This is a genomic window from Snodgrassella sp. B3882, from assembly GCF_026535915.1.
In the GTDB taxonomy this organism is placed as follows: domain Bacteria; phylum Pseudomonadota; class Gammaproteobacteria; order Burkholderiales; family Neisseriaceae; genus Snodgrassella.
This window is the reverse complement of the sequence record NZ_JAFNPF010000001.1, coordinates 1,177,669-1,235,339: the sequence shown is the minus strand read 5'-3', so window position 1 is coordinate 1,235,339 and position 57,671 is coordinate 1,177,669. Positions and strand designations below refer to the sequence as shown.

Below are 57,671 nucleotides of genomic sequence, written 5' to 3'. Positions count from 1 at the left end.
ATAATCAAATCTGATCAGAACAATATCAGGTGCACTACCTAGCTAAATTGTTAGCAGTTTGTTTTACTCTGAATGTAAGAATGGCGAGTATGCTGGAAAATAAATGTTTAAGCGGGATAGATAGTCAATCCAAGACGACTGTAAATCAGTCTACTTATCTATCACCAAATAAAAGAGCTGTGTCGGTCGCCCCAATGTTAGACTGGACTGACAAGCATTACCGTTATATGGCCAGGTTGATTACGCGACATGCCTGGTTATATACAGAAATGATTAATGCTAATGCGATTGTGCATGGCGACAGAAAACGCTTACTGCAGTTTCTCCCTCAAGAGCAGCCGTTGGCTTTGCAGTTAGGTGGCAGTGAACCGACACTGTTGGCTCAAGCTGCCAAAATTGGAGCAAATTATGGTTACAATGAAATTAATTTAAACTGTGGCTGCCCTAGCCCACGTGTACAGCAAGGGGCTTTTGGTGCGTGTTTGATGCGCGAGGTAGCGCTGGTAGCACAATGTTTAAATGCGATGCAAGAAGTGGTGGATATTCCAGTTACCATTAAACACCGTATTGGTCTGGACAAGGAAACCGATTATCAGCCATTGGCAGATTTCGTTGGTTACTTGCGCGAACACACTGCCTGCCGAATTTTTATTGTCCATGCACGTAACGCCTGGCTCGAGGGTTTATCTCCCAAAGACAATCGTGAGGTTCCCCCGCTGCGTTATGATTATGTTTATCGTTTAAAAAAGGAATTTCCAGATCTGGAAATTATTTTGAACGGTGGAGTCACCACCAATGAAGAGATTGCAAATCATCTTAACTATGTGGATGGAGTGATGGTAGGACGAGAAGCGTATCATCATCCGATGTTAATGCAGCAATGGGATGCATTATTTTACGGAGATGATCATCCGTTTGCTGATTATGATGATATCGTGGCTAATCTTGTGGAATATGCTCGAATGCAGTTGCAGCTGGATGAGACCTCTTTGCAGCACATGGCGCGCCATTATCTTGGTTTAATGCATGGTATGGCGGGTGCACGCCAATGGCGGCGCATGCTTTCTGATGCCAGTTTGTTAAAACAAAATGATGCTGCTCTGATTCAAGAAGCTTGGCAAGCTGTCAAAAGGCAGGTTACCTGCTGCTCAAGCACAATTTAAGCTACAATAAAGAAATTTTAATCTGGACGTTATTTTATGCAGCAATATTTAGATTTAATGCAACATGTTCTTAAGCATGGGGTGGATAAGAGTGATCGGACAGGTACGGGGACGCGCTCGATATTCGGATATCAGATGCGTTTTGATTTGGCCAAGGGCTTTCCAGTTTTAACTACAAAGAAATTACATTTGCGCTCTATTATTTATGAATTGTTGTGGTTTCTACGTGGCGATACCAATATTCAATATTTGCATGAGCATAATGTATCGATCTGGGATGAGTGGGCCGATGCGAATGGTGATTTAGGACCAGTCTATGGCTATCAATGGCGTAGCTGGCCGGCTGTAGATGGTCGTCATATTGATCAAATTAGCCAGTTACTCACTCAGATTAAAAATAATCCAGATAGCCGGCGTTTGATTGTTTCGGCTTGGAATCCAGCATTGGTGGATGAAATGGCACTTCCACCCTGTCACGCTTTATTTCAGTTTTATGTGTTTAATGGTAAGTTGTCCTGTCAATTGTATCAACGCAGTGCCGATATATTTTTAGGCGTGCCTTTCAATATCGCCAGTTATGCTTTATTGACAATGATGATTGCTCAGGTGTGCAATTTGCAATTGGGTGAATTTATTCACACGTTTGGCGATGCGCATTTATATAGCAATCATTTTGAGCAAGCTAAACTGCAATTAACGCGTACACCAAAAAAATTGCCCATCATGAACATTAACCCCGCAGTAACGGATCTTTTTGCATTTAAGTTTGAGGACTTTGAACTGGTGGGCTATGAACCTGATGCACATATCAAAGCACCGGTGGCCGTATAACTATGTCTAAGAAAATTACGTTAGTGGCCGCATTGGCAGACAATAACTGTATTGGCAAAGCCAATTCTATTCCCTGGTATGTTCCGGAAGATTTCGCGTTCTTTAAAAATTACACAATGGGTAAGCCGGTGGTAATGGGACGCAAAACATGGGATTCCTTACCTAGAAAACCACTACCTGGTAGACCTAATTATGTTGTGAGTCGTCAAGCTGATCTGGTATTGGATGGTGCTAAGTGCGTTAATAGTGTTGAAACGGCAATCCAACAGCTTGCTGATAGTGACGAGATTATTATTATGGGTGGAGCACAAATTTATCTTCAGGCCCTGCCCTTGGCAACTGATCTACGCTTAACTCGGATTCATATAACCGTTGATGGGGATGCTTTTTTTCCAAATATTCCGGCTGATCAATGGCAACTGGTGGATCGATCGCATCATGTTAGCAGTAATGATGCGACTCAATATGAGTTTGAACACTTTACCCGTATTTAATTGTCGCTGAATTGGTTAATGTAATATTTTATTAGCTGATTTAAACTACCCATAAAACTTAATCTGTAACGCTTTATAATATATGTAGTAGTATGATGCTAAAGCTTTGGTGAATATGGTGTTGAAACATCATGCCAATTTTAGTTTTATAAATAAAATTATGTAGATGCAGTTTGGTCTGAATAGGTTTTGACAGTTATACCTCAATCAGTCACAATAATTTGACACATCTTTATCTTAAATAAACAAATCAAAGGAATTTAAATATGAGTACGGTTACATTGAAAGGTAACACAGTTGAAGTAAAAGGTCAGTTTCCTCAAGCTGGCAGTACAGCACCTGATTTCACGCTGGTGAATGCTGAATTAAAAAATATTTCTTTAGCTGATTTTGCTGGTAAATGCAAAATTCTGAACATATTTCCAAGTGTTGATACTGGCATATGTGCAACTTCAGTACGCCGGTTTAATGCTGAGGCATCGAATTTACAAGATACTGTGGTGTTGTGTATTTCTGCGGATCTACCCTTTGCACAAGCTCGTTTTTGCGGCGCAGAAGGTCTGAAAAATGTTCATACTCTATCTACATTTCGTAATCCGGAATTTAAGGATGATTATGGAGTGAATATTGCTTCCGGTCCGCTGGCAGGATTATGTGCCCGTGCGGTGGTGGTTTTAAATGAAAATAATCAGGTTTTACATAGTCAACTGGTGGCGGAAATCTCTTCCGAGCCAGATTATAACTTAGCATTGGCTGTTGTAAAATAATTCAAATCCTCATAGATGAAACCTGAATGGTAAGAAAAAGCTTACTTATTCAGGTTTTTTTTGAACTGTATAGATATACGATTAAACTAGTCGTAGTACGATTTTAAATCTTTTGCTACCCGAATTTTAACTATCAGTATGCAGAAGATCACTTATGCAATCTTTATATTTTTTCAAATAGATAGTTATAAATGGTTATCTTGCGGGCTGGTATTGTCTTTAATTAGTTAGGCGATTATTTATCACCCTATTCATTGTATAAATAAGCAAATTTCTTGAATTTAAATCTAATTTAATTAATTACCTTATGTTTTTTAATTTGACTTTTACTGTAATTTTTAACAAAACACCTTACCATCTCAAATAGAGGCTTTACATAAGGGCTGAACTTTACATAAGGGCTGTATTAGTCTCTCTTACTGTAACTATTTAATTCGATACTCTTAATGGAGCTGAAACTTTTATGTTCAAAAAGCCTGCCCCATATAGATTGACTAGAATAGACAATTTTTTTAAAAGATAAAATTATAACTTTACAATTTATAATAACATATGTTACTATAATTAATGTTATTAAAAATTTGTGAATATGTTTAGAAGGAGTAGTACTTATGGGATGGTTTTTAAACTGCATAACTTACGATTTCTTTAATTTTCGAGATCGAGCTAGCCGAGCAGAATATTGGTGGTTTACTGTGTGGTCTTTTTTGACTGCTTGCGCTTTAGGTATTGTTTCGATAATGTTAGATTTCAAAATCTCCGATGGGATGTTAACAGTTATAGGTGCTATTTGGGCAATACCTGAGTTAGCAGTTACTGTGCGTCGTTTACATGATTCAAGTAAATCTGGTTGGTGGGTTTTGTTATTATTCATTCCACCTTTAGGCATTATGATCTTTATATTTATGTTGCTTGATTCTACACCTGCAACCAATAAATACGGCCCCAACCCTAAAGGTGATTGGTGACTTGAGTTTTTTTGTTGCCATGGAAATTTTTCAATGCTCTAATTAATTAATCTTATTTTGGGTTTGACATTTTAATTTGTTTCAATTGAAAAATTGTATAAAGCTAGATTGATATTTATGTAGTCTTTTTATGCTTGATAACGTATAAGTTAAAGACAACAAGTATGGATTTAATTATGGAATTAACCCCATCTTTTTTTGATGGGGTTTATTTTTATTATTTAATGATTGTCACCATGCAAAAGTTATGCATGGAAATTTTAAGGCATTATTGAATTTTAGGTTTATCAATTATATCCGGAAAACGCCGTATTCATATATCTTTGCTTAAGTTGATAACTTAAGCTATGAAGCTCTTTACCATTTAAACACGCACTAGCTTAGCAATTTCAATTGAGATCATCTGTCTCTTTAATGAAAATAAAAGCCAATATTGAGATCAGTGAAGATGGTATAAGACTCTACCCTACTTTTAATATTATTGGTCCTGAATAAGTATTTGATTAATTTATTGATACTCACTCTCTATCTTGTAGATGATTATTAAATTTTGGTTGATATGAATTCAACTTAGTTATTTGATCGACTTTTTTGGTAATGAGCTTTTAGGTTTGCCAATTGCTTAATTGCACCAAAATGTAAAGTGAACGTATTAGACAATATAGGATAATCTTGAGAATATGACTATAGACTAATGTATGAAAATAAGGACTATTTGTATTAATATTAATAAGGCTGAATCCAGTATTTGGATTCAGCCTTTTTCTGCAATTGGTTTATAGCTGATTACGCAGTTTTCTTACCAGTTGCAGAAGCAATAGCCAGATTTTCATTGCGATTTAGGGCAACACTGGTTACGCCAGTTGGGAATACCAGATCAGAAAGGTGACGAATTTCGCCAGCGCTGATGGTGGCTACGTCCAGTTCTAATGCAGCTGGGATGTTTTTAGGTAATGCGTTTACTTCTACGCTAGTAGCCAACAAGGATACACGACCACTTTGCAATTTTTCAGCTGGAGAAATAGCGGCATTTACCAAGTGTAAAGGTACACGAATATTAACTGGTTTTTTAGCATCTACTGCTTGAAAGTCAATATGTTGAACTTGTTGTTTAAATGGGTGCATTTGGAAATCGCGAATGATAACTTTGTGCGCTTTACCATTTACAGTCAATTTAATGATGGCAGTATGGAATGATTCTTTTTCCAATGCATACCATAATGTACGATGATCAACTGTAATGGCAACTGGTTCAGTACCTTCACCATATAATACGGCAGGAACTTTACCTTCGCGACGCAGGCGGCGGCTCGCACCAGTGCCCTGTGCTTCACGGATTTCTGCTTTAATTTCGTATGACATATACTACTCCAAGGTTAATAATGCCGTCATCGGCCGCGACCAGCTTAAGACGACTTGGTTGTTACGGGAGGAATAACGCTCCCGGTATGGCCACATCCTCATTAAAGAGGTATGACACGGATTCTTCGTTACTAATTCTGCGCACAGTTTCAGCTAAAAGTCCGGAAATACTGACTTGACGGATGCGATCACAGTTTCGTGCTTCTTCTGATAGGGGTATGGTATCGGTAACGACAATTTGATCAATATCGGAAGACGCAATACGTTCGATGGCTGCACCAGAGAAAACTGGATGGGTGGCATAAGCCAATACGCGTTCAGCGCCACGCTCTTTCAGGGCAGAAGCTGCTTTACATAAGGTATTGGCAGTATCGATCATGTCATCAATAATCAGACAAGTTCTATTTTGAATTTCACCAATAATGTTCATTACTTCTGCTACATTGGCTTTCGGACGACGTTTGTCGATAATAGCCAGATCGGTACCCAATGTTTTGGCTACTGCACGGGCACGTACTACACCGCCAATGTCTGGACTGACTACGGTAAGGTTGTCAATACGCTGTTTTTCAATATCGTTAACCAGAATCGGGGTTGCATATATATTATCTACTGGAATATCGAAGAAACCTTGTATCTGGTCGGCATGCAGGTCTACGGTCAGTACACGATCAATACCTGCTGAATAAAGCATGTTGGCTACCAGTTTGGCAGAAATTGGTACACGCACTGAACGCGGACGACGGTCCTGCCGAGCATAGCCAAAATATGGAATGGCAGCGGTGATACGACCTGCTGAAGCTCGTTTAAGTGCATCAGCCATGGTCAGAATTTCCATTAGGTTATCGTTTGTTGGTGAACAAGTCGGTTGCACGATGAATACATCACGACCACGGACATTTTCCAGCAACTCAATTGCAATTTCACCATCGGAAAATTTGCCAACTGAGGCACGTCCCAGAGAGATATCCAAATGTCTGGCGACATTATCAGCTAATGCCGGATTGGCATTTCCAGTAAACACCATCAAACTATCGTATGCTGCCATTTCTTCTGTACCTGAATTTTGTTTAGATTTGGTGTAATTTGCGTGAGGTAGATTTAACATTTATCAAACGCTTTATGTTAGTCATGCAAGATGCTGCATAGAGCAGCAAATCTGGCATTATTACCACAATTACCGATTCGAAAAATCAGGGTTGCTAGTGCAATCCTGCCCGATTGTGTCAGCTTATGCCTTAGCGGTAATAGCAAACGTTTAGACCTACCTTTTAGCGCGATTACTATTCATTTGCAATAACCGGTTTGATACGGTTTAGGAAGGAGTATTAACTGCTGACAGTATTCCTAAACTGATTAAACCATTTAAGTAATGAAGTAAACGCCATCATTACTGTACGCGTTAGCCTAAGCAGGATAGTTTAAGATATAGGCTAACACTTTATCTTAAATATCCATTTGATTTCGCTTGCTGTTGAGATCAAGCCAATTTCAAACGGATTATATCACTTCTAATGCTAAATACTAAACATCAGAATTTAGACCAACTTGTTCTATCTTAACATTAAATAAGCGTGTAAGAATACTTACACGCTTATTTCACTGTGGCTGGGGAGGTAGGATTCGAACCTACGCATACCGGAATCAGAATCCGGGGTCTTAACCACTTGACGACTCCCCAATAGGATTATTCAAGTGTGGCTGGGGAGGTAGGATTCGAACCTACGCATACTGGGATCAAAACCCAGTGTCTTAACCACTTGACGACTCCCCAATGTTAAACATGAGCAGTTGGCTGGGGAGGTAGGATTCGAACCTACGCATACTGGGATCAAAACCCAGTGTCTTAACCACTTGACGACTCCCCAACTACACAGATCAATCATAAAATGGATGCTTCGCTAAGGAAGCAACACAATATGCCTGATGTGCGCTAGAAACTTGGTTGTATACAGCTTGCGCTGCATTTTCACTATCAAAAGTCAGAAATACGCATGAACCAGAACCACTCATCATCGGCTTGCCAAATTCAGCCAGTGTGTCCAAAGCATTTTTGACTTCAGGATATTGAGCAACGACAACACTTTGCATATCATTACGCCAGTACTGCCTCGCTTGAAAGTCTGGCATTATCCGTGGCGTTGAATTCCGTGTCAAGTCTTTATGTGCAAATATTTTCGCTGTACTGATATGCACTGGCGGTTTGATTATTACATACCATTGTTTTGGAATTTGAAATTCAGATAATTTTTCTCCGATACCCTGCACAAAAGCTGTTTGCCCAAATATAAAAAATGGAACATCTGCCCCTAATTGCAAACCTATTTCGCATAAATCGGATCGTGTCAGGTTTAGCTGCCATAATCGATTCAGTGCCATCAGCATCAGGGCGGCATCCGAGCTTCCACCGCCCAATCCTGCTCCAACAGGAATATTTTTCTGCAGCCATATTTCTACACCTAGATTACGGCCAACATACTGGCACAATATTTCAGCTGCCCGAACGGTTAGATCCTGTTCAGGCGGCACATCGCTCATCGGTGTATGCAGAAGTATTTGCCCGTGATCATTTTTTTTCAGCCATAGTTGGTCATACAGACTGATCATGGTGAAAATGCTTTGCAACAGATGATAACCATCTGCACGTTGGCCTATGATACGTAAATCAAGGTTAAGTTTGGCTGGCGCAAGAAAGCTTTGAGCATCAGCAGGAGGATGTGGCCAAGCCGGCGCAGTAGAGTGAATGACTTGCACAATTAGCTCTGTTTCTGACGTAGTTCACACTGGGGGGTATTTTCAGCCGTTGGAGAAAACTGGTCGAACACGAGTTTAATTTCAAACCGTTGATTATTAAGTTTAACGATTCGGGGATAATGGTTCTCTTTCAGTAAGTCGCGGTGTATTATCCATCCAGATTGTTGCAAACTTCCATCTGGTAGTATTTTATGGGGTTGATTTGTGATCCAGTATCCTTGCACCCATTGATTAAGGTGATCAAATGGTAAGGCAAATCCCAACAAATTTTGACTCAATTCTTCAACACTTGCGGCTGTGGTAATTTGTCCATGGTTGTCTTCGGCGATCACTCCGTATTGATCTCGACATAGAACGCCAACGCTGTTACCCAATGGGGTGTTCACTTCAATGGTTTGCACTTGACTTAGACTTTGCCAGTTAAAGTTGGCATAAGATCCCTTCCCTTCATCGACCACAGCTAAGCGACCACTACTGTCGAATGCTTGGGTTTCGGTTGGCGTACCTGCTCTCCAATCAGCTTCAGTTGCTCTTTTCACTGCAGTGAGATGATTACACCCAGTCATAATTAATGTTGTCAGTCCTATAAGACCAATTTTTTGGCACCATTGCTGCATGTGTTTTCCATGTTGAATTAATTTAGCGGGCTTATTTTAAATAAGGTTTTACTCTTATTTTAATCAGTTGTTGGAATTTTGCCTGTTGGCTTAATTTAAAATAACAAATTTTGACAGGAATGCTGGGTCTTTTATGAATACTTTATCCTATTGGTTATAGTTAAAAGTACTCTCTAAAATAGATTCCTGCCAATGTTTGAATTGTTTAAATTATGGCATGACAAATTCGTATTATGCCTTTATTTAACAAGGTCTTGCGGATTAACCCCAAATTTTTTCAATGTTTGCTCTAGGGTTTGTTTATCGTGCTCTTGGTCTTTGAGCCCTTCTGCCCAGATTTGTCGCGCTTCATCGCGTCGATCTTGCTGCCATAATACCTCCCCTAAATGAGCAGCTGCTGTACTATGACGTGATTCATTAAAAGCCGAACGTAAAAAGGTTATAGCTTTAATCGGATTGCCATTTAAATAATATGCCCAACCCAAGCTATCTTTAATTTCTATGCTTCGGCTATCCAGCTCATAAGCATGTTGTAATATGCTTAATGCTTCCGCCCAATGTTTTTTTGGCATGCTTAACAAGGTATAACCCAGGTCATTCCATCCAAAAGCATCATCTGGTCTAAGTTGAATATAGGTTCGATAATCTGGTATTGCTTTTTTATATTGATTCAGTTTGCCTGAATACGCTGTAGCACGCTGAAAGATAATAAGAGCAACTATACTATCATCTTCTCCATCTTTTTTTGCTTGAGCCAGCATATCATTTAGTTGTTGAATATATGCCTGAGCAGGCATGGTATTTTTATAGATTTCTGCACTCAGTGCGGTAAAATCATATTTATTAAATAAAATTAATGATTCAGATTTGTCGCTTACTTGGCGGAACCACTTTTCTGCAGCTGAATAATCACCCTTTTCCAAAGACACGAGGCTCATCACATATGCTTTATCTGTTTGAAATTTTTCAAGATGCACTTTGTCTAGCCATTCCAAAGACTCTGCAGTATCGCCACGTTTAACAAACCATAATCCTGCTAATAAGGCAGCGGTTTCTTTTTCCAGTTCTGAACCCGTCTGCATTAATTGATTAAGATCTCGAATAAATGTATCTTTGGCTACATCATTGGTATAGTCGTTAAAAATTTTATACAGCAATTTCTGATTATCAGATTGATTATCAGTGTCTTGTTGTTGGCTAATAGATAAGCTCTTTGGGTTAATTTTGTGCTGATGCAAGATTTGCATCAGTACGTACTGATCACTGTTTTTGTTACTTAACCCTGATGCCCATGTTTGACGAGCCAACTCTTTTTGACCTAATTGCCAATAAACTTCTCCCAGATGAGCAGCCACTTCACTTTCTGGCTGATGCTCGAATGCAAATTCTAAGAGCGGCAACGCTTTTTTGCTTTCTCCGTTAAGGTGATACGCCCAACCTAAGCTGTCATTCACCGCCGGCGATTCGTCGTCCATTGCATAAGCTTTTTCAAGTAGCTCTTGTGCTTCTTGCCAATGATTTTTGGGTAAACTTAATAAGGTATAACCTAGCGCATTGTATCCTTCAATTAGATCAGGTCGCAAAGCCCTGTAACGACGCAAATCCTGCACGGCTTTTTCAGGTTTATGCAGTTTATCTGCATACAGCAATCCACGTAGATACAATAAAGGTGGCAAGTTGATTTCACGTAATTTAGGACTGGATTGTTCCGCTATATTGATCTCTTTGGTCAATTGGATTTCATATTGTTTTGGAGTCAAAGATGAGCTGTTGATATAGGTTTTTAATCTAACCAAATCGCTGGTATCATAAAAAGTAGGCTCACCTGAGATTGTGGCAGCCAGATCAAGCCATTTTCTTGCTTGCGCCCAATTTTTAGCTTCACTTTCAATGGATGCTAAGAGTATAGCCTTATCAAATTTATAATAGCTATCTGTCACTTGAGTTAACCAGGTGCGTGAAGCAGCATAATTATGCTCATCAAAATATCGCATTGCCACCAGCATGGCAGCTTTACTGCGTTGATTCTCATTGCCCAGTTCTACTGCTTTGGTAGCATATCCAATGATGGTATCAGAGGGTTCTTGCTGACTGATAGCTAGATACATGGCCTGTATATAAAGATCGGCGCTTTTGCTTTTAGCCAGTAAGGGTTGCAGGGTAAGATAAGCTTCTTGAAGATTCTGATTTTTAATTTGTATTTCGATATAAAGACTTTGCCATCTTGAAGGCAAGTTATTTATTCCCACTTGTTGATAAAATTCATTTAGATATTGTGGCTGTTTGATATTGATGAGATTTAAGGTTAGCTGGGTGGGGGGTAAAATATCGTTGTCCAGCTCAGATAATCGCTTTAATGCATTGATTGTTTGTGCTTTATGATTGCCGGTCACTCCATATATGGCATCGACAATCATGGCTTCTGCCAGCTCTGGATGCTTGCTAGCCGTTTTATGGATGTGCTTATTGAGTTGATCTGAAGCATATAGATTTTTTAAACGATATTGAGCAAGCAGCAAAAATAGACGCTTTAATTGATATTCGTTTGCTGAAGATAAAACACTATCGGTATATTTGATCAATTGCGGTTCATCATTTTTAGCCAGAGCCAATTCCCATAATAGTCGCTGTTTTGTTTGACTATCCTTTGGATCTATTTTTTGCAAAATTTGTGCTATTTCCTCAGCAGCGGCAATATTATTATCAGCCAGAGCGATTTCCATTGAACGCTGAGCCAGATTCGGGTCCTGAGTTCGGTTCAGAATTTTCAAATCTGTGGCTAAAGCTACCTCACTTTTACCCTGAATATTGATTAGTTCACTTGCCAATAAGGTGAATATATCGTTGGTTCGCTGCGCCAGTGATAAGTTGCGCTGGAGAGATGCTTGATCTTTGCTTGAACTATTCTCTTTAACCAGCTTTATCTTTGATTGAATTGGAGCTATGGTTTTTTTGACTTCTGCTTGGTTATCTGCATAAGCAGTACCGGCTACTAATAAGCTCAAAACAAGCGGGGTAAGGCGATGAATCCACTGAGGCATGAAACTTCTCCAGATTACTATTTAGTTGTGTATATCACTATTGTATGAACAAGCATTCGGTTATTTTCAGCTGTTAATCAATAATGACTTTAAGGATTTTGGGGTATTTTAAAGTATCTTTTCATTCTTGATAATCGTTTATTTAAGTATGATTAAGAATGTGATTAAGTAAATATGAAATAATTATAAATGCATTGATGCCTAAAATGCTAAAAAGGTGTTGAAATATTGTTTTTTCTAGGCAAAGAAATTGGGCTAGCATGCCCTTTTAATTTGCTAAAACTAAGTGTTGGCTGGGTAGAAAAAAGATAAATAAAACCAATATGCTGATAAGATTAATGCGCAAAGGACAAATGGAAAATGCTGAAATTTTCTTAAAAACAACGGAAACTTATCAATATAATTTAAAAAATCTTGTTTGCTAACAATGACCATTTTGCAGAATCAGATGATGATTGTTTTAGCTGTTTTTGTCAAATTAGGGACTATTTCCCCGATATCACCTTTCTAAGCAAAAGGGGACAAAGAAAAGGTTTACCCATCGAGCATGGCGTGAGATATGGGCGGTGGTTTAGGCGCTTATCAATTACCCCTTGGCAAACATGCTGACCGGAAAGATCTGGTGCTTATTTTTGATGATAAAGATGAAAATATTGTTTCTTCTGAAAACGGGAAGATTTTTATAAGACCTGATTGCGCACATCTAGAATATAACAAGTGTTATAAAGTTATACGGTGGTTATTTTTAGAAAATATTAATATGTTGATAATAATCATTGTAGTGTAGCGGCCATCAAATAAATTTTTTTGGTTTGCAGATTTTGCTTATCTAAATTTCGACTTAAACCGACCATTTATTCTAAATCTCTACAAGGTGGATCAACCTTTTCAAGATGGATGGTAGAGTTAAACCCACCACTATGCATTATTTTGATAGATTACCAAGCTACTATTGTCCACAAGCCCCAAGTGTGGACCCAAAATAGTTCTTTAAGGATGATTATGGTGTTTGGTCACCACAGATATATGCAGTTGCATTGCTTTCGGCTATATCAGCGCTGTCGGCTGCAGTACCCTAATCTTTATGGTTAAAGCACTTGATGCAAGTATAGTCACTCTAAAAAACCGAATTAATTTAGCTTAATAAGGTTTGGATTTCGGTGTGCAGATGTTTTGGTTTTCACGGATTAAGTTTGCCTTATTTGCTAGTCAATCTCTTTTCTTAATAAATCATTTTTACTGACTTTAAGCGCAACCGTGCAGCTTAGTTTTATCGAGACCCTGAGCAATAACAAAGTGATATTATTTGTTGATGTTGTATAATTCATGTTTTATCTGATATTGCTTACTGAGTTAGCATGCCTGAATTACCAGAAGTTGAAACCACTCGACGAGGAATCGAACCTTTTATTGTTAATCAACAAATTTGTCATGTTGAAGTACGTCAACCTAAACTACGTTGGCCGGTCAGGGCAGATTTAGCTGAGATACTTGAAGGAGAAGTGATTAGATCAGTACACCGTCGAGCCAAATATTTGTTAATAGATATGTCAGCTGGAACGTTGATTATGCATTTGGGTATGTCTGGTAGCGTACGGGTATTTACCCAATCGTGTATTCCTCAAGTGCAAAAACACGATCATTTGGATATTGAGTTTACTAATGGTTCCATTTTACGTTTTCACGATCCGCGCCGTTTTGGCGCGGTGCTGTGGTTTGTTGGCGCGATTGAACAGCATCCGCTATTGTCTAAGCTTGGTCCTGAACCGCTAAGTGATGAGTTTAATGGTTCTTATTTGCAAAATACGCTTCATTCTCAGAAAAGAGCAATTAAGTTGGCCATCATGGATAATAAAACTGTAGTTGGGGTGGGAAATATCTATGCCAATGAAGCGCTATTTCGCAGCGGTATACTTCCTCATACTTCTGCAATGGATTTGAATGAGACTCAATATTTTGAGTTAACCATAAGGATTAAGGAAGTTTTACAGCAAGCTATTGCTGCCGGAGGCAGTACTTTACGGGATTTTGTCAATAGTGATGGTAAAAGTGGTTATTTTCAGCTTCAGCATGATGTGTACGGTCGCGCCAATGAGCCATGTCGTCATTGTGGTCAGTTGATTGAAAAAATAATACTGGGTCAACGCAGTAGTTTTTATTGTCCAATATGTCAAAAATAAATTATGAAATCTAATCAATATTCTTCTTTTGTTACTCGCTGTTGGCGACTCATTAATTTAATCTGCTGGTTAGTACATACTTTATGGCGGGTTAGATGGTTTAAAAACAAGCCACTTACACAACGTAATCAAGAATTGAGCGCTATTTCTGATGGTTTTCTTCGAGTACTAAATGTTCAAGTTAAGTTGAATAATGCTTTACCAGTTAATGCTTCAATGCCTTGGCTAACGGTAGCCAACCACGTTTCGATCATTGATATGTTTGTGATGATGAAATATATACCTGGTGGTTTTATTGCGACTAAAAACATCAGAAAATGGCCAGTTTTAGGTAATTTGATTGCCAATGTAGGTACGGTTTTTATCAACCGAAATTCTCGGCAGGATGTTGCTCCGGTCAGTCAAGCTATTGAAAAAGCACTGCGACAACATAAGAATGTTTTATTTTTCCCTGAGGCATATACGTCATCAGGTATGGATGTTCTACCTTTCAAAGCTGCTTTATTCCAAGCTGCCATTGATGCTCATGTGCCGGTAGAATGTGTTGTACTGCGTTATTATGACGCTCATAAACGAACCGATAAGGTGAGTTTTAGTGGTGAAATTAGTCTGTTGAAGAGCATTTGGCAGATTATTTCTATCCCGCAAATTGTGGTTGAGGTTGATTTTTCGCCTTTATTAAATAGTGAAAAAACTTTGCAATTCGACCGTTACCAATTGAAAGATAAGGCAGAAGAATTTATTCGTGCCAAAGTATTGTCTGACAGCCCATTGAGGGATCAGATACAGCAATCGATGAATCAATAGTGTTGGAATAAAGCTAAGGCGCCAGCCTTTGTTTGATCCATTGGTTATTTTGTAAGGTATATTGAATACGATCATGTAAGCGGCTTGGCCGTCCTTGCCAAAATTCAAAACGATCAGGAGTGAGTAAATAGCCTCCCCAGTGCGGTGGACGTGGTACATTAAGCAAATATTTCGCCGCAAATTTGGTTGCGCGCTTCATCAATTCAGCTTTACTTGGAATGACTTCGCTTTGCTGACTAGCCCAAGCCCCTATCCTGCTAGTATATGGACGTGAACGAAAATATTCATCCGAATCTGTGCTGTTTAATTGTTCAATTTTGCCTTCAATTCTCACTTGTCTTTCCAGTTCTGGCCAGAAAAAGGTTAAGGCACCAAATGGATGATAAGCCAATGAACGCCCTTTTCGACTGTGATAATTGCTAAAAAAGACTAATCCTTCGGCTGTGATTTCTTTTAATAAGACAATGCGAGAATTGGGTCGATTATCCTCGCCAATGGTGGCCAGATTCATTGCAGTCGGTTCATTAACTTTGGCATGTATGGCTGCAGACATCCACTGTTGAAATTGTTCTAACGGATTCTTGCTGCAATCTTCTTCATTCAGGGACTGATTAGTGTAGTCTTGACGAATATGGCGTAAATCCATTTTATTCATAGTGCATTCTAAAAAAATTGATTAATGTAAAGACAGTATCTTATATTGCCTGTGATTTTGCCGGTGTTATCGCCGTATAAATAGGCATTAAATCTGCGGATTGATCAGATGAGTATTTTCTGGTCTTGATTTGACTATCGTACCTGCTGACACAGTTTATCGCAAATACTTCTCTGAACGAAGGCTATAAATCTCATCTAGTTCAATTATCAGCCAACGGCATTCCATTATAAAAATGTCTAGCTTTAAAGTTGAGCAGCTATAAAAAATTCACTGGTTTTTCTGAGATTGTTAATTTAAATTTTCTGAAAGTCCACACCGAAAAATGATCGAATTGTAGGAAAGCCATGTTGTGGTAGACCATCCCCAACGCATAACCGTGTAAAATTGCATAATTTACACAACAGCTGAGCTTTGTCTAAATTGGCAAACTGGCACAAGTTAAATCGTTAAGGCAATGGCTGCAAAGTTTGGCCAAATTTAAATTTGTAGAATCCTTTGAATACTTTTTGGTAAAGAGTTAGGCATTTGGACTACAAGGCTTGAAAAACTGTCGAGGCAGGTCAATGTAGTACTGGTATGACGATATCGCATATTGAAGCCGAAATAGCTTTGCTGGATAATAGGGATTTACATCCTGTTGATCAAAGCAGTATTGTCCAGCTCGGACCCGATGTGCATAAACAGGCTGCAGCAGGAACAAACAGTTTAAGTATAGCAAAGTAACTTAAGTTTATGAATTGGCATTAATTTTGTCATATCCCCTATTAGTGGAGATCGTGGCAGTTGGGCGATAAACACCGATAGCGTATTATGGCTACAGATCAATTTCATATAGTTGTGAAACACCTATTGGCGTTGATTTGACCTGAATTAGCCCTAAACTGCCTACTATTTTTGTAGGCTTAGATCACCAATGTGTATCGAGACAGACATCTTAAATCTGAACTGACGGTTACGATCAATCAAATAGATGATTTCGACGACTTAAAATCGCAGTTCAGTATTTGGTCAGTAAGCCCAAACGTGACCACTACCATAAATTTTAAAATTAATGACTTTAGTAAATTATGATGAAACCTTCTTTAATCGATAAGTTAATCCATCTGACGCAACGTCAGGAAGAAGTCACTGCATTACTGGCTTCGCCAGATGTGACCAATAATATTGATGAATATCGCCGCCTGACACGAGAACATGCTGAGCTGACGCCGGTAGTAGATACCTATGCCAGATATGTACAAGCTGAAACAGATTTGGCTGCAGCAGAAGAAATGCTCAATGATCCAGAATTAAAAGATTATGCTAACGAAGAAATCACTGCTGCCCGTAATCTAATTCAACAACTTGATGAAGATTTACAAAAACTACTGCTTCCTAAAGATGAAGATGATGATAAAAATATTTTTATCGAAGTACGCGCAGGCACAGGCGGAGATGAAGCTGCTTTATTTGCCGGTGATCTGTTACGGATGTATACGCGTTTTGCTGAACGGATGGGTTGGCAGGTTGAAATCGTATCCGCTAGTGAAAGTGATTTGGGTGGGTATAAGGAGGTAATTGCCCGCATTGCTGGCTTGGGGGCGTATAGTCAGCTTAAATTCGAATCTGGTGGTCATCGGGTACAACGGGTACCGACTACTGAAAGTCAAGGAAGGATTCACACCTCTGCCTGCACTGTCGCAATTATGCCTGAAGCAGATGAAATTGCTGAAGTTCAATTGAATCCCAATGATCTACGTATCGATACTTTCCGCGCTTCTGGTGCAGGTGGACAGCATATTAATAAAACCGATTCAGCTGTACGAATCACCCACATCCCAACTGGTATGGTCGTGGAATGCCAGGATGGTCGATCGCAACATGCCAATAAAGCTCAGGCTATGCGGGTATTGGCGGCAAGATTGTATGAACAGCAAAAACATGCTGCTCATGCTAAAGAGGCGGCAGAACGCAAAAGCTTGATCGGCAGCGGAGACCGAAGTGAACGTATTCGCACTTACAACTATCCACAAGGTCGGGTCACTGATCATCGTATCAATCTAACGCTACATAAACTTGATTTTATTATGGATGGCGATCTAGGTGAATTAACTCAAGCCTTAATTGCAGAACATCAGGCACAACAATTGGCAGAACTAAGCAACAGTCATTAATGACTAACCAGACAAACCGGTCGGAAATGATCCGACCAGTTTGTCTATTCAAGTTGTTAATTTCGATTAGAATCCTGGTATATATCCATGCAGCATGGAACCATAGAACAAAAACCAGATAGCGGCAATCGCCAGAACGATACCAGCAGCATTATATCCATTGATTTTTTCTTTAAATAATACACTGCCAACAATGGTTGCCAGAGTAATAACGCCTAAATTCATCCCAGCAAATACCAGTGATGGATTATTTTGCATCTGCTGATGAGCTTTAATGTAAAACAAAATATTGCCAAAATTTAGCCCGCCTAGAATCAGTCCGGCCAAAATGCTGGCGGCGTTCCAGCGGGTTTTACAGATGCAAAGATAAATAAAGATAAATATCGCAGCCAAGACAAACGCAACAAATAATGTCGGTGCAAATTCCTGACCCGATTTCGCCATTTGTTTGAATACAATATCTACGAGTCCGCAGCACAGCCAGACGCCAAACAGATACCCTATTCTTTTAAATGCATGATCAGCTTTACCCTTAGAGCCTCCATCTTTGTACAATAATCCGATTAATGCCATTAACGCTAAAGCGATACCAATAATTTTATTGACGCTTAATTGTTCTTTGAAAATTAAGTATGAAGCCAAGATGGGTAAGAACAATGACAAACGCTGTGCGGCATCGGTTTTAATCATGCCAACTTGTTCAACGGCTTTTCCCAAAACGATAAACCCAGCCGGCAAACCTAATCCCAACGCCAAAAATAGTACCCAATGTTGGGTTTGTATTTGCCAGTTTAATAGTTTAGGTTGTAAAAAAATCCAACTACATACAGCAGCTACTGGATAGTTGATGGCAATGGCCTGCGGGATATCTACACGATTTTTTCGCGCCAACTTCAATAAAACGGATACTGAAACACTACAAATAATACTTAGAACTAAAAAATACATATTAGCAACCCACTTAATTTAATCACTAAAAATCAAAATGATCCTGTGTCCACGGCATAGATACCATGGGTTCAGCTTGTTGAATTTGCTGCTGTCTCATTTTACGTAGACGCAACCGACATAAAGAGAGAACATAACGCTTTTGCGCTGCATTCATGCGTAGCCATAGTAAGCGTTCATTTCGACTTCTAAGACACCCCTTACAATATCCCCGAAGGTCACTTTCACACACTCCACGACAGGGATTTGGAATATCAAAAAATTCTAATTGCTCCACCCGTCTGCCCCTTTTCATAACCTAGCTGTTGCCAAGCACACAGCCTTGATGTCTTTTTTCGCACTCATGACAAGATAATGGGATCATCAAAACTGATTCAATTTATTATCTGACATCTTTGTATTGGCCACTTTTGCACCAATTCTATTCACACTATATAGCCTGATTTTGCTAAAAATTCCACAGAGCAGTATTAAAATGTTATAATTCAAGGTTAACTTTTCAACTAAATACCAAACAGTTTAGGGTATATTTTCCCATGAGTAAAAACATTCGTAATATCGCTATTATTGCACACGTCGACCATGGCAAAACCACTTTGGTGGATCAATTGCTGCGCCAGTCCGGTACCTTCCGAGCTAATCAGCAGGTTGATGAGCGCGTGATGGACAGCAATGATCTGGAAAAAGAACGTGGCATTACCATTCTGGCGAAAAATACCGCCATTGAATATGAAGGATATCACATTAACATTGTCGATACGCCCGGACACGCCGATTTTGGTGGAGAAGTTGAACGGGTATTAGGCATGGTTGATTGTGTATTACTGCTGGTTGATGCACAGGAAGGTCCGATGCCACAAACCCGTTTTGTGACAAAAAAAGCACTTGCCTTGGGCTTAAAACCGATTGTCGTGATCAACAAAATTGATAAACCTAGCGCACGTCCTAGCTGGGTTATTGATCAGACTTTTGAGCTATTTGACAAACTGGGTGCCACTGACGAACAACTAGACTTCCCAATTGTTTACGCTTCTGGATTGTCTGGTTTTGCCAAACTGGATGAAAATGACGATTCCAGTGATATGCGCCCGCTTTTCGAAACCATCTTGAAATATACGCCAGAACCAGCTGGTGATGCTGATCTGCCACTACAATTACAGATTTCTCAGCTTGATTATGACAATTATACTGGTCGACTGGGTATTGGACGCATTTTAAATGGTCGCATCAAGCCTGGTCAGGTAGTGGCCATCATGAATGAAGATGAGCAGATCGGTCAGGGACGTATTAATCAATTATTGGGCTTTAAAGGTTTGGAACGTATTCCATTGGAAGAAGCAGAAGCTGGCGACATTGTGACTATCTCCGGCCTTGAAGACATCGGTATCGGTGTTACCATTGCCGATCGTGATGAGCCAAAAGGTTTGCCGATGCTTAGCGTGGATGAGCCTACCTTAACCATGGACTTCATGGTCAATACCAGTCCATTAGCCGGTACTGAAGGTAAATTTGTTACCAGCCGTCAAATTCGTGAACGTCTGCAGAAAGAATTATTGACTAACGTAGCCTTGCGCGTTGAAGATACTGCTGACGCTGATGTTTTCCGCGTATCTGGTCGTGGTGAGTTACATCTAACAATTTTAATTGAAAATATGCGCCGTGAAGGCTACGAGCTTGCAGTAGGTAAACCAAGAGTGGTATTCCGCGAAATCGACGGCGTAAAATGCGAACCGTATGAAAATCTGACTGTCGATGTGGAAGACACAACTCAGGGCGCAGTTATGGAAGAGTTGGGTCGTCGCCGTGGAGAGCTTACCAATATGGAAAGTGATGGTAAGGGTCGCACTCGTCTTGAATATCGCATTCCTGCTCGCGGATTGATTGGATTTCAGGGTGAATTTATGACCATGACTCGTGGTCAAGGTTTGATGAGCCATGTATTCGACAACTATGCTCCAGTTAAAGCTGAAATCCCAGGACGTCGTAATGGTGTGTTGGTATCGCAGGAACAAGGCGATGCTGTAGCTTACGCTTTATGGAATTTGGAAGATCGTGGTCGTATGTTCATTAATCCAGGTGAAAAAATTTACGAAGGGATGATTATCGGTATTCATAGTCGTGATAATGATCTTGTGGTTAATCCATTAAAAGGTAAAAAACTTACCAATGTCCGTGCTTCCGGAACCGATGAGGCTGTGCGCCTCACTCCGCCAGTATTAATGTCGCTGGAGGCAGCAGTCGAATTCATTGATGATGATGAACTGGTAGAAATTACCCCGCAAACGATTCGTTTACGCAAACGCTATCTGACTGAGCAGGAACGGCGCAAACATTTCAAAAAACTTGATTAAATTTAGTTTTAAGCTAACAGGTAGCTTAATTTAAGCTACCTGTTTGTTTGTAATATTGTTAATAATTTATCCTTTTATCATCGATTAACAAGCTTTGATCTTGGCTACGAGCATTTTTAACGATCAGCTTGCATCATAATTCCTCCAATCATCTATTACAATAATTTGGTATTTCTTACCCATTTTCTTCTTGTGTTGCACCCTAAAAACCCCATTCTTCTGATTCTAATATTTTGAAGGATTTAAGCTTTATGAATGCATTATTAGTTGCACTGGCTATTGTATTACTCTGTATCGGACTTTTAGGTACGATTATTCCAGCTTTACCAGGTCTTCCACTTATGTTTGGAGGCGCTTGGCTATTGGCTCTCAGCAGTAATTATCAAATTATGGGCGCACCGACATTAATCTCATTAGGCATACTAACCTTGTTTGGCTGTGTATTAGATTATCTGGCCGGCATGTTGGGAGCCAAACACAGCGGTGCCAGCAAACGCGCCATATGGGGTTCATTTATCGGTTCGATCATTGGCATGTTTTTCGCCTTGCCTGGCATGTTATTGGGACCCATTGTTGGCGCAGCCGTTGGTGAATTTATTGCGCGTCGCAATCTTGTGGCAGCCGGAAAGGTTAGTCTGGGTACTGTAATCGGTTTGGTGATTGGCGTTGTCGCCAAAATTGGCTGTGCTTTTGCCATGCTCATTACCATAGCAGTAATGTACCTTATCGCTTTATTTTAAATGACCAAAATCGAATACATAGCTCTTAATTATTGTTCTTTTGAATAATATCCTATGCTTATCATTCTTGTGCAGACTTGTCTTATACCAGCTTGCCCATAAGTAAACCTTAAATTGAGATTAATTTACTGTACATTATGCCTTCTGAAACTGCTTTTCCATTACCACAAATCAAACAGACCGTTTGTTGGCCCAACTTAAGTGCTGGCAGCCTGACCCTATTACTGCGCCAGCATTTACCCACCAATCAAATTAAAATCATCCTGACTGCTGATACTGAACAAGCTATTCGCATTCAATCGGCATGGCAGTTTTTTGATCCCGCGGCAAGAGTGGTGTTTTTCCCCGATTGGGAAACACTTCCCTATGAACATTTTTCTCCTCATCAGGAATTGGTATCAGAACGGCTGAGTACTTTATGGCAGCTAAAAAATGGCATGGTGGATGTCTTATTGTTGCCCTTGGCAACTGCTATGCAGAAAATCGCCCCACCATCCTTTATTTTAGGTCGGACTTTCTGGCTTAAAACTGGGCAAGAACTCGATGTCGATGCCTTAAAACATAGTTTGATTGAAGCGGGTTATAATCATGTTACCCATGTTGTGGCAACGGGTGAATTTGCCATGCGAGGAGGAATACTTGACCTATACCCGATGGGAAGTGAAACCCCTTTCCGCCTTGATCTGTTTGACAATGAAATAGACAGCATCAAAACATTCGATGTAGACAGTCAGCGCACCTTAACCAGCGTGCAAGAAATCCGTCTACTGCCGGCACATGAATTCCCAACAGACAGCGATGCGCAGAAAATTTTCCGTAGTCGCTTCCGTGAAGAAATCAATAGTGATCCACGACAAGCTACCGTTTATCAAGCGGTATCTGAAGGTCAGTTTGGTGCGGGGGTGGAGTACTATTTACCCTTATTTTTTGAAGAAGATTGTGTCAGCATTTTTGACTATATTAGTCAGCAAGCAATATTGGTGTGTATTGGCGAGATCCATGCCGAAGCGGCACGCCTGTGGCAAGATGTAAAACAACGTTACATATTGGCGCAAGGTGATCCTGCTTATCCCCCATTACCGCCGCAATATCTCTTTTTAAGTGAAGATGAGTTTGGTGCATTGATTAAACCATTTGCCAGATTGATACCGCAAATCTCTCCAGACACTGAATATGCACTACCCGCTATCGCGGTAGACCGACAAGCAGATGATCCTTTACACGCATTAAAAACTTTTCTACAGCAACAAGACGGGCGAACTTTGATCTGTGCAGAAAGTTTAGGTCGTCGAGAGACCATGCTGAACTTTATGCGTGAATACGGCTTACACCCAACAATTGTGCAAAATTGGGCCGACTTCCTCCATAGCTCTTCTACATTGTGTTTGACTACTGCACCATTAGCTGATGGCTTTCAGCTTCCGCAATCGCAATTAATCATCATTACTGAGGCAGATCTTTATCAGTATGTTGTACGCGGCCGACGTACCCGTCGTAAGCACAAGGCCGTTTCAGATGGCATGCTGCGTGATCTGGCAGAAATTAAAATTGGTGATCCCGTCGTCCATGAACAGCATGGTATAGGGCGTTATCAAGGGTTGGTCACCCTCGACTTAGGCGAAGGCATGTGTGAAATGATGCTTTTAGAATATGCCGAAGGTTCCCAGCTTTATGTTCCGGTATCTCAGCTACAACTTATTTCGCGTTATGCCGGCAATGCCCACGATAATGTTAGTCTACATAGACTGGGGCACGGAGCGTGGGATAAAGCGCGACATAAAGCAGCAGAAAAAGCACGTGACACTGCAGCAGAACTATTAAATTTGTACGCGCAACGAGAAGCACAACAAGGATATCAATTCTCCCTAAACGAAATGGACTACCAAGCCTTTGCTCAGGGCTTTGGCTACGAAGAAACAGAAGATCAAGCAGCAGCCATTGCAGCTACTCTGAAAGATTTATGCGCTGAAAAACCCATGGATAGGCTGATATGTGGTGACGTCGGCTTTGGTAAAACCGAAGTCGCGTTACGCGCAGCATTTGTAGCCGCAATGGCGGGCAAACAAGTTGTGGTTTTGGCACCTACAACCTTACTGGTAGAGCAACATGCTCAGAATTTTACTGATCGGTTTGCCGATTTCCCAGTCAAAGTAGCGCAACTTTCTCGTTTCAATAGCAGTAAACAGACCCAAAACGTTCTGGCAGGACTGGCCGATGGCACCATCGATATCGTCATTGGCACTCATAAACTCGTGCAACCGGATGTGCATTTTAAAAACCTGGGTTTGGTTATTATCGACGAAGAACATCGTTTCGGTGTCCGTCAGAAAGAGCAATTAAAACGATTGCGCGCTAATGTCGACGTTTTAACCCTAACCGCCACCCCCATACCTCGTACCTTAAGTATGGCCTTGGAAGGTCTGCGCGATTTTTCATTAATAACCACTGCGCCCAGCCGCCGGCTGGCAGTCAAAACTTTTGTTCGACCAGTAAGCGATGGTTTAATTCGTGAAGCGGTGATGCGCGAATTGAAGCGTGGCGGACAAGTTTTTTTCCTGCACAACGAAGTAGCCACTATTGCCAATACTTATGAAAAGCTAACAGAACTATTGCCAGAGGCTCGTATAGGGATTGCCCACGGACAATTACGCGAACGTGAGCTGGAACAAGTGATGCGTGATTTTTTGCAACAGCGATACAACATTCTACTTTGTTCAACCATTATCGAAACAGGTATTGACATTCCAAATGCCAACACCATCATTATTGAACGAGCCGATAAATTTGGTTTAGCGCAGTTGCATCAATTACGTGGTCGCGTTGGACGTTCTCATCATCAGGCTTATGCGTATTTACTCATTCCTGAATCGACCACTAAAGATGCCCAAAAACGACTGGAAGCAATCGAAATTGCCGATGACCTCGGTGCCGGCTTTACATTGGCGATGCAAGATCTGGAAATTCGCGGAGCGGGTGAAATACTAGGTGAAGGACAATCGGGAGAAATGATACAGGTTGGTTTCACCCTCTATACTGAAATGCTTAAACAGGCAGTGCGGAATCTGAAAAAAGGACGAGAGCCCGATCTTGATGCGCCACTAGGCATTACCAGCGAAATTAAATTGCACAGCCCTGCTTTATTACCTGAAAGCTATTGTGCCGATATTCATGCTCGCTTAGTGTTATATAAACGTTTAGCCAGCTGCGAAACCGAAGCTCAAATCGATGAAATTCATGAAGAGCTGATTGATCGCTTTGGTCTACCAGAACCGGCTGTCTCAACCTTAATTGCCAGCCATCACTTACGCATTCAGGCTACAGCACTGGGTATTGATGCCATTGATGCCAGCAACGAAGCCATCATCTTCACATTTGGAAAGCATCATCAAATTAATCCGGCCACCATCGTCTCAATGATGCAAAGCGATAAAAATTATCGTCTTGTTGGTGCGGATAAATTACGCGTGACTATTGCTATTGAAGATGTTATGCAACGTGTGCAGGTTATCAAAAATATCATGAAACAACTAAGCGTTGAGTAATAGCAACAATATGCTCAAGCATGGTTAGACTCAATCTGAGCAGAAGTCATTCTGCTCAGAATTAGACATGTATCACAATATTAATGTCCCTTAAAACCTATGCTCTAGCTTAGATGCGTGCCTTATACTTTTAATCATTGTCAAAAATGCTAAACTACATCATCTGGCAGAGATTGCTTAGCATAAGCATCTAATGGGTTTAATCACCTAATCAACCAAACTGAAACAACTGTTGACCATATTGGCTTAACCACATTTTTGCCGGCTTAATTTCCGTTGTATACCTTGCCACCAAAGACCAGAATGCCGCACCGTGATTAGGATGTTGAATATGGCTTAACTCATGAATACAGATATAATCAATGACATGATCTGGTGCACCAATCAAGCGCCAATTCAAGCGAATACCCGTGCGACTACGACATACGCCCCAAAACGTTTTCGCCTGACTCAAGGCAACAGCTTTAGGCTCAAGTTGCATTATTCTAGACCAATGATGCAACCGTTCAATTAATACCGATTGAGCCTGCATCCTTAACCAATTAACCATTAATTCCCGTTGTTGGGCAGCAGAGAAATTGGGCAAGGAAAATCCCTTAAGTGGATGCCAGACAATTTCATCCCCTTGGCTAATAGCATAAGTATAGCTTTGTCCACGGAACCAAATTTTTTGTGGCATGTCTACTCTTGCTTGTTGTGCCTGCCAAGCCTGCTGCCAAAAATGCGAAAACTTCGCTTCATTAACCATCAACCAATGCTGTAATTTAGCTAAAGTCACAGATGGTGGTGCACTGATTCTTACCTGACCTAGATGGTCTACCCGCAAAATAATATTCTTTTGCGCAGTGCGTCTAAGCTTAAGCTCAAACTGCCACCCATGACTGGTTGTATATTTTATTAAAGCCATTTAATTACAATATGCTATTAACTACTAAGCTGAAATTTAAAACGAATATTGCGGCTTTAATCAAGCATCACCTATGTCAAATTAAAGTACATCATTTTGAAAATTGAATATAGAATTCGGTAATATTTTACTCAATATGCATATACAATTGGTGCAAATAGAGCCCTAAAGATAAGATTATTTCACTGCCCTTCTGAATTTTTGACACTGGGGATGAATACCTATTCACCCCCTATTACCATCTAATTAGGCTGGAAAATTAAACAAATCAAGATCAATTTCTATGAAATTGATTATTGCCATACATTTACCCTTATATCATATTTATTTTAATCAGGTGCCCAAACTGTTTTTTTCAGCCCGCCATCAGATTAATCCATCGATCAAAAACCCTTTGGATATTGCTTATAATCTGAATTGTTTTAGCCTATTAATTTTAGTTGAAAAATGCCAGCTATGCATTGGCGATCATAGCAAACCCAGTGATCAAGATCAGTCTGAATGGTAAAGAGGTGTTGGATTTTGTCGATTCTGTGGTGCAAACGGTCCCACACCCTGAATTTTTATTTGTTCATTTTCAATCCAGTTTTCACACAGTTTAATCAGTTCTTCCGGCGTCGGGGCGGCATCGTAAGCGATAACTTTACCGATCACCATTGTAACTTTGCCTGGATATTTTAAAAAGGAATCCTTTGGCCAAAATTCACCGCTATTCAAAGCTATTGGTAATAAATTCATATGCAGATTTTGCGCCAAACGTGCTGCACCTTTCTTATACAGACCACGATAGCCAGGCTTAATTCGTGTGCCCTCGGGAAATATACAAATAGATACTCCTTTAGCATGACAAATCTTGCCTTGACTAATAATCTGTTGATTGGCTAATCGAGGTTTGCTCCGATCAATGCCAATCGTGCCCCGCCATTTTAAAGCCCAGCCAAAAATAGGAATCCAAAATAATTCACGTTTAGCGACGAAAGTTAGGTTAGGAAAAAAAGTCAGCATCGCCAAGGTTTCCCAGCCTGATTGATGTTTACAGCAGACAATCACCGCTTCATCTGGAATATTTTCCTGGCCAAAAGCCTCATATTTCAAGCCGATAATTTTATCTAGCATCAGAAAAAGCGTTTTACCCCATACCGTTGTAGACCATGTTACCCCATTTGGAAAGGCCATAGAAATAATAACCACCCAAATCCATATCAAACAAAAAATGCACAAACAAAACCAATAAATCAAATTTCTTAACAACAGCATGTTAACTTTCCTTAGCCGCCTTTTCATCTTGCATGCGAAAGAATTGAGCAAAATCCAGAAGATCGTCGTATACCTGCGTATCTTCTGGTAATTCCTGCATTTTCAATGTTTCCTTACCTTTGCCTGTTAACACCAGAACTGGATGACCGCCAATAGCTTCAATTGCTAGCATATCGCGCAAACCGTCACCAACCAGCCACGTGTTTTCAGCTTTCATATGCAATCTTTCCAGAATATCAATTAACAACCCCGCCTTCGGTTTGCGACAATCACATTTAGCATTCATCGTATGCGGGCAAAACCAGATTCCAGTCAACCGACCTCCAGCTTTTTGCACATGTTGATGCATCTTACTATGCACCTCATTGAGCTGCTGCATGGTTACGCGATTCAGACCAATTCCAGACATATTTTCTGCCACCACCACCGTATAACCACTTTGAGTCAAAAAAGCAATAGCATCCATACTCCCTGGCAAGGGTTTCCATTGATCTGGATCCGTCACCGGTTCCTGATTCATGACGTTGATTACCCCATCACGATCAAGAATAATCAATTTATTTTTTCCATTTAATGCCATTGCTTTATTCCTCAAATATCAGAGCGCAAGCTTTGACGCCACTCTAGCAAAGCGTGATCAAACACAGCATCTAGTAAAACCTGCTTCGATGCACTGATTTCAACATGGTAAAAGCTGGGTAATTCTGGCGTATTTAATGCCTGAATATAGTCTTCCATAAAGCGACCATATCCCTCTTCCTCATCGTCATAATAAAACAAAGAAAAACGAAGCCCCTCTTCATTAAAGTCTCGATCTTCAAGACAGCCTGACATATGTTGCAACAAAAAATGGGCACCACTGATCTGCTGAGCTTTTAACGCATTTACATCGGCCGCTTCCAGCTCATTCCATTGTGGATTATGTAAATCACGGCGCACAATCCACGACCAGTAATAACCCATATGTGTTGCTGCATGTTCCAAGCCTAACGAAGAGGGATAATCCTCTTCCGTATGAAACACTACACTATCCAAAATCATATTAGGATAAATTCCTTACATTCTTAATAAAAAGGTTTGACTAGGTTATAGCAATAAAGCAAAGAATAACAGATAGTACGAAATTTTATAACATAAAATTATGTCCACATATTGAACTTGTACCATTGCATTTACATCGCTCATTTTCTTAGCAATAAGGTGACCAAATTTTATAATAAAAAAATCAAATATAATTATAGACTTCTATAAACTTCTTATTTTAAAAAGTTTATTATTTTTTTCCGTACTTAAATATTTATTAAAATTTCATAAATATCTTTTCCATCACCTAAAAACATTAGATAAATGCGTCATTCTAATAGCTATATTCCCATTCCATAAAGATTTTGGAATAAATCATTTTTATCCTATGTGATCTTATCAGATAACAAATTTTTAAAAAAAAGGGATAATTTCAACTTCTATTTTGGCATTATCAATGGTTTCAACATTTAGCTTTTTATCGTATAGAACATATATAAAATGGGGAAACTCACTTCCCCATTTTGAAAAGGCCAATTATCTATTATTGTAGAAAAAACAACACAAAAATTCGCCATCTCCTATTTTGAAAATATAGGTTTTGTCTGCAATCCTAATGCCATTTTTTATCGTCTTTCAAATAGAAATAGCGCAACTAAAACTTATTCATTTAATAAAGCAATGTCAGCTACCGCATTCATTTGACGAGACAACAAAAGCAATAAAGCTAAACGATTATATTTAATCGCCTCATCTTCAGCCATCACCATAACATCAGTAAAAAATGCATCCACTTTGGCTTTAATACCTGTCAATACAGTCAAAGCGTGTTGAAAATCCTGTTTAGCTAGCGCTGCCTGAATTTCTGGTGCTAATGCCTCTGTCGCCTGATAAAGAGCTTGCTCGGCAGGTTCATGCAATAATTCCGGGTTAATCGCAGGTAGAGATGAAAGATGGGCTTTCTTCAACAAATTGTGTACCCGTTTATTGGCAGCAGCCAAAGTATTTGCTTCAGGCAAAGATTTAAATACACTGACCGCCTCCAGTCGCGCCGTTAACTCGCCTAGATTCTCCACCTTTCCGCCCATAACCGCTGCTACAACATCCTGAGCATAGGTATTTTGCAATAACACGGCCAATCGCGCGCGCATAAACTCTTCTACCCCAGCAACCGTATCATCAGCCAGTTGTCCTGTTGGGAAAGTATTCGCCGCAGCCTGCAATAATGGTGTTAAACGTAGATTATGCTGCATCAGCATACGCAAAATACCTAAAGCACTGCGACGTAACGCGTAAGGATCCTTATCTCCCGTTGGTATCAGACCAATTCCCCAGATACCAATCAAAGTTTCCAGCTTATCAGCCAAGGCAACAACTGTACCGATAATATTATCTGGTAACTCATCTCCAGCAAATCGCGGCCAATAATGTTGTTCAATCGCTGTAGCTACTTCTGCGTTTTCACCATCATGCAAAGCATAATACTTACCCATTGTTCCCTGTAATTCAGGAAACTCACCAACCATATCCGTCAGCAAATCGGCTTTAGCCAAAAGAGCGGCTCGCTTAGCAAGGGCCACATCGGCTCCAAGCATTGGGGCAATGGTTGCGGATAAAGCTGTAATACGTTCCACTCTTTCCGCCAGATTGCCAAGCTTATTGTGATAGACCACATCGGCAAGTTTTGGTAAACGACTGGCAAGTGTGGATTTTTGATCTTGTTTGAAAAAGAATTCAGCATCTGATAAACGTGCTCGCAACACCCGTTCATTACCTTCAATAATATGAATGGGATTGTCTGCCTGTAAATTTGAAACCAGCAAAAAACGATTAATCAGCTTGCCGTTCGTATTTAACAAAGGAAAATATTTCTGATTTTGTTGCATTGTCAAAATCAGACATTCCTGAGGAACCTGTAAAAAACGCTCATCAAATCCAGCTTGAAGTACTACCGGCCATTCCACCAATGCCGTGACTTCATCTAACAAACCATCAGCAAAAGCAACCTCGGCATCCAATTCACTGGCTGCTGTTTGCAAACCCTCCTCAATCCGCGCTTTACGCTCTGCAAAGCTGGCCACAACTTTGCCTTCGTTCAACAATTGTTGCGCATAATCTGCTGCCTGTTGAAAAACAATCTTTTCTTCACTGAGGAAGCGATGGCCTAAGGTCCAATTTTGACTGGTTAGCCCCAGAACACTTCCGGCTACCGTTTCAGAACCATGCATCATCACTAATCCATGAACTGGTCGTACAAAAGTAAAAGTACTGCTGCCCCAGTGCATTACCTTTGGAATGGGCAATTTTTTGATAGCTTGATTAAGAATTTCACTTAAAAGAACACTCAGGGGCTGACCTTCTTGAGTAAATTCATACGCAAACACCATTTGTTTGCCATCGTTAATTTGACTCAACTGCTCAATAGTGACCTGATTACTGCGAGCAAAACCCTGTAATGCCTTTGTTGGTTCGCCATCTTGCCAGCCAGCAGCAACACTCGGTCCTTTTTTGATTACATGTTGATCATCTTGCATGGATTTCACATCATGTACCAATACGGCTAATCTTCGCGGGGCTGCAAACACCTCATAGTCGACCACAGAACCAATTAACTGAGCCTTTTCTAACCCTTCTACCACGCCAGCGGCCAGACTTTCACCTAACTGATTCAGTGCTTTTGGCGGTAACTCTTCCGTACGTAGTTCAATTAACAAAGGAGCATTCATCTTACTTATTACTTTCGTTATCTATTATGCAGCCTGGAAAGCTGTCTGATTTTTTAACAAAGGAAAACCCAGACGTTCACGGCTATCCACGTATTTTTGTGCCACGGCACGACTTAAAGCTCGCACCCGACCGATATAGGTTGCTCGTTCAGTAACAGAAATGGCCCCGCGCGCATCGAGCAAATTAAAAGTATGACCGGCTTTTAAGACCAATTCATAAGCTGGTAAAGCAAGACTAGCATCATCAACTGCCAACAAACGCTTCGCTTCTGCCTCATAATGATTAAACTGTGCCAATAACCACTCAGCATTACTGTATTCAAAATTATAAGCCGACTGCTCTACTTCATTCTGATGATAGACATCACCATATGTGATCGTATTACCATCCAATGTCTTCGCCCAAACCAGATCATAGACATTCTCAACACCTTGTAAATACATAGCCAGACGCTCGATCCCATAAGTGATCTCACCTAGCACAGGTGAACAATCCAAACCACCCACCTGTTGAAAATAAGTAAATTGAGTCACTTCCATGCCGTTTAGCCACACTTCCCAACCCAAACCCCATGCGCCAAGCGTGGGATTTTCCCAGTCATCTTCCACAAACCGGATATCATGCTGACGAGGATTGATACCCAATTGTTGCAAAGAATCCAAATATAATTGCTGAATATTGTCTGGTGCCGGTTTCAACGCAACCTGAAACTGATAATAATGCTGCAGACGATTCGGGTTCTCGCCGTAGCGCCCGTCCTTAGGGCGACGTGAAGGCTGTACATAAGCAGCAAACCATGGCTCAGGTCCCAACGCCCGTAAACAGGTTGCCGGATGACTCGTTCCCGCCCCGACTTCCATATCCAACGGCTGCAAAACCACACAACCATTTTTAGCCCAATAATTTTGTAAGGTAAATATAATTTCTTGAAAGGTTAGCATGCCGAAAATTTCTGAATGTCTGCAAAAAATCTATTTTACTGTGCTTATTGCTCGTTGAACAGCCAAGCAGCATGTGCTTATGGCTATTTTCATAAAAAGGCCCTAAAATGTTTAGCGATTCCAAGCGAATTGAAACCAGCGTAGCAACAAATATACATGATAAAATTAATTTGTCATTAAATTTAATCAGTCTACAAACTATTGATTATCCTCATTATCAAGCAATCCCATTGTATGATTAAATGTAAGACTAGCTTGACCAATTCTCAGCAACACGCTAATTTTTTGTCTGCGTTTACCATGACATCGATCAGACTGATTCTCTCTTTCTTTCACATTGACATTCTGCGTAAAACTCAATTCATTTCTAGCAAATTAAGATAAGCAATTTTAGAATAGCTATTCTAATAATCACAAAAAGAATTTAACTATGTATTATGGTGAACGATTTAATGCCGTATCACATCTCATCGGGCTCATAATGGCCATTACTGGCACTGTATTTTTACTTATTAAATCTGCGCATGATGGAGACGCGTATCGTATTGTCAGCTCTGCAATTTATGGTGCCTCTTTAATCTTCCTTTATGGCGTATCTACCCTATACCATTCAATTAGATCCCATCAAGCTAAGCACATATTGCAAAAATTTGATCACTGTGCCATATATCTACTGATAGCAGGAAGCTATACTCCTTTTACCCTAACTACACTCAATGGTGGTTGGGGCTGGTCATTATTTGGCGTGTCGTGGGGATTAGCCATATTCGGCATTGTGCAAGAACTCACTATAGGACGGCATAGCGAAAGGCGGCTATTGTCCATGATTTTGTACGTCATCATGGGCTGGTTAATCATCATTGCGATTTACCCCCTCATCCAACGCATGTCTGCCGCTGGACTGTTCTGGTTGGTTAGTGGCGGCTTAGCTTATAGCATTGGCATTTACTGGTTTATCAAAGACGAACAAATCCGGCACGGACATGGCATTTGGCATATATTTGTCCTACTAGGCAGTCTGGCTCAATTTATTTGTGTCTATGCCTATATCTAATCAGATTATGCTTAGAATTAGCATTGGTTGTTAAAACCGATTCATGCTATTGTTATCATTTTTATTTTGTGTGTACCCTTTTGCCACACAGTGATATTTATTTTGAATGGAGAACATGGTGAAGCAGCACCTGAAAATATTTTTAATTGGCTTATTGACCCTTACTCTGGCAGCCTGTGGTGGCGACAAAACAACCTCGACTGCATCTTCTGAAGCGATCGAAAAAAAAGAAATCATTATTGGCACCACAGTTGGCGATTTTGCTGATATGGTTCGCGATCAGATTAAACCGGCATTAGAAAAACAAGGTTATCAAGTAAAATTGTTAGAGTTTACCGATTATGTCCGCCCTAACATGGCTTTAGCCGATCATTCTATCGATATTAACATCTTCCAACATAAACCCTATCTAGATGATTTCGTGCAAGCACGTAATCTACCTTTGATGCCTATTTTTCAGGTTCCCACCGGACCTTTGGGTATCTATGCGGGCAAACTGGATAATTTAGATAAATTGACCGAAGGTTCCAGTATTTCTGTTCCTAATGATCCATCTAATCTTGCTCGTGGCTTGGTCATGCTGGATAAACTTGGCTGGATCAAATTAAAAGACAATATCAATCCTCTTAAAGCCTCTTTGGCTGATATTGCTGCTAACCCCAAAAACTTAAAACTAACACCATTAGAAGCAGCCCAACTGCCACGTTCACGCAATGATGTCGATTTTGCAGTGATCAATGGTAATTATGCCACCAGTTCAGGACTCAAATTTTCCTCAGCATTATTTCTGGAACCAGGTTATACCTATGTAAATTGGGCAGCAATTCGTACTGCCGATAAAAATGCCAAATGGGTTAAAGACATCACTGCTGCCTATAACTCCGAGGAATTTAAACAATACGCCTTTAAACGTTTTGCCGGGTATAAATATCCTGAGTCATGGGGTATTCAAACAGGTCAAGCCGCTTCAGCAGCAAAATAAGCTTAACTCATCGTGCAAAAGAAGTATTTTATCTAAGATAAAATACTTCTTTTTTAATTGAAAATAGCCGCTTAACTACGAAATTTTCATTAAAACAGAGTTTAAGCTTGACTAATTAAAACTTAACTTCAGAGAAAAATGATTCAATTTTTATTTGATTCTGCTTTGAGTCAATCAACTAATTGATACAGTAATAGTTGCTCCAATTGGTGCTAAACGACCAACATGTAAATTATGTACAACAGATATTTTGATTAAATATTATTATTGTATAATTTGGCACTAAATTAGTCATCTAGCCTGCTGTACCACGCAGACTAAAATCAGTGAGTTTTAGCTAATTAACACACTTATGTTTAGCGTTGTCATAACAATCACATTGAACTTGTGCGATTCTCTCAAATATCGCCACCACTGCTTTGAAGATTAAAACCAATCGCCATAAAAAAGCAAAATTGCTTTCTAGCAAACAATTGATCTCATCCATTCTCTATTACATTTTGCTGATGCTTAGCAAAATGTAAACATTAGATACAAGGAAATTGTATAAAATAAATTGCCAGGAAACATTCGATAAACTAAAAGTTGGATACCCGCAAAGCATATAAACTCTTAAAACTCTTGGGATACAAAATCTAACCAACTAATAAATCGAAGATTTTTTAAAATTCCCTATTTTTTTGAATATTATTGCGCAAAAGATACCAATGGATTTATTTGATTGGACTTTTATGAAATGTTTAAAAACAGCTATAATGTCATAAGAAAGCTTAATCACAGCTGATAAAATGTGATATTATTAACCCAGCTATATTGATGTTATTTAAGTCAATTTACAGTAATACAGATAAAATAAAAGAGAAAATTTATGTTTAATCCAAATCGTCAACAAGGATTCACTTTAGTCGAACTTTTGACTGTAGTCATTATTCTAGGCGTACTGGCAGCCATTGCTTATCCGACCTATCAACAATATGTTCGGAAAACCCGAATGGAAAATGCTCGAGCAGATCTTATCGAAAACGTACGCAAATTGGAAGATTTTTATAATAAAAACAATTCATTTTCAGGTTTTAAATCGACAGATTTAATCCAAACTAAAAGCAACGACTACTTTACTTTAACGCTAGCTGCTTCAGATAATGACTATAAGATTACAGCCAAACCAACCAAAAAAAATAAAAAGGAAAAACAAAGTGCAATTTATAACAGTTTAGAGGGAATGTTCTTGTGCACTGATGGTAAAGACTGCACACCATTCTAAAATACCTACCTTTTCCATCAATCCATTTTTAATGCACTTTATTTCAACTGTTGGTAAATCTTATACAGCTTGCAATTAACTGCACTACTGTGTAGCTGATCAATGTATCATTTTTGCTAAAGGCGATGATCAATGTTCTTATTCTCTAGATTTCTGGTTACAACAGTGTTGATCTTACTGTGTTCCGGCACATTGGCAACGGAATTTCAACATTCAGACTTAACTGATGAATTTATTGAGGCACGCAAAGTCTTAGCCAGTATGTACCTGCAACAGCAGCAAATAGAAAAAGAAATTGACAGTATGTCTTCTGCTTTTTTTAATGATGACAATCAAGTGAAATTATTCAAATATTGTAAACAGCCAGAATGTCACCAATATTCTGAGGCCATGTATTTCACCATCTCACCTGATAAGAACTATACCTATCAACATACCGTCAAGAAAGACGGGGAGATACAACGTAGTAGTCAAAGCGGCAATTTGCTGCAAGAAAAGTATCATACATTGATCATCAATAATCCTTCTGCTAATACTCGTTTCAGCTATACACAATAAACTAACTATTCGCGGTAGACCTTTCAAAAAAGGTTTTTTACAGTCATTAAGCAGCGTGTCAAAACGCTGCTTTTTCGCTTGATGGTGTGCAGTTAAAAATAACGTTTTGGTTGGTTTAATATGGCTTTTAAGTTTATCGATAACGATGCCGTTAATAGATTTTACTTGTTTTCATCTGTAAAATAATACAAAGAATGAGTTCACTTGACAGCACCGCTTAATAACATATTAATAATTTTGCCCCAATTTAGTCAATTGGTAACGATAAAGTAGAGGTTCACTACTCACTTGCTTAGGGCTTAACAAATCCAATTCAGTTAAGAGGGACGGTCAAAAAACGCCTTGAAGCGGTTAATCAAAAATGTAAAATAAATGAGAATTAATGATCATTTATTTTATGAGCTTTCAAAAACGCCGGTCTACTCATCGCTTTTTGAAGATAGTTTTCAAGCTTTTTGTCCAACGTAATGCCAAATGCTTTTGCAAACATTAATCGATGAGATAAAAAGATATCTGCTAACGTAAAGGTATCACCAATGAGCCATGTATTTGTTTCTTTTAGCTCTATCCTAGATAAAACTTCAATGGTTTGGTTTTTAAAGTAATTGATAAATTCTGGCCATTGCTGATCTTCAGGAGTAAACAATATCTGTTTAGCAAGGCAAGAAAGTGGCATTTCTAAGTCAGTAATTGAAAAACTGATTAAAGAATTGATGATGGCTTTTTCTTGTAAATTCGCAGGGTATAATGTATTTTGTTTTTTTTCACAAATATAAAGGCATATGGCCAACGTTTCACTTAATGAAAAACTCCCTTCCGTTAAAAATGGTACTTTACCAAAAGGATGAGGTGATTTGACGACCGCATTATCTGTGTGTATTTCAACCCGTATTGCTTCATAAGGAAGGCCTATTTCTTCCAAAGCCCAGATAACAGCCAAAGATCGTGCTCCAGGTGCAGTGTATATTTTCATGCTTAGTCCCCTATTAATAAATTAAATAATCGGTATTGTGTAAAAGTAAGCATTCATTTTTGGTTTAAGTGATCATTTCCTATGGCAACTCTAGATGTTCACCTTATTTGATGACAGATTATATGGTAGTTGCTGGATAAAACAAAATCTTTAGGGTTACTTTATTTACTAGTTATTTAAATACAGATGTAAATTGAATAAATTTATTCTATATCGTCTATAGTCTTTTGGTTAATGCACAAAAACAGTGGAATGTGGATAATTTCCATTTAGCTGGATTATGACCTATATTCGTTTTTATTTATAATAATCTGATATTTTGGAGGAATAATAAATTTAAGGGTTACAATATATTCTAAGGGAAATTTTTTGAAGGAAAGTTGTCCATTAAAATTTGAATAAAGGATATCTTTTTCTTCATTTTGCTGATCTTTCTCAGTCTGCGCCAAATTAAATAAACAGACTAATATATATATTGTTATTATGATGTCGTCTTTAAATGTATGAATAGTTTGATCATACTTAATATTGCTTAAAAAAAAGCGAAACAATCACTGTTTTAATCCTCATGCAGTCAACACTTTGGTTAATTGTAAGGCGTATGCAATTGCGACTATTTTTTATCTAATTGAACAAATTGATTATATTAAAGATTACTGAGTAAGCTCAAGCCAGTTAATCTGTGTGCACATGAAACATGCTTTAAGCCATATCTTGCAAAAACTCAAAAGAAAAAGCACGGTTTTAATCCGTGCTCTTACTAAAATACGATTAAAAAGGCGGTCATTGTTGGCAATCTTTATTTAATTGCAGCTACAGAACGTTCAATAATTTGATCAAAAATATAAACGTTTTTTAATTCGCCATTTGCGGAAGGAGCCTTATAAACATTTAACCGAATGACTTGAAATTCAGAGGGATTAGAGTTATAGCCTTGGATTTCACCAGTGAATTTCTGCCATTCTCCAGTTTTAACTTTTATACCTTCATCGTTATAATCAACAGTTCTCACGATTAAGCCACACAGATCTTTATTTTTTTCAGAAGGCTGACAAGTGGATTTAACTTCCCAAAATACCGTCGTGGGCTGACCATATTGAGCAGACGCTGACAATGCTCCTTTTAATAACAAACGATCACCCTCTTTATTTTCGATCAATAAATTAGGTTGATTCTCGTTATTTTTAATTAGCCCAATATGCAACTTTTGACCATTCATAAAGTGAGCGACAGCAGTATCTTGTGCCATGATTTCTGGCGCACAAGCCATCATCGTACTGACCGGGGTACTAAATTGAATAGTTTTACCCTCCAATTGGTAATTTGAGCCAATAATATTACAACCTCCAGTAAGATTAGAACGCTGTCCATTAAATTGCAATTTCACATTCGTATTGTTGCCGAATTGAGCTAGTGGCTGACCTTGACGATTAGTTGCTTTAGTCACGGTCCATTGGTAATCAGTTAATTGCTGAGGCTGGATTGCTTCAGTCGGAACATCACTGGGGGCATTGATTGCGCAGGCAGCAACACCGGTTGCCATCAGAGCGGATAACATTATTTCTTTGATTTTCATATATAATTCCTCAACAACCAAAACAAAAATAATACATTAAATTAATTTTGCTTATGAAGCAATATCGCATTTTTTATTTTACTTTTTTTCCTGCTGTACTGCGAAATATATTGCATTAAAACTGCATATCTGATTAATTTTATGCAGAAAATAAATACATTTCTTCGGCGAATCAGTATTTTCAAATAGATTAATTCGACGTGGATATAGCTATTCATGCAACATGATCATCTGGCTATCATAGTAAAAATATCATTCATAGGCAATGTAAAAAACATGATTAGCGCTCAAATATTAAGCTTATTTTTAATTGCATTTTAACCAAAAAAGCTCAGAAATATCTCACATTGATTGCAGTATTTTTATTAAAACACACTATTCCAATTGCAATAAGCTTTGGTGATGTTTTTTGCCATTATATTAAAGCTGGAATACAAGGCAGGTACGCTTCCGTTCTGGTTTTTAATTTACACTTACCAAAAGGTACTATGTTGCTGTTGGCTTGTATATCGTCTTCGGTGGTTTGCAATTTACCAACTAAAGTGTAGAAATTTGACTTGTTACCCGTGTGGAGTTTGTTCAGTTCCTTGATTACATTATAAAATATTGTTGTTTGTAATTGGATTGCTCATCAATTTTACTCCTTTTTTTCCATTCTAATTCAATTGTTTTATAATAATCGCCACTGTAATTAATTTTAGGCGAATTACATTTGTTTTGATTCTGTATGGAATCTACATATTGATAAAAACGAGTATAATATTTATCATCATCAATGTATCCTTCACTAATAGATGCTGTCATAGAATAATGGATTTCTTGTAATTTTAAGTTCTTATCAAATGTCCAATTTAAAGAGCGAATCCATGTTACTTCAGGGAAAAGAACATCTTTAGAAGGAGATATATATTTACCTTCGTTGGGGTAAATTTCTAAAAATTTCTTTATCTCAATTTTTTTCTCAATGCTGGCTAAGTCTTCCCCTATATAAAATTTTTTGCCTTCAAAGGTAATCCAACAATTGGTGTCGATATTGTTGGGTTTAGCAAACTTAGGGTTAGTATTTCCATTGCAAGAAATTAATAACAAAACAGGTAGTAAGAGTATATAAATTTTACTCATTTTTTTATTACCTTTATTTAACAGAATTGCCCTATTTATCTATTGTTAAATGCTATTTTACATTATTTCTATAGAGTGACTAACTGGAAATCTTTTATCTCTATTTTAATAAATCGGTATCTATTGCTGTTGCTCAAATCAAACACTATCGGAATCGGGTTATAACTATGCCCCAAAATCATGACCTGTTGAGAGATTCTTGCATGTATTTTAAGCATGATGACTATCTATTTGCTTTACCCTTTTTGTGCAAAAATTTAACATCATGGATAAATCAACAATTTAATCTTGTTTTCTGAAAAGCAGGCTCATCACGCCATGACTTGTCAAGAAAGAATGTCATTAATTCAACCCCTTCCATAATGAATTTTATTGGATAGGACTCTGAGGATTGAACTTAATGTTTTTTCGGGCAAAGAGGTATATTATGCGGTTTGTAACTTTTAATAATAATTAGCTTATAACAAGGATATACGATGCAATTCGGATTAATGATCATCGGTGATGAGATACTTAACGGTTCAAGGCAGGACAGTCATTTTCCATTTTTTAAACAACTGCTACAACAACATGGTTTGGAGATTGCCTGGGTACAATATCTACCCGATGAGCGAGAAGCCATTACCCAACGACTGCAACAGTCATTTAAAGAAGGACTACCCGTATTTGTAACTGGAGGGATTGGTGCTACTCCCGATGATCATACCCGTCAGGCTTGTGCCGATGCTCTAAATCTCCCATTAGTACGCCATCCTGAGGCGCTAAAGTTTATTGAAGAGATTTCACGCCAACGCGGCGATGCACTCACCAGCCATGACCATCTGCAACGAGCAAAAATGGCTGATTTTCCTGCGAACGCCAGTATTATTCCTAATCCATTTAATAACATTGCTGCTTTTTCAATTCAGCAACATTATTTTTTGCCTGGCTTTCCTCAAATGGCTCATCCGATGGCAACTTGGGTTTTAAATCAATACTATTCACACTATTTTAATCAGCAACAACGCGGTTATAAAGCCGCATTAGTTGATGGATTACCTGAATCTGTGGTGGGTCCATTAATGGAAAAGATAGAGCATCAATGGCCGCAAGTTAAGACCTATAGTTTGCCAACTATTCGTGATGACGTAGAAAATGCTGAACAGTTACATCGATACCGGTTGGAATTTGGATTAAAAGCCAACGGTGAATACTGTAAGTTGCTGCCTGAAGTTTGGACATTTGCTTTAGACCAACTTCAAGCTTTAGGTGCCGAAAACATTACCGTGCTAGAAAAAAGCAGTGAACAATAAGCTGATAGTATGGGTTTTCACTATATTTTGAAAAAATAAAAGTGATTATAAAAATATTTATCTAAAAAAAGACCATTTGATGGTGATTTTTTCTATTAAAGGGATATTTACAGGTAAATTAAACTGGTTTTAACCATGTTTATATGCAGATTAGTTTAATGTTTGCCTTTCGAGGATCAAGCTCCTAGAATTTGCCCACTGAGAAAGTAAACCACTGCCTTTGGTGGTGGCTGTGTTCGTTAATGCAAAATTGACCTAATCAGGTCATTTCTGTTACAGGTATAACTTTTATGATTCCCTCTACTGTTCAGCATTATAACTTTTCTGCCGGCCCAGCAATTTTACCGCACTCTGTGTTGGCTACTGCCCAATCAGAAATGTTCGATTACAATGGTTCTGGTTGTTCGATTATGACCATGAGCCATCGTTCAGATGCTTTTATGCAAATTCTTTATCAGGCGGAACAGGATTTGCGCCAATTGCTGAATATTCCGAGCAATTATAAAATTTTATTTATGCAAGGCGGTGCCAGCGCACAGTTTAATATGGTGGTCATGAATCTGGCCAACGGTTTTAAACGAATTGATTCGGTAGTGACTGGTAACTGGAGCCGGATTGCGCACAGTCAGATGGGTAAATTATCTGATGTAGAAGTTCATCTGGCAGCACATGGTGGCGATTTATACAATTACACGGATGTTCCTCCGGTATCAGAATGGGATGTATCTGCTGATTCAGCCTTCGTGCATTATTGCATTAATGAAACCGTCCATGGTTTGCAATACCGCGATATTCCTAAACCGGATGGTTTGCCCCCTATCGTATGTGATATGTCCAGTGAAATTCTTTCTCGCCAGATAAATGTGGCCGATTATGGTGTGATCTACGCCGGTGCCCAAAAAAATATCGGTCCCTCTGGTGCAACTATCGTCATTATCCGTGAAGATTTACTAGAGCGTTGCTCCGAGCGTGTACCGGATATCTGGAATTACCAAAGTCACATTACGCGTCAAGGTATGTACAATACACCGGCAACCTACCCGATTTATATTTCTGGCTTAGTCTTTCGCTGGTTATTAGCGCAAGGGGGTGTCGCCGCTATAGAGGGTATTAACCGCTTAAAAGCCGATAAGCTTTATAGTGCCATCGATCAAAGTGGCGGTTTCTATACTAACCCAGTCAAAGCCCATGCTCGTTCGCAAATGAATGTCATTTTCTATACTCCATCAGCGCAACTAGATCAACAATTTGTTCTGCAAGCAAATGCTCAAGGTTTATGTATGTTGAATGGTTATAAAACCATGGGGGGTATGCGTGCAAGTATTTATAATGCGATGCCATTGCAGGGCGTGGAAGCGTTAACCGATTTCATGCAAGACTTCCAGCGTCGATATGGTTAATAAATGATGATAAATCAATAACACCGATGATGTCTTGTACCTGCTAATCGGTGTTATTGCTTATGATCGAAAGATTAAGGTTATTTTAAAGGGTTTATTTTCCGCCATAGCAACAAAAGCGCAGATGTTTGCTAATCAGCCGTTCAATGAAGTGTGCTCAACAAGAATTCAAGCTTTTGCTTTTATTAATCAGATTAGTTGGAAAACCTTCATTTTTTTTGTTAACCCGGACGAATTAACTTCACTGAAGAATTGTGTTACATTTTCTTATTCTATTAATCGTATTTAATTTATTTCCTTTTTTTGTCAAATTTCTATGTTGCCCTACAACTTTTCACCACTATTCAATTGCACCAATTGACTAAATTTTTACTTTTATACTTAGCTCATGTTGGATCAAGGCAAAGGCTATTGATGGCTGTTTTGGTTGCAGGAGTCTTTAGCTATAATTTCAAAAGCCTATTCTTGATTTAGTTCCAAATGAAACAACGCCATTTTAATGAGCACGGGTAGCTTGAACATGTTGTATTGATCCGCGCTAGCAAACTGAAAACTATGTTTTTTCGATTAGACTTATGTCTATGGTTGAAGTTGAAGCATGAAATGATTTTTTAAATATGGTCATGATTGAAGCAGCTAGGTCTTTTTTATATAATGCATTAGCATAATATTACGCTTTGCTAGCATCATTTTCAGATGAATAAGAATAAAATTCAAACTCATCTTAAAAGCATGTGTCTGATAAATGATGCAGTATCCAGCTTCAATAATGATTGATTCACACCTAACTTAACATTTAGGTTAATATTGCTTTAAAATATTAATCTGCATTAATGCTATTTGTCGAATCTTAGTATTTCCTTCACACTTTAACTTAATCTATACTATTCTAAATATTCAGGGACAATCATGACTTCTACTGTCATTCTTTATCACAATCCTAACTGTTCTAAATCGCGAGCTGCTTTATTATTATTGCAGGTGCGCAATGTGGATACAAAGGTTGTACCCTATTTGACAGAACCGTTAGATGTTGATCAGATTCGCAATTTAAAGGAAAAGTTAGCCATCAACTCAGTGCGACAAATGATGCGCTCAAAAGATACGCTTTATTCTCAATTGCAACTGGATCAAGCTGATGAAGACGCTTTGATCGCAGCCATGGCTGCACACCCCATTTTAATTGAACGCCCAATTGTTGTCTTAGGTGATCGCGCTGCTATTGGTCGACCCTTGACCAATATTGAGGCCTTACTCGAAAATAATGTTAATTAAAAAAAAGCTAGGCTTTTGGCTATTTTTACGTGCTAGTTTGCTGGCATGTTGTCTGTTTGTGTTGGTCAATTACGCAATAAGTTTTGCTACAGTCTACCAATTTAGTCGCCCATCACCATTAACGCAGGCTGATGCCGCAATAGTCTTGGGCGCGGCAGCCTGGGATAAACGTCCATCGCCAGTTTTTCGTGAACGCATCAATCACGCTTTGAATCTTTATCGTTCAGGCTTGGTGAAGAAAATTCTGTTTACGGGTGGTAGTCCTAAAACCGGCTTTATGAGTGAAGCTGCGGTTGCCCGTCGCTATGCGATTAATCATGGCATAGACAAGGAAGATATTATTTATGAAAATCAATCTCGCGATACCTGGCAAAATTTGGTTAATGCGCAGATTGAAGCCGGTAATAATGATATTAAAACAGTCATTATCGTCAGTGATCCTTATCATCTAGCTAGAGCAAAGTTAATGGCGCATGATTTGGGCTTAGATGCTCAAGTTTCTCCTACGCCCACTTCACGCTATACAGCCACTTATTCTAAACTACGCTTTCTCGCGCAAGAAAGTTATTTATTGATGATCTATCAATGGACTCAATTTATTCGCTCTCCTAAAATTAGAAGTGTTTTTCAATTGTTTTTCCCAGTACACGATCAAGCATAATTCAAGCATAACGTGATCATCAGTTGGCATAGCAAAAGTTGCAATATTAAACATCAAAGATTGGAAACCCCAATCATTACGGATAGAAAACAGTCAAGAGATACCGAAAAAAATAAAAGACATAGGTAATTTAAACAATTTAGCCAGAGCAACTTCGGCATGGAGCAAATTTCTGTTACAACCGATTGAACTAACAGGTATTAAAAATGAAGGCGATATCTCAGCGTTACTATGATGTTGAAGTGATGATTTAAGACATGATAGATAATGGTGGAAATTTCGATTCAAGACACTTAGTAACAATGAAGATAATTTTTTTTACTAAATAATTTTTTAAAATCAGTCCATTGCCAATTATAAAAAATATTCTTAAGAGAAAATCCATTGAAAGCAGCAGATTAATCATATGATTATTTTTTAACAGCTATCATGCAAAATTTCAGCAGAGCTGCAAAATACCTAAACTTGGCTGCCTATGACAATCACAGATTTCATCATCAGTTTTTCCGCATTAATGGGATGGAAGCTTGTTTTCTATGGCGATGAACGCTCATCTTTGTGCGCTACAGCGCAAATTCGTATAAGGCCGGCTCAAAATAACTGCGCATTAAAGCAGTATGCCAATTGATGTTGAGGTTATAAATGGTGTCAGGATTACTTTAAGGGAAGCATAATCCATTCACGCTTATTCCGCAGATTTGATCATTATACCGTGGCAACAGGATACAACTAATCAAAATGAGTAGTCATGATCAATGCGTTTTGCCTTCTGATTGGTTTTGTCAGGCTGATACAATTTCTGACTATGCTTTTGTATTCTCGATGTTTCAAATTATTACACCTATTGTATGTCGAATGATTTTAGACATTGTTATCGGCATTTAGCGAAAGGCTAAGCTGGCGTAGCAAGCAGTTGTGATGTTTCCAGCCAATATCTTGGTAATATGTACCACATAGTGGTTTACTGAAATTATACCTTTCTATTTGGCATGGATAACAATCTGAACCAGATATATTTCATGCCGTGCAAACATTTGATATTCACTTTGCCCATCAATTTTGGAGCTAAATGGGTTTTCTATGCCAAGCAGACTTTAAAGTATGTGCTTGCCCTCAAGCTTGGTGCAGCTTGACTAACAATATATATAAAAAATAAATAAAACATTTATTTACTATATTTTAACTTAATCTGAACACTTTACTAAGTCTATCCTAAGTTTCCATTGCCATACTGACTGCTAACAATAACCTCTACGGTTTTTGTCTTTAAAATAACCTTAATTTGGAGTTCTGTTATGAAAAAAATCACTGTTGCGGTTGTTAGCGCTATATTTGGTCTATCCGCCGTTGCTGCTTATGCCGCTCCTGCAGTAACGACTACTAAAACCACCACTACTGCCACCACCACTGTACCTGTAAAAGAGGCACCTGCTGCGGTTAAAGCGCAACCAGCTTCCAAAACCACAGCTAAGCCAGTGGCTAAAAAAGCCAAAAGACCAGTACGGGTTAAAAAAGCGCCAGTACGTAAAGCGCATGTTAGAAGAAATCATGTAAGAAAAAATCACCACGACAGTGCACAGGTTGAAGCTGTGACTACCAGAACCACTACCACTGAAATCCAATAATATCGTGCAAAGTTAACGTTTTTTATTAAACCGTTTCAGTGCTCTGAAACGGTTTTTGGTATTATAAGCATATGATTTAGGAAAATTTATTTATTTCACTCGGTCTTATCGAAAAAACGTTAACCCATGCGAATATTACTTCTTGAAGACGATAGTATGATCGCTGAAGCGCTTGGTGATCTCCTGCATGCGGCAGGTTTTGCTGTTGATTGCTTATCTGATGGTCTGATCGCCGAAACATTGATCCGGCCCGATATCTATGATTTAGCGCTGTTCGATATTGGTGTGCCTAATATGGATGGATTGAGTGTTTTACGCCATCTTCGCGCGCGGCATTTTGATTTACCTGTGATCCTGATTACAGCGCGGGACAGTGTAGAAGAACGAATTCAGGGTCTGGATTCGGGGGCTGATGATTATGTGGTTAAACCTTTTGCCCCAGATGAATTACTCGCTCGGATCCGTGCGGTGCTGCGTCGCCGTGGTGGTCATGCGGCACCGGTATTGACTAACGGCAGGATTAATTTAAATCCCGCCACTCGAGAAATTAGTGTCGATGATACGATAACCCGATTATCGGCACGTGAATATGCCCTGATGTATTGTTTGTTGTTGCAACCAGGTGTCATTCTTTCCAGACAGGAATTAGAAGAGAAGATTTACGGTTGGAATGAAGAAGTAGAAAGTAATGCAGTAGAAGTGGTGATACACGGAATTCGCAAAAAGCTCGGCAGTAATGTGATAAAAAATGTTCGAGGTTTAGGATGGCTGGTAGATCGAAACAGCTGAGTACTTCGTTACAATGGCGGTTGATGCTGGTATTAACTCTGTTGGTCACGCTGATTGCCATTATTGGTGATTTACTGGCCTATCAGACGGCATTCAAAGAAACTCAGGATCTTCAGGATAGTCAGCTGGAACAAATCGCTCATTTTCTTGATCCTCGTAGTGCCGTGCTGAGGCAAGACGCCAATGAAAATTTGAATTTTCCTGAAACCGCCAGCACCCTACCCAAACCTCGTATACTGGCACAAACTCTGGATTCACCCTATTTAAATACGTTAATGGGTGATGATCATGCTGTCAGCAATTTGCAGCAATTGGGTGATGGCTTTCATAATTTTGTCACGGTTGCCAGACATTGGCGGGTATATATTCTGACGCGAGAAAGTGTACGCATTGTGGTGGCGCAGCGTACCGCCTATCGTAATCACATTGCCCGGGATAGTGCATTGAGCGTGGTGTGGCCTTTTTTGTTTTTAATGCCGATTTTATGGCTGATCACCGCAATTTGGATAAGACGATTATTTCGAGCCACGCAGAATATGAGCACTGAAGTTGCCTCACGCAGTGCCACGGATTTATCTCCACTGGATTTCAAACATACCCCTACTGAAATCCGACCTTTCATTAACGCTTTAAATCGTTTATTTAAACAACTTCAGACGGCTATTGAACATGATCAACGCTTTATTGGTCATGCTGCGCATGAATTACGCACACCTATTACAGCCCTAACCATTCAAATCGCGCGTATTGAAGAGCCGAATATTAGCAAGTTAGAGCAAGAAAAACTCATCCAACAGATCAAGGCCGGCATTGCACGCACTGAACAATTATTAAGCCAATTATTATCATTGGCTCGGGCTCAGCATCAACAGCATAAACCTGTGCAGCAAAGTAATTGTGCTTTAATGCCATTATTACGGGATTTAATTGCAGATATTTTGCCGCTGGCGGAAGAAAAACAACAAAGTTTAAGTGTGGAAATAGCAGAGGAAATTAACTTACCCGTAAGCAAGGATGATTTATATACTATTTTGAAAAATTTACTGGTTAATGCCATCCGCTATACACCCTCAGGTGGTCAGGTCCGTATACGCCATGAATCTTTGCATGAGCAAAAGCAGATAATCTGGATCGAAGACAATGGTTGTGGTATTGCCGAGGCGGAACGGCAACAGGTATTTGAGCCGTTCTATCGCATTTTAGGAACTGATGAAAACGGCAGCGGTTTAGGGCTGACTATTGTACGAACTTTATGTCAATTATGGCACATTGAAGTGCTGATGACAGAGTCTCCGCTAAGGAATGAATCATTTAAAAAAATCGGCTTAGCAGTAGGACTGATATTTGAACATTGACCAACGGTCAAATCCTGAGTTTACTTAGTCTTTGTTCAGTTCATTATTGTAGCTGCCTACGCTGTTTAGATTTGGTATTGGCACCACGGTTTGAATACAAGTGATCTGGTAACAGTTGAGATTTTGTATTAATGCTAGTTAGACTATTATTCACGCTTCTCTGATGGGCACTTTGTCATTGGACATTAAAAAACCGGCAAAGCCGGTTTTTTTATCCGTGTTTGGTGCCAAAGATTTTGTCTCCAGCGTCGCCCAATCCGGGAATGATATAGCCATTTTGATCCAAATGATCGTCTAAGGCTGCAGCATAAATGGTGACGTCAGGATGAGCTTCATTAACCGCTTTAACACCCTCTGGAGCGGCCACCAATACCAAAGCTTTAATGTCTTTACAACCTTTTTTCTTAAGCAGCTCTATGGTTGCATTCATGGATCCGCCAGTTGCCAGCATCGGGTCGATGATCAAAGCGGGACGCTTGTCCATCTGACTAACAAATTTTTCAAAATAAGGTACAGGCTCCAGTGTTTCTTCGTCGCGCTGCAAGCCGACTACGCTGATCTTAGCAGTGGGAATCAAATCCAGCACCCCATCCAGCATACCCAAGCCAGCACGTAGAATCGGTACTACGGTTACGGTTTTTCCTTTAATTTGATAAGCGTCAATCTCACCACACCAGCCCTGCATTTTAACGGTTTCTACATCGAAATCACGAGAAGCTTCATAAGCCATCAATCTTGCCAGTTCTTTTGTCAGCGTACGAAATCGATAAGTACTACAATCTTCTTCACGCATTAAAGACAATTTATGTTTCACCAGCGGGTGATCAATCACAGTAATTTTCATGGCTTGTTCCATCGGTTTGTTACAATAAAAGAACGATTCAATTATTTTATAGTTTAATTTCAGGCAATTGGCAATAATTCTTGTAGTTCACCAGCTTCATACATTTCCAGCATAATATCTGAGCCGCCAACAAATTCACCATTCACGTACAATTGTGGAATGGTTGGCCAATCAGCAAATTCTTTGATACCTTGACGGATGGATTCGTCTTCCAAAACATTGACTGTAAAAAAGTCTTTGAGTCCAGCAGCCTGAAGAATCTGTACAGCTCGAGATGAAAACCCGCATTGAGGGAATTGGCGAGTGCCTTTCATAAATAATACAACTGGATGTTCTGTAACAATTGCTTTGATTTTTTCTTGAGTATTCATAAATCGTTTTTCCTTATTTAGTTTATGCATTCTTTTTCAGAACGGCTGCAAAAAAACCATCTGTATGATGCTGGCGCGTGCTCAGCTGTAAATATGGGCTGTCTGCTGCGGGCAAGGGTATGTTTTTGAGTAATTCTTGTGCAGGCTCAATCTGCCACTGTGAATTATTTTCTAAAAATTCAACAATTTGCCGTTGATTTTCCACATCCAGAATACTACATGTAGCGTAAACTAAGCGTCCACCGTCTTTAACCAGCTCTGATGCCGCTTGTAAAATGGACTGCTGCTGTTGACACAAAGCGGTAACATTAGTTTGATTCTGGCGATATTTCAGATCTGGATTGCGACGCAAAGTACCCAATCCTGAGCATGGGGCATCAACCAATACACAATCTGCTTTCTGTTTTAGTCGTGCTAAACGTTGGTCGAATTCTGTATCGATGCGCTGCGGATGAATGTTTGTTAAACCTGCTCGTATCATGCGTGGCTTCAGATTGGCTAAACGTTTCTCAGCGACATCAAAAGCATACAATCGACCACTTCCCGCCATCATTGCACCCATCGCCAGTGTTTTTCCGCCGGCACCGGCGCAAAAATCCACCGCCAGTTGTCCACGTTTAACACCAGTTAATAGCGCCAACAGCTGGCTGCCTTCGTCTTGAACTTCCAACACGCCATCTAAAAAAAGGGGATGACGATTTAAAGCAGGCTTATCAAAGAGACGAATTCCCCAAGGTGAGTATGGCGTGGCTTCAGCTCGCAGACCCTCATCTTGCAACTGTTTAAGCACTTTATCTCTTTTGCCCTTCAGCGTATTGACCCTTAAATCTAAAGGTGCTGGCTGCAGCATACTGCGACCATACTCCAAAATGTCCTGTTGGCACCAGCCTTGGTCTTTCAGGCAATCAATTAACCATAGAGGCAATTCTGCTGCCGTGCAAATGTCTGAGCTAAAAGTTTCCTTTTGCGCTTTTAAGTTCACTAACCATTGCGCTTCATCTTCACTACATAGCTCTTTTAACGCATGGACACTGAGCCCACGCCCAAACACCAAGGCAGCCAGAGCGGCCAAACGAGGTTGTTGTGCTGGCTTGGGTAAAACCGACTGAATTTTTTGCAGGTGCCGTAATGTAGCGAAAACGGTTTCAGCAATTTCATGCCGGTCACGGCCTCCAAGCTTACGTTCACGACGAAAAAAAGCCGACAAAGCGACATCGCTTGGTTGTTTGAAAGTTAAAATCTGCGCTAAAACAGTTGCAGTTAAATCGAGTTGTGCTGCATTAATCATAGTGTCTTTATAGCTTTTCCATCAATTAATCCACTTTTTAAGTGCAAAGTATAGATTTTACCATTATCCATATAACTGATTCGCACCGGAATACCATTTAAACTTGGTGCAAAAGCATATTCGACCACATCATCACCGCGATTCAGTCGATACAGGCTGATGTTGGTCAGCTGATTATTAATGGATAATGGTTGTTGACCAATAAAACTGATATCTTTCAGCGGATAAATTTTTTTGCCGTTAGTCAGATAAGTATTTTTAGCTAATTGCCCCTCATTGACGCCTAATTGCCAACCCAAAGCAAACATATCGTATACCGGTCCATCTACTTGAACATGTTGTGCATCCGCATTATTTTTGCCAAACTGAACTGTTTGTTGATTAAACACTGCGTATGCATACGGCTTGCCTTGACGGGTATCTACATAAGATAACGGAGTCAGTGTATTGCCCGATACGGTACCAGTGGAGACAAAATTTAGATGATAAAAAATAAAATTTAAACTGACATCTATGCGGTAGTGATTATTTTGCTGGCTAAAATCCATATTAACCGGTATACCATGATTATCAACATAGTGTAGTTTAGCCTGCTGGGGTAAAGTTGCTGCTTTGGTTGCTATGGCGACCAACATCAGCAGCGAAAAGCAAAAAGCATTAAACCATGCTTTTAACATAAAATATTCCTCAAACTATTAATTTAATAAACAGTTAATTTCTGTAGCCGCATCCTTGCGCCGTACCCGATTGCCATCAATACTCAGTTTGTCTGCAATAAAGTCAGCCACAGCTTGAGGCAATAGCTGGTGTTCAACCTGCAAAACTCTGTGTGCCAAGGATTCAACAGTATCATCATCCCGCACTGTCACCACTCCTTGAGCGATGATTGGACCACAATCCAGATCTGGGGTAACAAAGTGAATAGTACAGCCAGCTACCCGACAGCCACTTTCCAAAGCCCGCTGATGGGTATGCAAGCCAGGAAAGGCTGGCAATAAAGAAGGATGGATATTAATCAATCTTTCGGCATAATGCAGGCAAAATGCTGGCGACAAAATGCGCATAAATCCGGCCAACAATACCAAATCAGGTTGATAGTGATCAATAAACTGCATTAAAGCGGCATCAAAAGCCTCTCGTTGAGTATATTGCTGATGCTCAACAACGTGTGTTGTCAAACCATGTTGTTCTGCCCATTTCAGGCCTTGAGCATCGCTGCGATTACTGATCACGGCAACAATTTCAGCACCACTGATATTTGCATTAAACACAGCTTGTAAATTACTGCCGCGACCAGAAATCAGCACTACAATCTTTTTCTTCATGATTAGTCCATCATCGGTTAAGCCAATCAGCCCAACGAAACCATTTCCAGCTGTTCCAAACTGCGCCCGAGAAAACGCTCACCAATGGTTTGAAAACGCAGCGGTATATCACTGACATAAAAACGATAGTCAGCACCATTATGATTGGGATTAGCCAACTGACTACGATACAAAGCTTCAGCGGTGGCTTCAGCGGTCGTGATGGCTGAATCAACCAGTTTAAGTTCTGGTGCTTCCTGTTTGATTAACGGTTTCAATAACGGGTAATGCGTGCATCCTAATACCAGAGTATCCACATTTTCAGCCAGAATCGGCTTGAGATATTCACGTGCAGTCAATCGAGTAACTTCATGATCTAGCCAGCCTTCTTCTACCAATGGCACCAATAAAGGACAAGCTTGAGAAAATACCCGAGTGTTGGGGTTTTGGCTATGGATAGCACGCGCATAGGCATTGCTGTTAACCGTTGTACTGGTGGCAATCACACCAATGTGATTGTTTTGAGTGCTCTGCAATGCTGCCTGAGCACCAGCAGCAATAACATCTAAAACCGGCATATCACCAGCTAGCTGACGCACCTTCTCTCTAGCGACCGCCGCAATGGTGTTACAAGCCACCACTAAAGCCTTAACATCGTGCTCAAGCAGATAAGTGACAATCTGCTCAGTATAAAGTTCAATGGTATGGCGTGATTTAACGCCATAGGGTACCCGAGCCGTGTCGCCAAAATAGACAATATTTTCATTAGGTAGTCGTTCCATCAAAGCACGGACTACCGTCAATCCGCCCACACCCGAATCAAATACACCAATCGGTCTTTGTTGTATTGCAGTCATTGATTATATACAGTTTTAATACCCAGCAAATTTATACTGCATTTGCCAGTACGTATCTAAGGGTTAAAAAGGAGAATTATAGCATTTACCCTAAATAAAAACTGATAACTATGTTAAATCCCATCATTTTCATCACAATTAGGGCAACTGTTAGTAGCAAACAAAATATGTTAATATTCGCAAAATAGCTGGTATTTCTTAACTAACCGAACTGCTCTGTCTTTCGTTAACCCAAACTTTATCGCATAATAAACTGTTTATTTATTTAAAATACATTATGCTTGACACAGAAAATTATGCAGTCATTTTGCGCAGTGAGGCGGAAACTCTCAATCTTGGAGCAGATTTAGCCACGCACATCAATGCTCCATTGATTATCTGGCTGCAAGGCGATCTGGGTGCGGGGAAAACCACCCTTACCCGCGGACTGCTGCTTGCTCTAGGTCATCATGGCGCGGTGAAAAGCCCAACCTACAATATCGTTGAAAGTTATTCTTTTGCGCAATTTAACGTAAATCATTTTGATTTATATCGTTTTCAGACGCCGGAAGAATGGTTGGATGCAGGATTGGATGAGCTGATTGATTCAAACAGCATCAGCTTGATTGAATGGCCCCTACAGGGTGAAGGCTATGTGCCTGAACCGGATATTATTTTAAACATGATGACCATTGCACAGGGTCGTCAGGTACAATTTATTGCTGTGAGCGATCATGGTAAACAAACTTTAGCTCCTATTATCAAATAATTATGCCTACTATCAGCCGTCGTACCCTTTTGCTCGCCTCAACCGGCACCCTTTTGATCAGTTTGACACCTATGGCTCGAGCCAATTCAAAAGGTGCTGATATCGTTGCCTCACGTATCTGGCCGGCAAATGCCTACACGCGCATGACTCTAGAATCAACTACACCGATTCAATTTAAATATTTTCAATTAAAAAATCCCGACCGGCTGGTTATCGACATTCAGGGTGGTGCCACCAATCAGGTGTTGCAGGAATTGGGTAAGAAGGTGCTGCCACGTGATCCCTATATCAGTAGTGTACGCATTGGGCAGTTCAATCCTGAAACTATTCGCATAGTGATGGATTTAAAAACCACTGTTAACCCGCAAGTTTTTTCCTTAGCCCCTATAGCAAATTTCAAAAACCGTCTGGTGGTGGATCTTTATCCAACCAAATCCGTCGCCATTGAACAGGAAAAAAACGATCCATTGATGGCGTTACTGCAAGATTACAGTCATGGCAAAATCAATAGTGACGGCACCAGTCAAGCTCAGGCTACAGCACCGACCCCACCGGTCGTCAACAGACCGGAGAAATCTACAAATGACTCAAAATCTTCTGTTGGCAGACCCAATAAACCAAAACGCCAACCTATCATTATGATCGACCCGGGACATGGTGGAGAAGATCCCGGTGCCATCGGTCCTTCCGGGTTGCGGGAAAAAGATGTTGTACTGGCAATAGGTCGCTTAGTGAAAAAAGTACTTGATGGTTATGGTTACAAAACTTATATGACACGCAATGAGGACATTTTTATCCCCTTAGGCGTACGAGTAGCCAAAGCTCGCTCCCTCAAAGCTGATGTCTTCGTGTCTATTCATGCTGATGCTTTCACCAACCCTTCTGCCAAAGGCACCGGCGTTTACGCCCTTAACCCTAAAGGCGCAACCAGTGCAGCAGCTAAATATTTGGCCAAAACCCAGAATGCTGCTGATGCCATTGGCGGCGTCATCTTATCCAGTGATAAGAATGTCAACAATACCCTGTTTGACCTGACCCAAACAGCCACCATTAAAGACAGCCTGAAATTAGGCAAAGATGTATTAAATCGTTTAGGGCAAATCAACAAACTACACAAAGGCAGTGTCGATCAGGCCAATTTTGCCGTTTTAAAAGCTCCGGACATTCCTTCCATATTGGTCGAAACAGCATTTATCTCCAATCCAGGAGAAGAACGACTGTTGTCATCGAATGATTTTCGCCTAAAACTTGCCAATTCAATCTCTTCTGGAATTAAAGATTACTTATCCACGGCAGTTTTGGCTCGTCGCTAAATACTCGAGTTCAAGCAAAAATCATATTAGCTAATTTTAGCAGTGAAATATCAACCATTTAACTTATACCTAGCTAAATAACTCATGCCTAAAAATAGCAGATACAGATCTCCATTTGCCTGAAAAGGTTGTAACTGGTCTTGTTAGATCAAATTATATTACTTCAGACTTTTTTATCATTCTCTGTCAGCTACACCATATATTACCAATAAATCTATGAACTTAAAGGTTTAAACAATATTTTGTGATGTATATTAAATGTAATGATCTGCAGCAAAACTAAAGAACCTGAACAGATATATTTTTTGCCTAATAGCTATTTACCTTCTAGTAATTTTGTAATCGCTGTCCTATCTTTCGGGGAGATAAAATCAAAAGTATTTTGAAATTGTTGAAGGTCATATGCCTCACACTGAGAATATATGTTGTGACCACTGATCCCAAATACATGCCCCTCAGAGGTTTTGTAAGTTTTAAAATCTGATACTGATTTGACCGTTATCTCATTACCATTATAGAGACAAAATAATCTTTTATTATCACCAATAAATTCATCATCATATATTCTGATGTTATCAGGATTTAATGCTAAATTTTTCAAACATAAAACACAGCCACCTTCTTTACGAATAAAATAAATATGATTCTTATCTTTATACAAAACATTGGGTATTAATTCGCTATATGAATTTCGATCAACTATCTGATTTAAATTAACATCATCTATTTTTTCATGTAAGAAATAACCCAGCTTTTTTCTATATACAATATCTCGCCCCTTTTTATCTGGTAATGCTTGATCGTATTCATCCGCAATCACTAAATTACCTTGGTATTCATATAAATTATAAATAATGGGTTTTACCGAAGTAACTGGAATTTCAACAATGGCACCCGTTGTGCTATCTTCATGATAAAAATGATCAATATTGGATTGACAGCCAACTATCATCAAATTGAAGATAATGAAAAAATTGAGAAGCATTATCTTGGTGGTATTCAACATGACATTACCTTATCATTATTGTGGTCGACACTTATTCTTCATATTAATTTGCCATTCTTTTGGTTCATAACGAAGAAATCAATATCATTTTAATATAAATTAACCTAAAAGTGACTTTTAGGCCTTCATCGTTTTTGGATGATCGCAAGTTATTTCTTTGTTTGTAGATAAATACTCTGGATCCGCCAAAGATTTAAAACTTGTTTGTAAAATTACCTGCTTTGGCTAATTTAACTTGGTTGACGGTAATTAGCCCAATAATGCACTACTTTCCTCAATCTACTAAACGTTGTAACTAAAAATAGAGTAAAAATTGGTTTTCAAGCACAGTTATCGTTATTTTTAATCTTCTAATCATCACCAAATGTGCAAAAAATTTTCATTCCTATGATTGTTGCAAGCCACCACCCAAAGCTTTAATCACATCAACCATTGCCCGTGTGGCATGACCATAAGCCACAGCATAAGAATATTCAGCCTGAGCAAAATTCCTTTGCGCTTCTAACAAATCTGCCATAGAAATATCACCAGCTTGAAAGCGTCTGAGCTGACTTTGCAGTATCTGCTGTGCGGCACGTGCAGCCTTGGAAGAATACTTTACCCCTTGGCGGTAATAATGATAATTACTCATGGCCGTTTCCGCTTCATTCAATGCAGTCAGCACAGTTTGCTCATAGTGTAATGCAGCCATTTTTTCTCTGGCTTTAGCAGCATGTATTTCAGCTTTTACCTTACCCCCGTCCAGAATACGCCAGGAAATAAAAGGCACCACAGACCAACTTTGATTGGCTGCCTGTATTAACCGAGCTGAAGACAAAGCATCAAAGCCACCACTTGCATTGATAGCGAGTTTAGGAAATTGTTCCGCAATCGCTGCACCCAGCTCTGCATTGCTTACAGCAAGCTGACGCTCAGCGGCACGAATATCCGGACGCCGACGCAAAATATCAGCTGGTTTGCCAACAGGTATATCCGGTAAAGACGGTAATGCCACAACAGCTGCACCCAACTGCATTTGTTTATCCGGCTGTCCGCCGGTCAGGATACTTAACGCCAGTAAATTTGCCTGAATCCGTGCTTCAATTTCCGGTATGATAGCCTGAGCTGTCTGCAGTCGTGCATCGATTGACTCGATTTCAATCCGAGGTAAATCACCGGCTTGCACCCGTCTGGTCACCACATTACGCATGGCAAGCAGATTTTTGATGATTTGTTGTTGTGCTTGTAATTCGTGTTGTGCGCTGCTTAAGCCAAAATAACTACGCACAATTTCAGTTGATATACTCAACCTTACCCCATCAGCCTCTTCAACGCTTTGTTCATAACGCGCTGAATTGGCAGCAACTCCGTGACGTATGCGCCCAAATATATCCACCTCCCATCCGATTGCAGCACCAACATAATTACGAGTCTGGTAACGAGAATTGATTTTATTGACGGCTTCACTATTACGGCTATTACTATGGCGAAGATCGAGATCTGCAGATGGCAAAAACTGACTTCGCGAAGCGGTCATTATCGCATGGGCTTCTTCAATTTTCATGACCGCCAGTCGTACATCGTGGTTATACGCCAACCCTTCATTAATCAATAAATTCAGTTGCGGGTCGTTAAAATATTGCCACCATTTTTCTAAATTTAGCGATGATTCCGCATGGTTTTTTGATGCTGTCCATTGAGGTGCGAGCTCAATAGCCGGTGCTCCTTGATAAGGTGGCGCGCTGATACAAGCTGTTAGCCAAAAAAGGGGTATAGACACAATAGTTAAAGGCAAGATTTTCAT

Annotated in this window: 52 protein-coding genes and 3 tRNA genes (1 of these 55 running past the window's edge); 26 read left to right on the top strand and 29 right to left on the bottom strand. The window is 39.6% G+C overall.

From position 1 onward, the window contains the following. The first annotated feature begins 80 nt into the window (after positions 1-80). The 5 genes from dusA to J3U68_RS05245 all read left to right on the top strand — a co-directional run bounded on the left by dusA (position 81) and on the right by J3U68_RS05245 (position 4,223). Positions 81-1,163, top strand: coding sequence for a tRNA dihydrouridine(20/20a) synthase DusA (dusA, locus tag J3U68_RS05265; RefSeq protein ID WP_416384629.1), 1,083 nt, complete (start codon positions 81-83; stop codon positions 1,161-1,163). Between the two features lie 36 nt (positions 1,164-1,199). Beyond that, positions 1,200-1,994 carry a thymidylate synthase gene (locus J3U68_RS05260; protein WP_267375308.1) on the top strand — a complete coding sequence of 265 codons (795 nt, stop codon included), beginning with the start codon at positions 1,200-1,202 and terminating at the stop codon, positions 1,992-1,994. A 2-nt stretch (positions 1,995-1,996) separates the two neighbouring features. After that, positions 1,997-2,488 (top strand): dihydrofolate reductase, encoded by a 492-nt coding sequence (locus tag J3U68_RS05255; RefSeq protein WP_267375306.1) that lies wholly within the window; start codon positions 1,997-1,999, stop codon positions 2,486-2,488. Between the two features lie 266 nt (positions 2,489-2,754). Beyond that, positions 2,755-3,255 (top strand): thiol peroxidase, encoded by a 501-nt coding sequence (gene tpx / locus J3U68_RS05250; protein WP_267375305.1) that lies wholly within the window; start codon positions 2,755-2,757, stop codon positions 3,253-3,255. Positions 3,256-3,866: 611 nt separating this feature from the next. Then, complete coding sequence (locus J3U68_RS05245) at positions 3,867-4,223, top strand: DUF805 domain-containing protein (protein ID WP_267375303.1); 357 nt, start codon at positions 3,867-3,869, stop codon at positions 4,221-4,223. A gap of 786 nt (positions 4,224-5,009) precedes the next feature. On the opposite strand, the gene J3U68_RS05240 is transcribed toward J3U68_RS05245, so the two are convergent. From J3U68_RS05240 to J3U68_RS05205, 8 genes are all read right to left on the bottom strand, one after another. Continuing rightward, the gene (locus J3U68_RS05240) at positions 5,010-5,585 is read right to left on the bottom strand and encodes a 50S ribosomal protein L25/general stress protein Ctc (protein WP_267375301.1); all 576 of its coding nucleotides are present in this window, start codon (positions 5,583-5,585) and stop codon (positions 5,010-5,012) included. 61 nt (positions 5,586-5,646) lie between these two features. Further along, on the bottom strand, positions 5,647-6,633 hold the full coding sequence (locus J3U68_RS05235) for a ribose-phosphate pyrophosphokinase (RefSeq protein ID WP_267375300.1): 987 nt from the start codon (positions 6,631-6,633) through the stop codon (positions 5,647-5,649). Positions 6,634-7,190: 557 nt separating this feature from the next. Next, positions 7,191-7,266, bottom strand: a tRNA-Gln gene (locus J3U68_RS05230). A 17-nt stretch (positions 7,267-7,283) separates the two neighbouring features. Further along, positions 7,284-7,359 (bottom strand) — tRNA-Gln (locus J3U68_RS05225). 18 nt (positions 7,360-7,377) lie between these two features. Next, positions 7,378-7,453 (bottom strand) — tRNA-Gln (locus J3U68_RS05220). 10 nt (positions 7,454-7,463) lie between these two features. Beyond that, entirely contained in the window at positions 7,464-8,339 is an 876-nt protein-coding gene (gene ispE / locus J3U68_RS05215) for a 4-(cytidine 5'-diphospho)-2-C-methyl-D-erythritol kinase (protein WP_267375299.1), read from the bottom strand. 2 nt (positions 8,340-8,341) lie between these two features. After that, positions 8,342-8,956: a lipoprotein insertase outer membrane protein LolB gene (lolB, locus tag J3U68_RS05210; RefSeq protein ID WP_267375298.1), complete on the bottom strand. Its 615-nt coding sequence runs from the start codon at positions 8,954-8,956 to the stop codon at positions 8,342-8,344. Positions 8,957-9,195: 239 nt separating this feature from the next. After that, positions 9,196-11,997 carry a tetratricopeptide repeat protein gene (locus tag J3U68_RS05205; protein ID WP_267375296.1) on the bottom strand — a complete coding sequence of 934 codons (2,802 nt, stop codon included), beginning with the start codon at positions 11,995-11,997 and terminating at the stop codon, positions 9,196-9,198. 559 nt (positions 11,998-12,556) lie between these two features. Here J3U68_RS05205 and J3U68_RS05200 point away from each other — a divergent pair. From J3U68_RS05200 to J3U68_RS05190, 3 genes are all read left to right on the top strand, one after another. After that, positions 12,557-12,784, top strand: a complete 228-nt coding sequence (locus J3U68_RS05200) for a hypothetical protein (RefSeq protein WP_267375295.1) — start codon at positions 12,557-12,559, stop codon at positions 12,782-12,784. A gap of 571 nt (positions 12,785-13,355) precedes the next feature. Further along, a complete protein-coding gene (gene mutM, locus J3U68_RS05195; protein ID WP_267375293.1) occupies positions 13,356-14,177 on the top strand; it encodes a bifunctional DNA-formamidopyrimidine glycosylase/DNA-(apurinic or apyrimidinic site) lyase in 822 nt (273 codons plus the stop codon). Between the two features lie 3 nt (positions 14,178-14,180). Further along, on the top strand, positions 14,181-14,984 hold the full coding sequence (locus tag J3U68_RS05190; protein ID WP_267375291.1) for a 1-acyl-sn-glycerol-3-phosphate acyltransferase: 804 nt from the start codon (positions 14,181-14,183) through the stop codon (positions 14,982-14,984). A 13-nt stretch (positions 14,985-14,997) separates the two neighbouring features. Here J3U68_RS05190 and pdxH read toward each other — a convergent pair whose 3' ends face one another. Beyond that, positions 14,998-15,630 (bottom strand): pyridoxamine 5'-phosphate oxidase, encoded by a 633-nt coding sequence (gene pdxH / locus J3U68_RS05185; RefSeq protein ID WP_267376217.1) that lies wholly within the window; start codon positions 15,628-15,630, stop codon positions 14,998-15,000. A gap of 588 nt (positions 15,631-16,218) precedes the next feature. Between pdxH and J3U68_RS05180 the strand changes: the two genes are divergently transcribed. Together J3U68_RS05180 and prfA are read left to right on the top strand one after the other, a co-directional pair. Beyond that, positions 16,219-16,365, top strand: coding sequence for a hypothetical protein (locus tag J3U68_RS05180; RefSeq protein ID WP_267375289.1), 147 nt, complete (start codon positions 16,219-16,221; stop codon positions 16,363-16,365). A gap of 347 nt (positions 16,366-16,712) precedes the next feature. Beyond that, positions 16,713-17,795 (top strand): peptide chain release factor 1, encoded by a 1,083-nt coding sequence (gene prfA, locus J3U68_RS05175; protein WP_267375287.1) that lies wholly within the window; start codon positions 16,713-16,715, stop codon positions 17,793-17,795. A gap of 66 nt (positions 17,796-17,861) precedes the next feature. On the opposite strand, the gene J3U68_RS05170 is transcribed toward prfA, so the two are convergent. Next, on the bottom strand, positions 17,862-18,743 hold the full coding sequence (locus tag J3U68_RS05170) for an EamA family transporter (protein ID WP_267375285.1): 882 nt from the start codon (positions 18,741-18,743) through the stop codon (positions 17,862-17,864). A gap of 25 nt (positions 18,744-18,768) precedes the next feature. Continuing rightward, positions 18,769-19,020 carry a DUF1289 domain-containing protein gene (locus J3U68_RS05165; RefSeq protein ID WP_267375284.1) on the bottom strand — a complete coding sequence of 84 codons (252 nt, stop codon included), beginning with the start codon at positions 19,018-19,020 and terminating at the stop codon, positions 18,769-18,771. 259 nt (positions 19,021-19,279) lie between these two features. Between J3U68_RS05165 and typA the strand changes: the two genes are divergently transcribed. The 3 genes from typA to mfd all read left to right on the top strand — a co-directional run bounded on the left by typA (position 19,280) and on the right by mfd (position 25,376). Continuing rightward, positions 19,280-21,094, top strand: coding sequence for a translational GTPase TypA (gene typA / locus J3U68_RS05160; RefSeq protein WP_267375283.1), 1,815 nt, complete (start codon positions 19,280-19,282; stop codon positions 21,092-21,094). 251 nt (positions 21,095-21,345) lie between these two features. Continuing rightward, entirely contained in the window at positions 21,346-21,834 is a 489-nt protein-coding gene (locus J3U68_RS05155) for a DUF456 domain-containing protein (protein ID WP_267375281.1), read from the top strand. Positions 21,835-21,971: 137 nt separating this feature from the next. Further along, positions 21,972-25,376, top strand: coding sequence for a transcription-repair coupling factor (gene mfd, locus J3U68_RS05150; protein ID WP_267375279.1), 3,405 nt, complete (start codon positions 21,972-21,974; stop codon positions 25,374-25,376). 211 nt (positions 25,377-25,587) lie between these two features. Here mfd and J3U68_RS05145 read toward each other — a convergent pair whose 3' ends face one another. The 6 genes from J3U68_RS05145 to glyQ form a co-directional block, all read right to left on the bottom strand. Beyond that, positions 25,588-26,283 carry a M48 family metallopeptidase gene (locus tag J3U68_RS05145; protein WP_267375277.1) on the bottom strand — a complete coding sequence of 232 codons (696 nt, stop codon included), beginning with the start codon at positions 26,281-26,283 and terminating at the stop codon, positions 25,588-25,590. Positions 26,284-26,775: 492 nt separating this feature from the next. Further along, positions 26,776-27,540, bottom strand: coding sequence for a lysophospholipid acyltransferase family protein (locus J3U68_RS05140; protein ID WP_267375276.1), 765 nt, complete (start codon positions 27,538-27,540; stop codon positions 26,776-26,778). Position 27,541: 1 nt separating this feature from the next. Then, positions 27,542-28,120, bottom strand: a complete 579-nt coding sequence (gmhB, locus tag J3U68_RS05135) for a D-glycero-beta-D-manno-heptose 1,7-bisphosphate 7-phosphatase (RefSeq protein ID WP_267375274.1) — start codon at positions 28,118-28,120, stop codon at positions 27,542-27,544. 11 nt (positions 28,121-28,131) lie between these two features. Next, positions 28,132-28,581 carry a cell surface protein gene (locus J3U68_RS05130; RefSeq protein ID WP_267375273.1) on the bottom strand — a complete coding sequence of 150 codons (450 nt, stop codon included), beginning with the start codon at positions 28,579-28,581 and terminating at the stop codon, positions 28,132-28,134. 644 nt (positions 28,582-29,225) lie between these two features. Further along, positions 29,226-31,289: a glycine--tRNA ligase subunit beta gene (glyS, locus tag J3U68_RS05125; RefSeq protein ID WP_267375271.1), complete on the bottom strand. Its 2,064-nt coding sequence runs from the start codon at positions 31,287-31,289 to the stop codon at positions 29,226-29,228. A gap of 24 nt (positions 31,290-31,313) precedes the next feature. Beyond that, the gene (gene glyQ / locus J3U68_RS05120; RefSeq protein ID WP_267375270.1) at positions 31,314-32,231 is read right to left on the bottom strand and encodes a glycine--tRNA ligase subunit alpha; all 918 of its coding nucleotides are present in this window, start codon (positions 32,229-32,231) and stop codon (positions 31,314-31,316) included. A 430-nt stretch (positions 32,232-32,661) separates the two neighbouring features. Between glyQ and trhA the strand changes: the two genes are divergently transcribed. The 4 genes from trhA to J3U68_RS05095 all read left to right on the top strand — a co-directional run bounded on the left by trhA (position 32,662) and on the right by J3U68_RS05095 (position 36,089). Beyond that, positions 32,662-33,285, top strand: coding sequence for a PAQR family membrane homeostasis protein TrhA (trhA, locus tag J3U68_RS05115; protein WP_267375269.1), 624 nt, complete (start codon positions 32,662-32,664; stop codon positions 33,283-33,285). A gap of 115 nt (positions 33,286-33,400) precedes the next feature. Next, positions 33,401-34,267 carry a MetQ/NlpA family ABC transporter substrate-binding protein gene (locus J3U68_RS05110; protein ID WP_267375267.1) on the top strand — a complete coding sequence of 289 codons (867 nt, stop codon included), beginning with the start codon at positions 33,401-33,403 and terminating at the stop codon, positions 34,265-34,267. A gap of 868 nt (positions 34,268-35,135) precedes the next feature. Continuing rightward, positions 35,136-35,531 carry a type IV pilin protein gene (locus J3U68_RS05100; RefSeq protein WP_323811427.1) on the top strand — a complete coding sequence of 132 codons (396 nt, stop codon included), beginning with the start codon at positions 35,136-35,138 and terminating at the stop codon, positions 35,529-35,531. Positions 35,532-35,663: 132 nt separating this feature from the next. Next, a complete protein-coding gene (locus J3U68_RS05095) occupies positions 35,664-36,089 on the top strand; it encodes a hypothetical protein (RefSeq protein WP_267375265.1) in 426 nt (141 codons plus the stop codon). A gap of 379 nt (positions 36,090-36,468) precedes the next feature. On the opposite strand, the gene J3U68_RS05090 is transcribed toward J3U68_RS05095, so the two are convergent. From J3U68_RS05090 to J3U68_RS05080, 3 genes are all read right to left on the bottom strand, one after another. After that, entirely contained in the window at positions 36,469-37,062 is a 594-nt protein-coding gene (locus J3U68_RS05090; protein ID WP_267375263.1) for a glutathione S-transferase family protein, read from the bottom strand. Between the two features lie 799 nt (positions 37,063-37,861). Next, entirely contained in the window at positions 37,862-38,638 is a 777-nt protein-coding gene (locus tag J3U68_RS05085) for an META domain-containing protein (RefSeq protein WP_267375261.1), read from the bottom strand. Between the two features lie 591 nt (positions 38,639-39,229). Next, complete coding sequence (locus J3U68_RS05080; RefSeq protein WP_267375259.1) at positions 39,230-39,760, bottom strand: hypothetical protein; 531 nt, start codon at positions 39,758-39,760, stop codon at positions 39,230-39,232. 476 nt (positions 39,761-40,236) lie between these two features. Between J3U68_RS05080 and J3U68_RS05075 the strand changes: the two genes are divergently transcribed. From J3U68_RS05075 to J3U68_RS05045, 7 genes are all read left to right on the top strand, one after another. Beyond that, a complete protein-coding gene (locus J3U68_RS05075) occupies positions 40,237-41,052 on the top strand; it encodes a competence/damage-inducible protein A (RefSeq protein ID WP_267375257.1) in 816 nt (271 codons plus the stop codon). Between the two features lie 290 nt (positions 41,053-41,342). Then, complete coding sequence (serC, locus tag J3U68_RS05070; protein WP_267375256.1) at positions 41,343-42,452, top strand: 3-phosphoserine/phosphohydroxythreonine transaminase; 1,110 nt, start codon at positions 41,343-41,345, stop codon at positions 42,450-42,452. Positions 42,453-43,361: 909 nt separating this feature from the next. Beyond that, the gene (gene arsC / locus J3U68_RS05065; protein ID WP_267375255.1) at positions 43,362-43,727 is read left to right on the top strand and encodes an arsenate reductase (glutaredoxin); all 366 of its coding nucleotides are present in this window, start codon (positions 43,362-43,364) and stop codon (positions 43,725-43,727) included. After that, on the top strand, positions 43,717-44,388 hold the full coding sequence (locus tag J3U68_RS05060; RefSeq protein ID WP_267375254.1) for a YdcF family protein: 672 nt from the start codon (positions 43,717-43,719) through the stop codon (positions 44,386-44,388). Before arsC ends, J3U68_RS05060 begins: the two co-directional genes overlap by 11 nt. 1,295 nt (positions 44,389-45,683) lie before the next feature. Then, entirely contained in the window at positions 45,684-46,013 is a 330-nt protein-coding gene (locus tag J3U68_RS05055) for a hypothetical protein (RefSeq protein WP_267375252.1), read from the top strand. Between the two features lie 126 nt (positions 46,014-46,139). After that, complete coding sequence (locus tag J3U68_RS05050) at positions 46,140-46,802, top strand: response regulator transcription factor (RefSeq protein ID WP_267375251.1); 663 nt, start codon at positions 46,140-46,142, stop codon at positions 46,800-46,802. Further along, positions 46,778-48,157, top strand: a complete 1,380-nt coding sequence (locus J3U68_RS05045; protein ID WP_267375249.1) for an ATP-binding protein — start codon at positions 46,778-46,780, stop codon at positions 48,155-48,157. The genes J3U68_RS05050 and J3U68_RS05045 overlap by 25 nt, the downstream gene beginning before the upstream one ends. Positions 48,158-48,368: 211 nt before the next feature. On the opposite strand, the gene upp is transcribed toward J3U68_RS05045, so the two are convergent. Genes upp through murI form a run of 6 tightly spaced genes read right to left on the bottom strand, consistent with a single transcriptional unit; the run spans position 48,369 to position 52,821 of the window. Continuing rightward, on the bottom strand, positions 48,369-49,001 hold the full coding sequence (gene upp, locus J3U68_RS05040) for a uracil phosphoribosyltransferase (RefSeq protein ID WP_267375248.1): 633 nt from the start codon (positions 48,999-49,001) through the stop codon (positions 48,369-48,371). Positions 49,002-49,060: 59 nt separating this feature from the next. Continuing rightward, the gene (gene grxD / locus J3U68_RS05035; protein ID WP_267375247.1) at positions 49,061-49,372 is read right to left on the bottom strand and encodes a Grx4 family monothiol glutaredoxin; all 312 of its coding nucleotides are present in this window, start codon (positions 49,370-49,372) and stop codon (positions 49,061-49,063) included. Positions 49,373-49,394: 22 nt separating this feature from the next. Next, positions 49,395-50,657 carry an RsmB/NOP family class I SAM-dependent RNA methyltransferase gene (locus tag J3U68_RS05030; RefSeq protein WP_267376215.1) on the bottom strand — a complete coding sequence of 421 codons (1,263 nt, stop codon included), beginning with the start codon at positions 50,655-50,657 and terminating at the stop codon, positions 49,395-49,397. Next, positions 50,657-51,337 (bottom strand): DUF3108 domain-containing protein, encoded by a 681-nt coding sequence (locus J3U68_RS05025; protein ID WP_267375246.1) that lies wholly within the window; start codon positions 51,335-51,337, stop codon positions 50,657-50,659. Before J3U68_RS05025 ends, J3U68_RS05030 begins: the two co-directional genes overlap by 1 nt. Positions 51,338-51,355: 18 nt before the next feature. Continuing rightward, positions 51,356-51,985 carry a phosphoribosylglycinamide formyltransferase gene (gene purN, locus J3U68_RS05020; RefSeq protein ID WP_267375245.1) on the bottom strand — a complete coding sequence of 210 codons (630 nt, stop codon included), beginning with the start codon at positions 51,983-51,985 and terminating at the stop codon, positions 51,356-51,358. Between the two features lie 26 nt (positions 51,986-52,011). Further along, on the bottom strand, positions 52,012-52,821 hold the full coding sequence (murI, locus tag J3U68_RS05015) for a glutamate racemase (RefSeq protein ID WP_267375244.1): 810 nt from the start codon (positions 52,819-52,821) through the stop codon (positions 52,012-52,014). A gap of 277 nt (positions 52,822-53,098) precedes the next feature. Between murI and tsaE the strand changes: the two genes are divergently transcribed. Both tsaE and J3U68_RS05005 read left to right on the top strand, forming a co-directional pair. After that, positions 53,099-53,569 (top strand): tRNA (adenosine(37)-N6)-threonylcarbamoyltransferase complex ATPase subunit type 1 TsaE, encoded by a 471-nt coding sequence (gene tsaE / locus J3U68_RS05010; RefSeq protein ID WP_267375243.1) that lies wholly within the window; start codon positions 53,099-53,101, stop codon positions 53,567-53,569. Between the two features lie 2 nt (positions 53,570-53,571). Further along, positions 53,572-54,882, top strand: coding sequence for an N-acetylmuramoyl-L-alanine amidase (locus J3U68_RS05005; RefSeq protein WP_267375242.1), 1,311 nt, complete (start codon positions 53,572-53,574; stop codon positions 54,880-54,882). A gap of 316 nt (positions 54,883-55,198) precedes the next feature. Here the strand turns inward: J3U68_RS05005 and J3U68_RS05000 are convergent, their stop codons facing one another. Continuing rightward, positions 55,199-55,888, bottom strand: a complete 690-nt coding sequence (locus tag J3U68_RS05000; RefSeq protein WP_267375241.1) for a hypothetical protein — start codon at positions 55,886-55,888, stop codon at positions 55,199-55,201. Positions 55,889-56,273: 385 nt separating this feature from the next. Continuing rightward, entirely contained in the window at positions 56,274-57,671 is a 1,398-nt protein-coding gene (locus tag J3U68_RS04995) for an efflux transporter outer membrane subunit (RefSeq protein ID WP_267375240.1), read from the bottom strand. Then, positions 57,668-57,671, bottom strand: the end of a protein-coding gene (locus J3U68_RS04990; RefSeq protein WP_267375239.1) for an ABC transporter permease. It continues 1,091 nt past the right edge of the window; 4 of the gene's 1,095 nt are visible here — the last part of the coding sequence; its start codon lies beyond the right edge, outside the window; its stop codon occupies positions 57,668-57,670. The genes J3U68_RS04995 and J3U68_RS04990 overlap by 4 nt, the downstream gene beginning before the upstream one ends.

Bases quoted from the DNA above. Each gene is read 5' to 3' on its own strand.
- J3U68_RS05205 (WP_267375296.1), bottom strand. From the start codon at position 11,997: ATGCCTCAGTGGATTCATCGCCTTACCCCGCTTGTTTTGAGCTTATTA.
- J3U68_RS05100 (WP_323811427.1), top strand. From the start codon at position 35,136: ATGTTTAATCCAAATCGTCAACAAGGATTCACTTTAGTCGAACTTTTG.
- J3U68_RS05240 (WP_267375301.1), bottom strand. From the start codon at position 5,585: ATGTCATACGAAATTAAAGCAGAAATCCGTGAAGCACAGGGCACTGGT.
- J3U68_RS05090 (WP_267375263.1), bottom strand. From the start codon at position 37,062: ATGAAAATATACACTGCACCTGGAGCACGATCTTTGGCTGTTATCTGG.
- J3U68_RS05085 (WP_267375261.1), bottom strand. From the start codon at position 38,638: ATGAAAATCAAAGAAATAATGTTATCCGCTCTGATGGCAACCGGTGTT.
- J3U68_RS05200 (WP_267375295.1), top strand. From the start codon at position 12,557: ATGGGCGGTGGTTTAGGCGCTTATCAATTACCCCTTGGCAAACATGCT.
- mfd (WP_267375279.1), top strand. From the start codon at position 21,972: ATGCCTTCTGAAACTGCTTTTCCATTACCACAAATCAAACAGACCGTT.
- grxD (WP_267375247.1), bottom strand. From the start codon at position 49,372: ATGAATACTCAAGAAAAAATCAAAGCAATTGTTACAGAACATCCAGTT.
- murI (WP_267375244.1), bottom strand. From the start codon at position 52,821: ATGACTGCAATACAACAAAGACCGATTGGTGTATTTGATTCGGGTGTG.
- J3U68_RS05110 (WP_267375267.1), top strand. From the start codon at position 33,401: ATGGTGAAGCAGCACCTGAAAATATTTTTAATTGGCTTATTGACCCTT.
- J3U68_RS05235 (WP_267375300.1), bottom strand. From the start codon at position 6,633: ATGGCAGCATACGATAGTTTGATGGTGTTTACTGGAAATGCCAATCCG.
- J3U68_RS05130 (WP_267375273.1), bottom strand. From the start codon at position 28,581: ATGATTTTGGATAGTGTAGTGTTTCATACGGAAGAGGATTATCCCTCT.
- J3U68_RS05245 (WP_267375303.1), top strand. From the start codon at position 3,867: ATGGGATGGTTTTTAAACTGCATAACTTACGATTTCTTTAATTTTCGA.
- J3U68_RS05190 (WP_267375291.1), top strand. From the start codon at position 14,181: ATGAAATCTAATCAATATTCTTCTTTTGTTACTCGCTGTTGGCGACTC.
- glyS (WP_267375271.1), bottom strand. From the start codon at position 31,289: ATGAATGCTCCTTTGTTAATTGAACTACGTACGGAAGAGTTACCGCCA.
- J3U68_RS05170 (WP_267375285.1), bottom strand. From the start codon at position 18,743: ATGTATTTTTTAGTTCTAAGTATTATTTGTAGTGTTTCAGTATCCGTT.
- tsaE (WP_267375243.1), top strand. From the start codon at position 53,099: ATGCTTGACACAGAAAATTATGCAGTCATTTTGCGCAGTGAGGCGGAA.
- upp (WP_267375248.1), bottom strand. From the start codon at position 49,001: ATGAAAATTACTGTGATTGATCACCCGCTGGTGAAACATAAATTGTCT.
- lolB (WP_267375298.1), bottom strand. From the start codon at position 8,956: ATGCAGCAATGGTGCCAAAAAATTGGTCTTATAGGACTGACAACATTA.
- typA (WP_267375283.1), top strand. From the start codon at position 19,280: ATGAGTAAAAACATTCGTAATATCGCTATTATTGCACACGTCGACCAT.
- arsC (WP_267375255.1), top strand. From the start codon at position 43,362: ATGACTTCTACTGTCATTCTTTATCACAATCCTAACTGTTCTAAATCG.
- J3U68_RS05140 (WP_267375276.1), bottom strand. From the start codon at position 27,540: ATGCTGTTGTTAAGAAATTTGATTTATTGGTTTTGTTTGTGCATTTTT.
- J3U68_RS05045 (WP_267375249.1), top strand. From the start codon at position 46,778: ATGGCTGGTAGATCGAAACAGCTGAGTACTTCGTTACAATGGCGGTTG.
- J3U68_RS05080 (WP_267375259.1), bottom strand. From the start codon at position 39,760: ATGAGTAAAATTTATATACTCTTACTACCTGTTTTGTTATTAATTTCT.
- J3U68_RS05055 (WP_267375252.1), top strand. From the start codon at position 45,684: ATGAAAAAAATCACTGTTGCGGTTGTTAGCGCTATATTTGGTCTATCC.
- J3U68_RS05180 (WP_267375289.1), top strand. From the start codon at position 16,219: ATGACGATATCGCATATTGAAGCCGAAATAGCTTTGCTGGATAATAGG.
- J3U68_RS05000 (WP_267375241.1), bottom strand. From the start codon at position 55,888: ATGTTGAATACCACCAAGATAATGCTTCTCAATTTTTTCATTATCTTC.
- J3U68_RS05005 (WP_267375242.1), top strand. From the start codon at position 53,572: ATGCCTACTATCAGCCGTCGTACCCTTTTGCTCGCCTCAACCGGCACC.
- J3U68_RS05025 (WP_267375246.1), bottom strand. From the start codon at position 51,337: ATGTTAAAAGCATGGTTTAATGCTTTTTGCTTTTCGCTGCTGATGTTG.
- mutM (WP_267375293.1), top strand. From the start codon at position 13,356: ATGCCTGAATTACCAGAAGTTGAAACCACTCGACGAGGAATCGAACCT.
- J3U68_RS05255 (WP_267375306.1), top strand. From the start codon at position 1,997: ATGTCTAAGAAAATTACGTTAGTGGCCGCATTGGCAGACAATAACTGT.
- trhA (WP_267375269.1), top strand. From the start codon at position 32,662: ATGTATTATGGTGAACGATTTAATGCCGTATCACATCTCATCGGGCTC.
- serC (WP_267375256.1), top strand. From the start codon at position 41,343: ATGATTCCCTCTACTGTTCAGCATTATAACTTTTCTGCCGGCCCAGCA.
- tpx (WP_267375305.1), top strand. From the start codon at position 2,755: ATGAGTACGGTTACATTGAAAGGTAACACAGTTGAAGTAAAAGGTCAG.
- J3U68_RS05145 (WP_267375277.1), bottom strand. From the start codon at position 26,283: ATGGCTTTAATAAAATATACAACCAGTCATGGGTGGCAGTTTGAGCTT.
- purN (WP_267375245.1), bottom strand. From the start codon at position 51,985: ATGAAGAAAAAGATTGTAGTGCTGATTTCTGGTCGCGGCAGTAATTTA.
- prfA (WP_267375287.1), top strand. From the start codon at position 16,713: ATGAAACCTTCTTTAATCGATAAGTTAATCCATCTGACGCAACGTCAG.
- J3U68_RS05260 (WP_267375308.1), top strand. From the start codon at position 1,200: ATGCAGCAATATTTAGATTTAATGCAACATGTTCTTAAGCATGGGGTG.
- dusA (WP_416384629.1), top strand. From the start codon at position 81: ATGGCGAGTATGCTGGAAAATAAATGTTTAAGCGGGATAGATAGTCAA.
- gmhB (WP_267375274.1), bottom strand. From the start codon at position 28,120: ATGGCATTAAATGGAAAAAATAAATTGATTATTCTTGATCGTGATGGG.
- J3U68_RS04995 (WP_267375240.1), bottom strand. From the start codon at position 57,671: ATGAAAATCTTGCCTTTAACTATTGTGTCTATACCCCTTTTTTGGCTA.
- J3U68_RS05060 (WP_267375254.1), top strand. From the start codon at position 43,717: ATGTTAATTAAAAAAAAGCTAGGCTTTTGGCTATTTTTACGTGCTAGT.
- J3U68_RS05050 (WP_267375251.1), top strand. From the start codon at position 46,140: ATGCGAATATTACTTCTTGAAGACGATAGTATGATCGCTGAAGCGCTT.
- pdxH (WP_267376217.1), bottom strand. From the start codon at position 15,630: ATGGATTTACGCCATATTCGTCAAGACTACACTAATCAGTCCCTGAAT.
- J3U68_RS05075 (WP_267375257.1), top strand. From the start codon at position 40,237: ATGCAATTCGGATTAATGATCATCGGTGATGAGATACTTAACGGTTCA.
- glyQ (WP_267375270.1), bottom strand. From the start codon at position 32,231: ATGCTAACCTTTCAAGAAATTATATTTACCTTACAAAATTATTGGGCT.
- J3U68_RS05155 (WP_267375281.1), top strand. From the start codon at position 21,346: ATGAATGCATTATTAGTTGCACTGGCTATTGTATTACTCTGTATCGGA.
- J3U68_RS05095 (WP_267375265.1), top strand. From the start codon at position 35,664: ATGTTCTTATTCTCTAGATTTCTGGTTACAACAGTGTTGATCTTACTG.